Here is a 57,671-nt window from a genome sequence, read left to right on the forward strand (position 1 = left end):
GAGTGTTTGGTCGCACTCTCATTTTACTCACTTGGATCCAGGCTTTTTCATTTATTAATGTTTATGGGACAGCAGTGGCCGCTCGGCCCCTTTTTTAAAGCAACGCGTTGTTTCAATAAAATATTAGCAACAGCGTACTACTCAATTGATGGCGCTTTAAAACACTCGGTTTAAGCCATTTTGTGCTGCTACCCGATACGCTTCTGCCATGGTCGGGTAGTTAAACGTCGTATTCACGAAGTACTTGAGAGTATTGGCTTCGCCCGGCTGCTGCATAATGGCTTGGCCGATATGCAAGATCTCCGAGGCCTGATCGCCAAAGCAGTGGATACCTAGAATCTCCAGCGTATCCTGATGAAACAGGATTTTCAGCATCCCTACCACATCGCCAGTGATTTGCGCCCGCGCGGTGTCTTTAAAGAACGCTTTGCCGACTTCATAAGGGACTTTTGCTTCGGTAAGTTCACGCTCGTTAGGGCCAAACGAACTGATCTCGGGAATGGTGTAGATGCCGGTGGGTACGTCGCTAACGAAGCGATACTCTTTATCAAGCAGCTCGTTACAGGAGTTGAGCCCCTGGTCGTAAGCCGCGCTGGCAAGGCTTGGCCATCCAATCACATCGCCGGCGGCATAAATATGCGGAATCGACGTCCGGTAGTGCTCATCAACACTGAGCTGACCACGCCCATTAGCTTCCAGGCCAATATTCTCAAGCCCCAGGCTATCCGTATTACCGGTCCGCCCGTTAGCCCACAAAAAGGCATCGGCGCGGATTTTCTTCCCTGATTTGAGATGCACTACAACGCCGGATTCATCGCCTTCAACACTTGCGTAATCTTCGTTATGACGAATCAATACACCGTGTTTACGCAGATGATAAGACAGCGCATCGCTGATCTCAGCATCCAGGAAGGAGAGCAGGCTTTCGCGATTATTGATCAAATCGACTTTAAGGCCCAGCCCTGAAAAGATCGATGCATATTCGCAGCCGATAACGCCAGCACCAAAGATCACCAGCGTACGCGGCGTGTGCTCAAGACTTAAAATGGTATCGGAGCAGTAGATACGCGGATGGCGAAAATTGATATCCGTCGGCCGATAGGGACGCGAGCCGGTAGCAATAATGATTTTCTTGGCGACAAGCTCCTCCATGCCCTCGTGCTGGTCACGTATAACCAGCGTATGCTCATCTTTAAAGCGCGCAACGCCATGGAACAGATCGATGCGGTTGCGGGCATAAAACGTGGTACGCATCTCAACCTGCTTATCAATAGTACCGCGGGAGCGCTCCATTACTTTTGGAAAAGAGAACCAGCGAGGCTCACCGATATCGCGAAACATGCGGTTAGTATTGAACGCCATGATTTGCTTGACCTGATGGCGTAACGCTTTTGAGGGGATGGTGCCCCAGTGCGTGCAGTTACCACCCACCTGAGCCTGCTTTTCGATAATCGCGACACGCTTCCCGTGCTTTGCAGCGTTGATAGCAGCGCTTTCCCCTGCGGGACCTGTACCAATAACCACGACATCGTAATTGTGAACCGCCATACTCTCTGCGTCTCCTCTTTCCCCAATAATTAGGCGCAGCGGATCACTCTGCTGCGCCTGCTAAGCTCTTCAAGAGTGGCTTTATCGCCGCGTTACGTCATAGCCAAGGTCTGCACCACGGCTTTCATCGCTACGCCTGCGCACGCCGTTCTGCTTGCGGTTCTCTTCTTCGCATACTTCATCTTTTCCGCCGCAAATATCGCAGCCATCTTTCATGCCAATTTGGTTTAAACCACCGCAAGAACCTGCGATGGGCTTGCGGCCCATTAAAACGCCAACCGCCATCGCGCCCATGATTAGCGCCATAAAACCAAATACCAGTAGCCAGATTGCCATGTAAACCTCCCAGCATTGCTTTTGATGCACTACCTGCCGACAACAGCTTAGGCAATTAGTGCCCGTCATTCATTGCTACCTTTATTGTACCTCAGCCGCCAGACACTTATTAGCACAGGTGGCTATTCGCACAGATAACGCGGGTTTTGCCCCACTTATACGCTTATTCATAAACAAAGGGGCCAACCTCACGGCCAGCCCCAAATGCGCCCAAAGGGCACGCACTACAAATCAGTACTTATCCGCCAAAATCATCTAACATGATGTTTTCAGGCTCAACGCCCAGGTCAAGCAGTAGCTTGATTACCGATGCGTTCATCATGGGCGGCCCACACATGTAGTACTCACAATCTTCAGGTGCGGGGTGATCTTTTAGATAGTTCTCAAACAGCACGTTATGGATAAAGCCGGTAGGACCTTCCCACTTATCTTCTTCTTGCGGGTCAGAAAGCGCCAAGTGCCACTCAAAGTTCGGGAACTCTTCGGCCAACTGGTCGTACTCTTCGTTGTAGAAGGTTTCACGCCAGGAGCGAGCACCGTACCAGAAAGACATCTTACGATCTGACTTAAGACGCTTGAGCTGGTCAAAGATATGGCTACGCATTGGCGCCATACCGGCACCACCGCCGATAAAGATCATTTCGGCATCGCCATCTTTGGCGAAAAACTCACCAAACGGACCCATTACCGTCACCTTGTCACCCGGCTTCAGACTGAAGACATAGGTAGACATCAGGCCCGGCGGATGGCTGCTGCCCGGAGGCGGTGTCGCGATACGAATGTTGAACTTGAGAAGTCCCTTTTCTTCAGGGTAGTTCGCCATGGAGTATGCGCGAATAATTTCCTCGTTGTTCTTATGGGAAACATCGAACAGGCCGAATTTTTCCCAGTCGCCGCGGTACTCTTCCTCAATATCGAAATCAGAAAACTTGATATCGTATGGCGGCGCCACTAGCTGAACATAACCACCGGCGCGGAAAGCTACTTCTTCACCTTCCGGCAGTTTCAGGTTCAACTCCTTAATGAAGGTAGCGACATTGGGATTGGCCGTTACTTCGGTTTCCCATTTTTTAACGCCGAACACTTCTTCAGGTACTTCTACTTTCATGTCCTGCTTAACGGGCACCTGACAAGAGAGACGCCAGCCCTCTTTCTTTTCACGCATGGTGAAGTGGGACTCTTCGGTAGGCAGAATCGAGCCACCGCCCTCTTCAACGCGACACTTACACTGGGCGCAAGAACCACCGCCACCGCACGCGGAAGAAAGGAAAATACCGTTGGCTGCTAACGTGTTCAAAAGCTTGCCGCCGGCCTGAGTCGTCAAGGTGTGCTCGGGGTCGTGATTGACTTCAATCGTCACATCCCCGCTACTCACTAGCTTGCTACGCGCTGCCAGAATGATCGCCGTTAAGCTAATAACGATGATCGTGAACATGACAACACCGAGCAAGATGACAGATGTATCAACCATGTCGGTTTCCTATTGCTGAGGTTTCCTGTAACCCGGCAGCGCTTTACGCCGCCGGGAAAACCGGCTCTGTTTAGAGCTGAATGCCCGAGAAGGACATAAAGCCCAGTGACATCAGACCTACGGTGATGAACGTGATACCCAGCCCCTGTAGGCCACCAGGCACATCGCTGTATTTCAGCTTCTCACGAATGCCCGCAAGCGCCGCAATGGCCAATGCCCAACCGGTGCCCGCGCCAAAGCCGTATACCACCGCTTCACCGAAATTATAGCTACGCTCTACCATGAACAGTACGCCACCTAAAATGGCACAGTTAACGGTAATTAGCGGTAGGAATACACCTAGCGCGTTGTAGAGCGAAGGCACGTACTTATCAAGGAACATTTCCATGATTTGTACCAGTGCCGCAATAACCCCGATATAGGAGAGCAGACCCAGGAACGAAAGATCGATATTTTCAGCACCGCTGATACCGGTCCACGTCAACGCGCCTTCTTGCAGCAAGTAAGTGTAGACAAGGTTGTTAACCGGTACGGTGACGGTCAGCACCACGATAACGGCAATGCCTAGACCGATGGCTGAAGAGACCTTCTTGGATACGGCAAGAAAAGTACACATGCCCAGGAAGAAGGCCAGCGCCATGTTCTCGACGAAAACCGAAGCAACGAAAAGGCTTAGATAGTGTTCCATTTTACACAGCCTCCTGTGGCTTTGAGTTTTCCTTCATCTTGAACTCATTCTCTTCTACCTGCTCGGGATTGACTGAGCGCAGTACCCAAATCAACAGGCCGATGATAAAGAAGGCAGACGGCGGCAATAACAGCAGACCGTTAGGCACATACCAGCCACCGTTTTGAACCGTCGGCAAAATGGTAAAACCAAACACGCTACCCGCGCCCAGCAGTTCACGGAAGAAGCCAACTACTAAAAGCACAAAACCATAGCCCAAACCGTTACCGATACCGTCTAAAAACGACATACCGGGCGTATTGGACATGGCAAAGCCTTCAGCACGGCCCATAACGATACAGTTGGTAATGATCAGACCGACAAACACCGACAGCTGCTTGGACATTTCATAAGCGTAGGCTTTGAGGATCTGGTCAACCACGATGACCAGCGAAGCAATAATGGTCATTTGCACGATAATACGAATCGCAGAAGGAATATGATTCCGGATTAGCGATACGAAGAAGCTAGAGAGCGCCGTTACAAAGATAACGGCCAACGCCATTACCAACGACACGCTCATGCTGGTGGTTACCGCTAGCGCCGAACAAATCCCCAATATCTGAAGTGCAATCGGGTTGTTCTGGAAGATTGGCGCTATTAATACGCTTTTTGCATTTACGTCCGCCATGATTAAGCCCCCTCACCGTCTTCGAAGTCAGTCTCGGTGTTTTCGGCGTCTTCCGGCTCCGTACCGCTGCGGAATTTCGCAAGGTACGGTGCAAAACCTTCTTCGCTCAGCCAGAACTGCAGCATGTTAGTGACACCATTACTGGTGAGCGTAGCACCGGATAACGCGTCTACTTCGTTTTCGTTGCTAGCGCCGCCTTTGGTCAGGTGGATGGCTGGTGAGAGATCGCCCTCTTCAGCGTAAATCTCTTTGCCTTCCCACTGAGCCTGCCAGCGTGGATTGTTAACTTCCGCACCTAGACCCGGCGTTTCGCTGTGGTCGTAGTAAGTGATACTGATGATGGTGTTACCGTCGCCTTCAATCGACAGAAAGCCCATCATGCGGCCCCATAGGCCCTGACCACGAATGGGCAGAACGATCTGGTCCGGATTTTCTTCATCACCTACCAGGTATACGGTCGCGTAATTTTCAACCTGAGAAAGCCCCGCGATGTCACGGTCGCCAGACAGCGTGCGGCCTGTCGCCGGGTCACGCGCGGCTTCAAACCCGTCAAATGTTTCGGGATCAAACTCGTCGGTATATTCACCGGTTTCGAGTTCAACGACACGTGGCGTGATCTGGGCCTGGAACTCTTCCTCGACATCCATACCCGGCTCGTATAAACGTGCCACATTAAGGATGTTGGTTTTACGGTCTAATTCCTGGTTGAGCTGCTGCGTGGGACGTAGCGCTACGGCGGCCGTCGAAACGATAACCGAGCACACGATACACAGTGCAAACGCAACAATCAGGATCTTCTTGATTGAGTTATTACCTTGTGCCATTAGGCAGTCTCCTCGGCCGGTACGCCAGTACGCTTAATACGGCGCTTGATATTGGCCTGGACGAAGAAATGGTCAATCAATGGGGCAAACAGGTTAGCAAACAGGATAGCCAACATGATGCCTTCCGGGAAAGCCGGATTAACCACCCGGATCAGCACGGTCAACACACCGATCAACGCGCCAAAGATCAGGCGGCCCTGGTTGGTCATTGACGCAGATACCGGGTCGGTTGCCATGAAGACCATACCAAACGCAAAGCCACCGACCACAAAGTGCCAGTACCAGGGCATGTCAAACATGGGGTTGGTGTCTGAACCGATCAGATTGAACAGCGCGCTGGTCGCCACCATCCCAAGGAACACACCCAGCATGATGCGCCACGAGGCGATGCGCGTCCAAAGTAGCACAACGGCCCCGATAAGGATCGCAAGCGTTGACACTTCACCTACCGACCCGGGAATGAAGCCAAGGAAGGCATCCCACCAGCTGAAGGTGTTGGTTAGTGTGTCCATGCCATCCTGGAAAGCCATGGAGAGCGCTGTTGCTCCGGTGTAACCGTCAGCGGCCACCCAGATAGCGTCGCCGGAGATCTGCGCCGGGTAAGCGAAGTAGAGAAAGGCACGACCGGTTAGCGCCGGGTTAAGGAAGTTCTTGCCAGTACCGCCAAAAATTTCCTTACCGATCACGACACCGAAGGTAATGCCGAGCGCCACCTGCCAAAGCGGGATGGTTGCCGGAAGAATCAGTGCGTAGAGCACCGAGGTCACGAAGAAACCTTCGTTAACTTCATGGCCACGCTTGATGGCAAACAGCACTTCCCAGAAGCCACCGATGGCAAACGTCACCAGATAGATAGGCAGGAAGTACGTTGCGCCCAATACAAAGTTGGCCCATAGGCTGCTTGAATCATGCCCTGAAGCCAACGTCATCAGGATAGCTTCGCGCCAGCCACCCATGGAGGCATAGCCTGCATCGATTGCCACGTTCGCCTGCCAGCCTGCGTTCCACATACCAAAGAACATGGCCGGAAAGGTGCAAAGCCAAACGGTAATCATGATGCGCTTAAGATCAATACCGTCGCGCACGTGAGCCGTAGTTTTAGCAACGCTGGGCGGGGAATAGAAAATTGTATCTACCGCTTCATAAAGCGGATAGAACTTTTCATACTTGCCGCCTTTATGGAAATGCGGCTCGATATTATCGAGCGTTTGTCGGATACCCATTATCAGGCCTCTTTCTCGATCATGGTGAGATTGTCACGCAGAATAGGGCCATACTCGTATTTGCCGGGGCAAACGTATGTGCACAGCGCCAAATCCTCTTCGTCTAGCTCAAGACACCCAAGTTGCATGGCAACTTCAATGTCGCCCACGATCAGCGAACGAAGCAGCTGGGTCGGCATAATATCCAATGGCATGACGGCTTCGTACGAACCCACTGGCACCATGGCACGTTCAGAGCCATTAGTGGAGGTCGTCGGCGCGTAGTTACGCAGGCCTTTGATGCGGGAAAGATAAATACCCAGAATCGAGTGGCGATCGGCACCCAGCGACAGCCAACCTAGCAAGGCACGCTTGTTGCCTTCCTCAAGCAGACTGATCTGATTGCTGAAGCGCCCCAGGTAAGTAAGATTTCCTTCAGCCGTAAAGCCAGAGAAAACAGAACCGGAAATCACCCGAGTGTCATCAGGTTTGATGACTTCACCGGCCAGGAGTTCATCGGTACTTGCTCCAATCCGGGTGCGAACAAGACGCGGCTTTTCAGCACGCGGGCCACCAATGGCGACTATTCGGTGAGTACTAAGCTTCCCTTCGGCAAATAGTTTGCCGAAAGCGATAACATCCTGATAGCCGATATGCCAGACGTGTCTGTGCAGTGCGACCGGGGAAAGGTAATGAATATGCGTGCCCACCAGACCCGCCGGGTGAGGACCAGCAAAACTTTCTGCGGTCACACCGTCAATCTCTTTCCCTGGAATAGTGTCATCAGCCCCGGTACACAAGAAAACGTTGCCCTCGGTCAGGCGGGTTAGCACCTTGAGGCCGTCTTCAAATGCCTGGGATTCTTCATTAATGATAATTGCTGGATCAGCGCTTAGCGGATGAGTGTCCACCGCGGTTACGAAGATATCGGCAGGTTTACTGTCAATTGCTGGCGTACGCGAGAATGGACGCGTGCGTAACGCTGTCCAGAGTCCCGATTCGACCAATTGATCGACTACCAGCTGACGGTCGAGCTGTGCTAAAGAGGCGCAGTCATGAGAGGCGAATGTCATCGCTTCTTCATTTTCGTCCACTTTAATCACGACAGACAGCAGGCGACGCTTTTCGCCACGGTTTATTGCTACCACTTCACCGCTTGCCGGTGCCGTAAAGCGCACACCTTCAACCTTCTTATCGGTAAAGAGTAGTTGGCCTAGTTTGACCTTATCCCCTTCCTGAACTTCCATGGTTGGCTTCATGCCTACATAGTCAGTGCCTAGGATTGCCACGTAACGCACAGGCTGCGCATCTTCAATACGCTGCTCGGGCGCTCCCGTGATGGGGAGATCCAGGCCTTTTTTGACTTCGATCATAGTCTCGCCCAGTTGATGGATCGGATATACGAAGGTAAGGGGTTCGAATGCTTATTTTCTGCTCAGTGAATTGTTATTTTCTGTCAGATTGTTACCAGTCAGGCCCAAGCACTGCTTGAACCACCCCGAAAAATCTTACGCATTATAAAGATAAGCGCGGCCAATGACCACATCCCTGATGCCCCCCAAAAGTGTTATACACCTACCAATGGCTATTGATTTTACAATTAAAAACGCCACCCGAAGGTGGCGTTAAAAAAAATACAGCTCGATGAAAAATCACTTTAACAAGCAATTCACCGATATAGAGGCGTTACGCGTGGCGTGGCAGCTTTAAAAATTCGACATTGGACATGTGCTGCAGGATACGAATTACCTGACAGCTGTAGCCAAATTCATTGTCATACCAAACGTACACAACGGCGTGGTTGTCATTAGCAATCGTTGCCTTGGCATCCACAATACCGGCGTGGCGGTTACCGACAAAATCCGACGATACCACTTCTGCAGAGTCTACGAAGTCGATCTGCTTTTGATAATCCGAGTCGATGGACATTTTGCGCAGATAATCATTTAACGCCTCAGCGTCAGTCGACTTATTCAGCGTCAGGTTCAAAATGGCCATGGATACGTTCGGCGTAGGCACACGAATAGCATTACCGGTCAATTTGCCTTCAAGCTCAGGCAACGCTTTTGAAACGGCTTTCGCGGCGCCGGTTTCCGTCAATACCATGTTGAGTGCTGCGCTACGACCGCGACGATCACCCTTGTGGTAGTTATCGATCAGGTTCTGGTCATTGGTATAGGCGTGAACCGTCTCAACATGCCCCACCTCTACCCCATACTCATCGTTTAATACCTTGAGTACCGGAACAATGGCGTTAGTAGTACAGGAAGCGGCCGACACAATGCGATCATTTTCACCGATGGCTTGATGGTTAATACCATAAACGATGTTTTTGATATCACCTTTACCCGGCGCAGTTAATAGCGCTTTGGCAGCGCCCTTGCACTCAAGGTGCTGACCCAGGCCTGCTTCATCGCGCCAGATACCGGTGTTATCAACAATAACGGCATTATTGATGCCGTAAGTGGTGTAATCGATTTCACTAGGTGAATCGGCATATATAACCTGAACAACGTTTCCATTCACGGTGAGCGTACGTGCCTCAACGTTAACAGAGATAGTCCCTTCAAACGGTCCATGCACAGAGTCGCGACGCAGTAAACTGGCACGCTTTTCAAGGTCTTTAGCAACATCGCCACGCCCGCGCACCACAATCGCACGCAGCCGCAACAGGTTACCGCCGCCAGCTTTTTCAACCAAGACTCGCGCTAACAGACGCCCAATACGGCCAAAACCATAAAGCACAACGTCCTGAGGCTCGCCCTTGCTGGCACCCGGTTGGTAGCCATCAATAATGTCTTGCAGCTCATTACGCAGGAAGGCATCCAGGTCACCGCCGCCCTGTTTTTTAAACATCACCGCCAGCTTACCCACATCCACATGGGCCGGACCGAGGTTAAGCGCGCTCATCGCCTCAACAATCGGGAACGTATCTTCAACAGAAAGCTCGGTACCTTCAATCTTACGCACAAAGCGGTGGTCTTTCAGAATTCGGATAACCGACTGATTGATCAACGAACGCCCAAACATGGTAGCCACAACGTTGTGCTGCCGATAAAGACGCCCCACCAGCGGGATCATCTGTTCTGCCAAGGCTTGGTTGTTTTGCCATTGCTCAAAAACATTCTCGGGAGCTTGCTGACTCACGTGCGGCCTCATAAGGTTTGTGAAAACGGATTTGTAAAAACAAATTTGTGAAACAGAGTTTTAAAACCAGTACTTAAAACCAGTACTTAACACCAGTACTTAAAAACCAGAGCGCTGAAAACATAAACGCTAAAAATCGGGTATCGACCACAGGGTCGTAAACCAAATGACCAGGGTATTATCCCGGCCTTCGGACCAGCCCGCAATCAAAGGATGGTCGCACACCATGTAGGGGTATTACATAAACAGGCGTTTGACTACAAATACAAAATAGGCAGTGGCAACACCGTCCCGGCTAGCCCTCTGACTGAAAACGGGTCATCGTGTATGATCCAATCTCCGTTTCAGCGCAAAACGATACCCTGACTATGCCATCATTTTCTCTGCTCGAACCGCCCCAACCGCAAGGAACACGCGACACGCTTTATTGGACAGCGCCTCCCGGCAGTGCGTCTGCATTGGCGTTAGCCCAGGTTGCCGCCAGTGCACCGTTGTTGGTGATCACGCCCAGCACGGCCAGCGCCCAACGCCTGGAACAAGATTTGGCGTTTTACAGCGACGTTCCCGTTCTGCCATTTCCTGATTGGGAAACGCTGCCGTACGACAGTTTTTCACCCCATCAGGATATCGTTTCGGCACGCCTGCGCACGCTACGCCAACTCCAGGACGGCGTACGGGGCATCGTGCTAGTACCCATTAACACGTTAATGCAGCGCCTCTCCCCGGTATCGTATATCGCTGGCCGCGTGATGACGCTAACGGCAGGCGCTAAACTTGATCGAGAACATTTTAGAGAATCATTAACCCGCGCAGGATATCGCGCAGTTGAGACGGTCTATGAGCCCGGCGAGTACGCCATGCGGGGTGCGTTGATTGATCTTTTTGCGATGGGCATGGACGAGCCGATTCGCATCGACCTGTTTGATGATGAAATTGATACCCTGCGGCATTTTGATCCCGGCAGCCAGCGCTCAACCGATAAAGTAGGCACGATTGAGCTGCTTCCCGCTCACGAGTATTCACTCAGCCGCAGTGCGATTGCCTGCTTTCGTGAGCAGTTTGAAACCTTATTTGATGTCGACCCGCGCCAGTGCCCACTTTATAACGACGCTTTGAAAGCCATACCGTCACCGGGCCTAGAACACTATTTACCGCTCTTTTTTGACGAAACGGCATCGCTTTTCGACCACGTTACCGCTGACACTCGCGTTGCGCTGTTACCCGGCGTCTTTCAAGCCGCAGAGCAGCATTGGCAGTCCATAGAAGCACGCTATATTAACCTGGGGGTTGATCCTACCCGCCCTCTACTGCCCCCACACCGAGCGTTTTTTCCGGTCAGCAAGGTGTTCTCGGCAATCAAGGCGCGCCCACGCATTGAGCTGACCGAAGATGAAACGCAGCGCCACGCATTAATCCCAGAAGCAAAGGCGTTGCCGCCTCTGGCGATTAATGCCCGGGCAAAACACCCCTTGAGCGAACTAAACAGCTTTTTAAACAGCGAGCCCAATACCCGAGTTCTGTTTGTCGCTGAATCACGTGGACGCCGGGAAGCGCTGGAAGAAATTCTGGCACCGCTGTCCCTGTCGCCTCCGCATGTTGAAAGCTTTCAGGCATTCCTGGCGAGCCAACACACTTACGCCATTACCGAAAGCCTGGTGGATAGCGGACTATGGTTAACCCAGCCGGCTATCGCAGTGATTAGCGAAACAGAGCTGTTTGGCGAGGTAGTCCGTCAAAGCCGACGCCGTGAAAAGGCCACCGATGACAATGAGCTGGCGGTTCGGCATCTATCCGAGCTGCGCGAAGGCGCGCCCGTAGTTCACCAGGCACACGGTGTAGGCCGCTACCTGGGGCTTGAAACCCTGGCCGCAGGCGGTCAGGCCAATGAGTTTCTGGCGCTCTCCTACGCCGATGGTGCGAAGCTTTATGTTCCCGTGGATAGCCTGCACCTTATCTCCCGCTATAGCGGCGCCGATGATGAGCTGGCGCCGCTGCATAAGCTGGGCTCTGACCAATGGGAAAAAGCGCGCCGCAAAGCGGCCGAGAAAATTCGCGATACGGCCGCCGAGTTGCTGGATGTTTACGCACGGCGGGAAGCTCAACAGGGCGTGGTTTATGAAAGTCCAGGCGACGACTACGTGCGCTTCTCGGCAAGCTTTCCGTTTGAAGAAACACCCGACCAGCACGCCGCCATTGAAGCTGTCATTGACGATATGACCTCCCCCCAGCCGATGGATCGCGTGGTCTGTGGCGACGTCGGTTTTGGTAAAACCGAAGTCGCCATGCGCGCGGCCTTTTTGGCCGTGCAGTCAGGCCGCCAAGTGGTAGTACTGGTTCCTACCACCCTGCTCGCGCGTCAGCACTTTGAAAACTTCCGTGACCGCTTTGCCGATACGGCGGTCAATATACGTCTGATCTCACGCTTTACGGCGGGCAAAGAGATGACACAAACGCTTGAGAGCATTAAAAGCGGTCAAACCGATATCGTGATCGGTACCCATAAGCTGCTCTCCAAAAGCGTCGAACTGCCTCAAATGGGGCTACTGATTATCGATGAAGAGCACCGCTTTGGCGTCGCCCAGAAAGAAAAACTCAAAGCGCTTCGCGCAGAAATCGATATTTTAACCCTCACCGCCACGCCTATTCCCCGCACGCTCAACATGGCGATGAGCGGTATCCGCGATCTATCCATTATCGCGACACCACCGGCTCGCCGCCTGTCGGTCAAAACCTTCGTCCAGCAGCGTGACAACAGTGTGATTAAAGAGGCCTTACTGCGCGAAATACTGCGCGGCGGCCAGGTCTACTTTCTACACAATGAAGTCAAAACCATTGAGAACACCGCGGAGCAGATACGTGAACTCGTACCCGAAGCTCGCGTTGCGGTGGCTCATGGCCAGTTGCCTGAGCGTAGCTTAGAACGCGTGATGTCGGACTTCTATCACCGACGCTTTAACGTTCTCGTCTGCTCAACCATCATTGAAACCGGTATTGACGTCCCAAGCGCCAACACCATTTTGATTGAGCGTGCCGACAAGTTTGGCTTGGCGCAGCTGCACCAACTGCGCGGGCGCGTTGGCCGCAGCCACCATCAAGCATATGCCTACCTTTTAACCCCTCCCCCCAAAGCCATGACCCGCGATGCGGTTAAACGCCTTGAGGCCATCAGCGCGTCCGATGATCTGGGCGCTGGCTTTACCCTGGCAAGCCACGATATGGAAATTCGTGGCGCAGGCGAACTCTTAGGCGATGAGCAAAGCGGCCAGATGGAAACCATCGGCTATACGCTTTATATGGAAATGCTGGACCGGGCCGTGAAAGCCATTCGGGCGGGGAAAACACCTAACATCGACGCCCCCTTCAACACCGGCGTAGAAATTAGCCTAAACTTACCTGCATTAATCCCCGATGATTACATTCATGATGTTCAACAGCGGCTTGTCATGTATAAACGCATTGCCAATACGCAAAGCGAAAATGAGCTTAAGGAGCTACAGGTCGAGCTGATTGATCGTTTTGGCCTGCTCCCCCAACCTCTTAAAAACCTGGTTCGCCAAACCAAACTGCGTCAACGCGCTGAGCAGTTGGGGATTAGCCGCATTGAGGCAGGCGAAAGCCGTGGACGAGTACTGTTTGATGGCACAACCCAGATTGATCCTCTGACCCTCGTTAAGCTCATTCAAACCTCACCCCAGCACTACCGCCTGGATGGCTCAGATACCTTACGGTTTGAATTTACCATGGCAACCAGCGAACAACGCTTTGAGCAAGTCGAAACACTTTTAACTACCCTTAATCAAAAAGTAGCGGCGGCGTGAACCTTGGGGCAAACTGGTAACAAGCAGGCTATGTTTGCCCGTTTACGCGTACTAGCAGTGCACTAACTTATTAGGAATGACCATGAACATTCGTCACAAATTCAACCTTTGGGGCCCTACCAGTTTGGCTGTATTGCTGGCAGCTAGCCTCACAGGCCCGGTTTTTGCGCAAACAGCGCCTGAGCAAGCAGATAACGTAGCGACAGCCAGCGAAGTACTGGACGATGCAGCTCAAGCTGAACAAGGGCACGACGAACTGCCACGCGGGCAATTTCGGCTTCCGGAACAAGGCGACATCATCGGTGAGCGCTACACGGTTACCGTTGAAGACCCCGAAGAGACTCTGATCGACATTGCCCGTCGCCATAATATTGGCTACGAAGAAATACGCATGGCTAACCCCGAAGTAAGCATGTGGGTGCCAGGCGAAGGCACCGAGGTAGTGATTCCCGCTCAATACATTCTTCCACCAGCACCGCGCGAAGGAGTGGTCGTCAACCTTTCTGAGCTGCGCCTCTACTACTACCCGGCCGATAACCCAGGCATCGTTGAAACCTACCCGGTCAGCGTTGGTCGCAATGAGTTTGCAACGCCTGTCGGCCTTACCCGCACGACGGTAAAAGTAAAGGACCCCGCCTGGGCGCCGCCCGCCTCCATGCGCCGCGAAGCAGCAGAACGAGGCGACCCAGCTCCAGCGGTAGTGCCGCCCGGCCCGGATAATCCGCTTGGCGAACACGCCATTCTATTGGCCATGCCAAGCTATCTGATTCATGGCACCAATCGGCCTGACGGTGTGGGCATGCGCGTTAGCCGCGGCTGTATCCGGATGTATCCGGAAGACATCAAATCGCTGTATGAGCGCCTGCCGAGCGGCACGCAGGTCAACTTGATGGATGCGCCCTTCAAAGCAGGCTGGGCAGCCGATGGAACGCTATTTGTGCAGTCGTACCCGCAGCTTGAAGAGAATGTCGGTGACTTCGAGCCCCTGCTAGCCGCCATCGAGCGCGTTGATGCGCTGACCGAAGATCAGGTTGAGGTGGACTACGAGCAGGTAAAACGTGCCGTAGAATCACCGGATGGCAACTTTGTTGCGTTGCATGGCCCTCAGGCACCCAAGCCTGTCGTAGAAGAAGAGCCTGCAGCAGAACTTAATGGCTTGTTTGAAGAAGTAGAGCTTAGCCAGGCAGAGCCTGCTGAAGAAGATGCTTAACAGATACCATCCATAAAAAAACCCCGCCGAGGCGGGGTTTTTTTACATCTTCAGCAACCGCTGAGTCTAACGACTACCCAGTGGTCCAAGCAGAATTACTTCTGCATGGAACGCTGGAACATGCGGTTCATTTCTTCACGGTTCTGCTCAGACATCTGCAGGGCAGCTTGCGCATCGCGCTGAGCTTGGTTAGCAGTGTTCAGAGCTTGTGAAGCCATGCTGCGTGCTTCTGCGGCATCAGCCTGTGCAGATTCAGCAGTCATGCGAACTTCTTCCAGAGCGCTGGTAGAAGCACAGCCAGCCAGGATTGCCAGAGAAGCAGCAGCGGCGGTCATTTTCAGAGTAGTCTTCAGAGTCATAATGTTCTCCTTGAGTCTTCCTTGGGTACAACGTTAGGGGTATAACAAAAATCAGGCTAATTGCTTAGTTAGAAATTGTCTACCCACGATACAGGTTCTTTACAATGACTTGTGCATGAGCACGCCAGTCAAACGCTGTTTTATAATAGACCACAACGCTTGTCTATAGCCACTTGTACAAAACCTCGAACTTCCATCAACAACATAAGACTAGCGGATCACAACGCGAGTGCCAACATCAACCAGCTCAGCAAGTCGCTCAATTTGTTCATTTGTCACCGCCACGCACCCTTGAGTCCAGTGGTAGCGGCCATGAATATCGGGATCACCGCTGCCGATGCCATGAATTCCAATAGCCCCACCCAGCGCCGTGTTTTGCGGTGGATGTCCATATCGACGGTAATAATCGAAATAGGCTTCGTAATCGCGCTGCGAGTAGATACCCTTTTCAAGCGCCATGCGTGCATGGGCTGGGGTAGGATAATCGATACCGAGGAAGATATGCCACCGACTTTCGTAATTAAATCGATTAATGCGAAATTCGCCCAGCGGAGTCACGTTATCACCCATTACCCGCTGCGTCTTTGCACCAGCGCGCCCCAATGAAATAGGCGCAAAATATTCAAGCTGCGTTTCACCGCGAAAAACGCTAAGCGACGATGCCTGATCGTCAATCATCAACCACAGCTCGGTACTATAACGCGGTATGTGCGCGCGCGAGAGCAGCGTTTCAACTAAGTCAGGCGGCTCTACATTTAACGTAGCATTTGTCGTAGCAGCGCTTGCCACCACTGGCCAACCAAGCGCAAGGGCTAAAAAACGGCGGCGATTTAAAGGCATAGTTCTAAATCTAAAGACATCGGTTAGCTCTCAAAACGGGTCAGTTTACGGCTGACCAACAAAGCATATCTAAGGGCTGTTATACCCTATTTACGCCATGTCTGTCAGCGGCCTTGGACAAGATTTTTTTCGTTTAGACACACCAAACCCTGTCAACCAAACGCTATTCAACGCAGGGCTAAATATCTTCAAACTCTCGCATGCTGGTCACCAGCTTTCGCGCCTCGGCATTATGGCCTTGAGCTAGGGAATCAAAAAACTCAGCCTCAGGCTCAATACGCGCCCTGGAAGCGCGATGCTCATATAGTGACTGCAATTTTTCATGGGCCTCAACGGCCGTACGGGTCACTTCATCGACAGACCCAGCTACCGTTTTTTCAGTTAGCCTTTCAAGCTCCGGCGGTTCGGGAAACTCACTTGATTCATCAAACCAGGTTTCCAGAACTTCTTTATGACTAGAACCATCATGGAAGAGATCATTCAGGCCTTTCTGCATTCTTAACTCACGACTGGCAAGGTAGGTCAGCGCCATGCTTAAACGCTCATTATTCGTTTTATCCGCCGCGTCGCTGTATTGAAGGGCCATACGCTTATGAAAGCCTTCAGCCCACTCAACTAAATCTTTGACTTGGTTATAACGCATCCTTGCCTCCTTCTGGCGTTCTATCATCAAAGCAACATCGTGTTGTTTTATGATACTAGCTGATCAGGGTAGTTCCGTTATCTCACAAGCTACCACTCCTGGCTGGTCTCTCGGAGCGCTGCAATCTCAAGCTTTGCTGCTTGCAAGTGCATGAGAAGCTCTTCGTGAAGACTTGCCTGACGACCTACCGCAATCATCGCCGGGTTAGCTACTGCGCGTCTGGCAGCGCCATCACTGCTATGTAACTGCTCAAGCTTCTGGGTAAGCCAATACAGCCAGCCTTCAGGCTCGCGCATCAAATCGCGCAACCGCTGTAGCTCTGCAAGCGGCGGCCCATTGCTTGCCAGCAGCTCCTGCCAGACGTGATGTTCCAGCCGGGCGTGCTCGGTTACTTCTTTTAGCAGCGAGGTCAACGCCAACTCAAAGAGAGCCAAGGCACTCTCTTCGAGCGCCATCTGGCGAGCGGGCGCATGCTCGTCTTCACCAATGGGCATGCTTACCAGCAATTCAGCTTGGTAGAGCAGTTGATTAGTGCGCGAGCGAGCACTCATTTACGCTTGTCCTCTACGTGCCATTTGCCTGCCTCGAAGGTTGCTTTCCAGCCAGTGGCCTTGCCTTCTTCGTCAGTCATTACGTACTGCTCTTTATTTTTACGCGAGTAGCGAATTTGAGCCGGACGACCATCAGGGTCTTCGCTGGGTGCCTTGAGAATAAAGTGATACTTCTCGGGCAGCTCATCAGCATGGGCTTTTAGCTCTTTAACCAACGGCGGACGCGTTTCACGGTTTTTAGGGAATTTACTCGCCGCTAAAAACAGGCCGCTTGCTCCATCACGCAGTACGTAGTGGTCATCGACTTTCTGGCAGGCCAGTTCCGGCATCGGAATCGGATCCATCTTGGGTGGTGCCACTTCACCGCTTTTCAGAAGCTTACGAGTATTTTTACACTCGCTATTGGTGCAGCCAAAATATTTACCAAACCGGCCTGACTTGAGCTGCATTTCCGAGCCACACTTATCGCATTCAATAACCGGGCCATCGTAGCCTTTGATCTTGAACTTGCCCTGCTCTATTTCATAACCATCACAGTCAGGGCTATTACCGCAAATATGCAGCTTGCGGGTTTCATCAATCAGGTAGTTATCCATCGCCGTGCCGCACTTATGGCACCGCCGCTTGGCACGCAGGGCGTTGGTTTCTGCCTCTTCACCGGCATCCGCCGCTACGGCCTCTTCACCCGGAATGAGGTCAATCGTCGTCTTGCAGCGCTCTTTGGGCGGCAGGTTATAGCCACTACAGCCTAAAAACACCCCGGTGGAAGCAGTGCGAATCTGCATCTTCCGACCACAAGAGGGGCAATCAATATCGGTTGGCACCGGCTGGTTAGGACGCATCCCGTCATCGCTCTCAGCCTTGGCAAGCTCTTCACTAAACTCGCCATAGAAAGCATCGAGCAGTGCCTGCCAATTGCGCTCACCTTCCGCAACCTCATCCAGGCTATCTTCCATACGGGCGGTAAACGAGAAGTCCATCAGATCAGGAAACGACTCTTTCAGGCGCTCGGTAACGATATCACCCAGCTTTTCGGCGTAAAAACGCCGATTTTCCAACTTCACATAGCCACGATCCTGGATCGTCGAAATAATCGAGGCGTAGGTAGAAGGACGACCGATCCCCTGCTTTTCAAGCTCTTTAACCAAGCTCGCCTCAGTATAACGTGCCGGCGGCTTGGTAAAGTGTTGCTGAGGATCCAGCGTTTCCATCGCCATTGGCGTGCCTTTGGGCAAATCAGGCAGCGTCTGGTCTTCATTTTTACCGCTTGGTTTCATAACCCGCGTGTAGCCGTCAAACTTCAGAACACGCCCTTTAGCGCGCAGGTCATAACCATCCACTTCAACGCTCAGCGTGCTCGACAGATACTCGGCCGGGGTCATCTGACAGGCCACGAACTGACGCCAGATCAGCTCGTATAAGCGCTCGGCATCGCGCTCCATACCAACCAAATCGGTCGCCTTGCGCTCAACGCTTGATGGGCGGATCGCTTCGTGAGCTTCCTGGGCGCTCTCTTTGCTGCTATAGCGATTGGGCGCTTCGGGTAGATAGCGCTCGCCGTACTCACTACCAATAAACTCACGTGCACTTTCAACTGCATCTTTCGAGAGATTAGTGGAGTCGGTACGCATATAGGTAATGTAGCCGGCTTCGTACAAACGCTGAGCCATGGTCATGGTTTTCTTGACCGAGAAACCCAGGCGGCCACTGGCTGCCTGCTGCAGCGTAGAGGTAATAAACGGTGCCGTTGGCTTAGAACTAGTGGGCTTATCTTCCCGTGAGGTAATCGCAAGCTTCGCGTTACGCAGCGCCGCAATTCGCTCCATGGTGTCTTTTTCAGAGGTCGGCTTAAACACCTTGCCATCTTGCTTGGCGAGTGCAAAGCGTACCACTTCGCCGTCTGGCGAGACTAAATCCGCATGCACATCCCAAAACTCTTCTGGGATAAACGCACGAATATCACGCTCGCGCTCAACAATAAGACGCACCGCGACAGACTGCACGCGACCAGCGGAAAGGCCACGGGCCACTTTGGCCCACAGCAATGGCGACAGCATAAAGCCCACCACACGGTCTAAAAACCGCCGCGCCTGCTGAGCTTCTACTCGCGGAATATTCAGAACGCCGGGTGCCTTAAACGCATCCTGAATGGCGTTTTTAGTAATTTCGTTAAATACGACCCGCTTATAGCGACTATCGTCACCGCCGATGGTTTCCCGCAAATGCCAAGCGATGGCTTCCCCTTCGCGGTCCAAATCCGTCGCCAGATAAACCGCGTCAGCCTTTTCAGCGAGTTTTTTGAGCTCAGCCACTACCTTCTCTTTGCCAGGCAAGACTTCGTAGCGGGCTTCCCAGCCATTATTGGGATCAATACCCATACGCCGAATTAACTGATCATGGCTTTTGCGCTTTTTATACTCTGCCTTCTCTTCCGCTGACATTTTGCGTGTTGCCGCGGCTTGGCGAGCGCGCTCCTTAGGGTCGGAAGCTGCCTTGCCCGAGCCGCTGGTCGGCAGATCACGAATGTGACCCACGCTCGACTTTACGATGAAATCGTTGCCGAGATACTTATTAATCGTCTTCGCTTTAGCCGGCGACTCGACGATGACCAGTGACTTGCCCATAGTGCTCCACTTTTCTATTGCGTGGGCTGACAGCCCACGCTCTGAATACGGTACCGCATGATGTTGCAATTAACGGCCCTCTTGAAGTGGCCGAAACAAACATACGGATGAAAAAATGCGCCTACCCTACCCCAGGCCTTCACTTAGCGCCAGTAACAACCGTGTGGTAAAGAGAACAAAGCCTATTTTTCTAAAGCAAAGTTTTCTAAAATCAAGTTTTCTAAAATCAGGTTTTCTAAACCCAAGTAGCTAGACACTAGACCGACGTTCCAAGATCGGCAACCTACCATTTTCTATAAACAAAACGCCCCTGCTAAAAAGCAGGGGCGCAGAGCCAGCCAAAAAAACCTAATTAACGCTTTCGAGGCGTCTTACGTCGAGTGACGTTTGCGCTTGGTTTTTTGATCTCAACAGGCTGGTCATCCGCTGGCTTGGCCGTAGGCGTTGAAGCCTGCTTTTGATCATTTGAACCTGCCTCCGCCGGGGCAGCCTTTGAGGCTTTCTCGGTCGTACCGTCAGCCGAGCTCGGCTTGGCATCTTCTTTAACCACCGCCGGTCCTTCGGATGCTTTTTGGGTTACCGCGGCCTTTCTAGTCGCAGGCTTCTTGTCGGCCGGTTTTTTCTCGTCTGGCTTTTTCTCACCAGCGTTTTTACTGACGGTGTTTTTACTGGCAGCGCCCTTACTGGCAGTGTTTGTACTAACAGTTTGAGCAGTTGGAGCAGACTCAGCCTTTACCGCCGCTTTAGGCGCAGCTAAAGCGGCAGGTGTTTTGCTTGGGGCGGACTTGGCCGGCCGCGCTTTCTCAAACAGCGCTTTGATTTGCGCAAAACGCTCAGCGGCATGCTCAGAAAGCTCGCCGCTTGCGGCAAACACGTGCTCAAGATTTTTAATATACCCATCAATGGCGCTACTACTTTCACCTGCCAAAAGCTCAGGCAGCGTATTCAGCGCTTTCTCACGATCCAGTTTTAAAATAAAGAACTGTTCACGTACTAATTGCTTGAATTCTGAAAGCTTGATATCAGACTCAAGCTTCGCCCGTGAAGCCCGCAGCCGCTTGAAGTTACGCTCATCCGTTGCGGGAGCACCGCCCAGCACATAAATGAGGGAGCGCATGGTCGCTTCATGGGCGCCGCCTTGGGCAATACGCTCGCGTAACTCATCCTGACGCCTTGCCAAGAAGCGCCGATGCTCAGGCTCGGCACCCGGCCGCCGACGGTGCACATGGGCATCGCCATAAAGCCCTACAGCCGCCTGAAGCAGTGGCTGGCCGTAGATATCCATAAACAGCCGCTCTGAACTGCTATCGCGAAGATCACGAAAGGCGTTAAGCGACGCCACAATCTGATCGGAGCTCATGATTTCAAACGCTTTAAAAAGATTGTCCTGGCTTATTTCCTGGCGGTTTTTACGCACTGCTTCTGCCATCACCGGCAGCGGTACCGATAAAGGATTGCGATCCGACAACAGCTTGTAGCCCAGACGAATCGGGTGCATACGGCGCATTAAACGTGCACTTTCGGGCGTTATAAGCGCTTGCACCCAAGGTTGGACATAGAGTCGATACAGACCTAAATTTATCTCAGAGATCCGCGCAACCGTGGCAAATCGCCGATCGTCATCGGCCTTATGATGCACTTCACGATCAAGTTCTTCAAAATTGCGTGGCTGAAATTCCAGCAGATAGTCACGCTCATAAAGAGCGGCATCACTGCTTTCTGACGCCAGGGTAACCTTGGTTTCATATAACCCAGGCGGCATTACGTCGATATAGTCCATGTTCGCCGTAAATTCAGAATGCTCTTTGCGCGACACGCTGCCAGATACAAATATCCCCAAATGCCCGGTAGTATCATGCATGCAGTAAACAATGGTTTGATCGTTGGCGATAATATCATCGGTATCTTCGTATAGATCACGAATCCAGCCCAATGCCTGAGGGGGCGGAGTGATATCGTCACCGCGGGAACAGAACACCACGACAGGGGAGCGTAGATTGCGCAGATCGATCCGCCGCCCGTCACGAGTTACCAACTGGGCCGTCGATAAGCGGTTGCCAACGAACAAATTATCGACAATATATTGGATTTCCTCACCGCCCAGCACTACATGCCCACCCCACCAGCGCTCAAAATCAAGATACCGCTCGCTCTCGGTATCCACATTGGCGTAGAGGTGATACTGCTTTTTCCAATAGGTGTTGGCAGGATTTAAGCGCTCAAAGTTCTGTACTAGCCAAGCGCCATCAAATAAGCCGTTACCCATATCGCTGGTAAATGCCGTGATCCAGCTCCCCCCCGTCAAACCGCCGGTATAGCGCATGGGTGCATTGCCGTGCTCGCCCGCCCAGTAGGAGAGCGGCGCCCCCGCGATCAGGATAGGTCCAAAAACATCCGGCTCAAGCGCTGCCGCCATCATCAACTGCCAACCGGCCTGGCAGTTGCCCACGACCATGGGCCTTTCCGTGGTTTCTGGGTGCAGGCTAATCACATGACGCAAAAAAGCCACTTCTGACTCGACGACATCTTCAACCGTTTGACCGGGCTCAGGAAAGGGTAAAAAACCGATAAAGTAGCAGGGATGCCCGGCTTTTAACGCCACGCCAAGCTCGCTGTCAGGTTTAAAACCGCCAATACCCGGGCCATGCCCGGCACGCGGATCGACAACGACAAAGGGACGCTTATGGGGATCAATGACCGTGCCTTCAGGAGGCAGCACACGCAGCAATTCGTAGTTGGTCGGCTGGGGAAGCGTACGGCCATCCAGCAACACTTCGGTTTTAAAACCCAGCACGCTCGGCTTGGTTTGCTCCATATGTTCCAGATACTGATTGCCGCGCTCACGCATAACGTCCCAGTAAAGCACGCTGCGCTCCACGCTATCCCGCCAATAATCGACAGCGGCGCGCCCAATCCCAAACGGGTCCATTAATGAGGTCAGTGCCTCACTGCCTGGCATTGAAGTAGAGGAATTAGCGGTTCCTCTCCATGCGTTCATTATCGGATTAGCGTTAAGCAAAGGATTGGCGAGAAAATTCATAGGGTCTCCCTAGGGTGAAGGCACTGGCAATCAACCCAAAAGCCTTGATGATGCTGCAATGCAATATAGTCTAGGCCACTCGGCGCCGAACGTCGATGGGTATTCGCGCAACGCCTAAAACTAGTCGGATATCAGGTAGAATTGACTAAACAGTGGTAGCATTTTCACTTAGCATATAACGCTAGCCGGGCTATTCGACGCCCAAGAGCGGTCTTTTCAGAGGTTGTTATGTCATCCCCTACGCTGCTTAACCGCCTAACATTTCGACAGCTGCAAGTATTTCAGGCGGTACATCGCCAGCGCTCCTATTCCCGCGCGGCCGAGCAGTTAGGGCTCACCCAGCCCGCCGTCAGCGCGCAAATACGCCAGCTGGAACAAGCTCTGCGCCAACCCCTTTTCAAATATGCCGGTAAAACCCTGCACGTATTGCCTGCGGCAGACACGCTGGCGTTGTCCACGCGGGAAATCTTTGGGCAGCTCTCACGACTCCAAATGAATTTGTCGAATATCAACGGCAAGATTACCGGGCAGCTTAACTTGGCTGCGGTCTCTTCAGCCCAATATATTGTGCCGTACCTGCTGGCACGTTTTCGCGCAAGCTACCCCGATATTCATGTACGTTTAAAGGTCTGCAACCGCAGTCAGGCGCTTGAACGTTTGGCCGAGCAGCAGGATGACCTGGTGATTATGGCGATGGTACCCGAGGATGAACGTTTGGCCGTAATGCCTATTCTCGATAATGAGCTGGTGGCGGTGGTATGGCCTGAGCACCCGCTGCTGGATATGCTCTCGCCCACGTTGACTGACTTCGCCCGCCACTATGTTTTGATGCGCGAGCCGGGCTCGGGAGTACGTAACGCCTTTGAACAGCTGGCCGCCTATCAGAAAGTCGCCCTGCCCCACTGCATTGAGCTGGGTACCAACGAAGCCATCAAGCAAGGCGTAATGGCCCATTTAGGCGTGGCGGTACTACCGCGTTTAGCCGTACAGCTGGAGCTTGAGCAAGGACTTCTGTCTGCCCTGTCGCTACCTGATTTCCCCATTCGTCGAGCCTGGTGCATGGTTTATCAGCGTGAACGTTTTCCCACGCCCGTGGCCGAACTCTTTTTACGCTTCGTGCGTGAGCATTTAGCCGAGTATCAGCGTCACTTCAAAGGGCCCGCAAGCCCCTTGCCAAGTCATGGCGTGGCCTGCTTACCCATGCTTTCAAGCTAACCCGGCGGTGTCTTGTTATTCCCCAGTTATGTTACATTACCTCCTACTACCTATGTATTAATTAGCAACATGTATTAATTAGCAACGCATTAGGCAACGTATTAATCGGCATGATTGGGGGGCAAGCGCTTACTGTTTATGATAAGCCCTGCCTGCCGCACAGTAGAGAGGCTCTATTCCTATGAGCAATAACCCCACACAGCGTGTTCCCAGCGGCCAGAAATTCCGTAATGAACACGGCACGACGGCGATCAAAGATGGCATGAAGGTGCGCAGTGCGCAGGCTGAAGCCCCATCGCTTGAACGCAAGCCCAAATGGCTGCGCGCTCAAATCCCCGGTGGCGAGCGCTTTGAAGCCGTTAAGCGTAACGTCGCGGAGCACCGCCTAAGTACCGTTTGTGCTGAGTCTCACTGCCCTAACATGGGCGAGTGCTGGAGCAATGGAACAGCCACCATCATGTTGATGGGGTCTGTGTGTACCCGTGCATGCCGTTTCTGCGCAGTCGATACGGGCAATCCCAAAGGCTGGCTGGATCTTGAAGAGCCCGAAAATACCGCCAAGTCGGTTGAGCTGATGGGGCTTCGCTATATCGTTTTGACATCGGTTGATCGTGATGATCTCGACGATGGTGGTGCCACCCACTATGCCAGCTGTATCCGTGCTATCAAAGCGCGTACGCCAGAAGTCGTCGTTGAAGCCCTGACACCTGATTTCGATGGTGACCAAGCAGCCATTGAGCGCGTTGTAGACTCAGGTCTTGAGGTGTTTGCGCAGAATGTTGAAACCGTTGAACGGCTGACGAGCCGAGTACGCGACCCGCGTGCCGGCTATCGCAAAACGCTGGACGTGCTGGCCTATGCTAAAAAGCATCGTCCGGATGTGATTACCAAAACCAGCATCATGCTAGGGCTTGGTGAAACGGATGAAGAGATACTCAAGACGTTCGACGATCTTCGCGAAATTGGCGTTGATATCGTCACCTTAGGCCAGTATTTACGCCCTACAAAAAACCACCTGCCGGTTGAGCGCTGGGTAAGCCCTGAAGAGTTCGATCGGTATCGTGTCTTGGGCTTGGAAAAAGGCTTTATGGAAGTGCCTTCAGGCCCACTGGTGCGTTCAAGCTACCGTGCCGACCGAGTGTTCGAGAAGAATAATCTAGGACTCGCCTCTCCGGCCGCCATTCCGGGCCAGGAGTCTAACCCCAATATTATCCCTGCACTGAATGTAGGCTGATACGGCGAAGCATAGCGTAAGCTTAAACAAAGAGGCCGCCGCGAATATTGCTTATCGCGGCGGCCTCTTTTTAGGCACGCCATCTAACGCCTGAATGAGCTTTGCATCTATACAAGCAGTGCTTCGCTAATCGATAACCACTAACGCTCGCCTTAGCTGAATGGCTAGTGCATGCGCTAGCTGTTCGCCTACGTCATGCTCCTTGGGCAGCGTTGCCAAATCTGCCAGACGAGTGACGGCCATACCCGCGTAGCCACAAGGGTTGATACGTTGAAAGGCGGAAAGATCCCCATCCACATTGAGCGCTACGCCGTGATAGCTTGAGCCACGCCGAATGCGTAACCCCAGAGAGGCTATTTTGGCTTCACCGATCGGGCTTTTTACATAAACCCCTGGGGCGTCAGGCCTTGCATGGGCGCTAATGCCATAATCGGCAAGTAACGCAATCACCGCATTCTCCAGCGCTGACACCAATTCCCGCACGCCTATTTTCGCACGGCGAACGTCAAGCAGAGGATACAGTACGACCTGCCCGGGGCCATGATAGGTTACTTGCCCACCACGATCCGTTTGCACAACAGGAATCTCACCCGGCATCAGCAAATGCTCAGGCTTACCTGCCTGCCCCTGGGTAAACACCGGGTCGTGCTCTACCAGCCAGAACTGATCGGGCGTATCACTATCACGCGTATCGGTCAGCGTGCGCATAGCCTCCCACACAGGCAGGTAAGGCCTACGTCCTAAGCGGTGTAGCTCAATGGGCGAGTCATCGCTCATTTACACCACCATATGCACACGGCCTGTAGCTTTCAGCTCATCAAACAGCTGGCTTATCTGCTGTTCGCTGGTCGCATTAATCGTGATGCGCACTGACTGAAAACGACCGTTTCGGCTATCGACCACTTCTAGTGTAGATTCATCAAAATCCGGCGCATGGCGCACCACGATCTGACAAACACAGGCGGTAAAATCATCAGCGGCATCGCCGACAATTTTCAACGGATAATCGCAGGGAAACGTAATCTTGGGTGGCTCGGTCACTGCCGGCTGACGCAGATCGCGAAACCCATCGTTGGCACCTTTTTTCATAATTTGCCTTCTACTAAGCGAAACAAGAGGCCTGGGCAGTACCCAGGCCGGGCAGATTAGTCGGTAAATTTAGAAATCAACCCACTGAAAAAGCGCTGAACCTGGTCGAATAAGCGCTTAAATAAGCCACCCTCTTCGACATTTTCAAGCGCCACTAGAGGGCGCTCGCCCACCATTTCTTCACCCAGATAAACTTCTAATGTGCCTACGTCATCGCCAACCGCAATCGGCGCCTGCAAATCGGTATGCAGGTTAAGACGTGCGCGCAGCTCTTCGTTACGGTTGCGCGGTAGCGTCATATAGACTTCTTCATTTACCCCTACGCGCAGTTCATTAATATCACCGCCCCATACGCGGGGTGTTTCAAGTACTGCGCCACGCTCGTAAAGCTTCATGGTTTCATAAAAACGGAAGCCGTAGCTCAGCAGTTTCTGAGTTTCCTGGGCTCGCGCCTCATCTGAATTGGTGCCCATTACCACGGAAATGAGTCGCATACTGTCGCGCTCAGCAGAGGATACCAGGCAGTAGCCTGCAGCGTCTGTCCACCCGGTTTTCAGACCGTCAACCGACGGATCACGCCAGAGTAAACGGTTACGATTAGGCTGATCGATTCCACCGTAAGAGAAGTGACGCTGCGAGTAGATCGCATAATGTTCGGGGTAATCATTAATGATGTGGCGTGAAAGCCGGGCCAAGTCATGAGCGGTTGAGTAGTGATTATCGCTGGGCAGCCCCGTTGCGTTCTCAAAATGGGTATTCTCCATCCCAAGACGAGCCGCATGCTGGTTCATCAAGTCAGCAAAAGGGGCTTCACCGCCTGCCAGATGCTCGGCCATGGCGACGCTGGCATCGTTACCTGAGACAATTATGATACCGTGCAACAGCTCCTCAACGGGGATCTGGTTGCCCACCTCAATAAACATCTTTGAGCCGCCAGTCCGCCAAGCGTTTTCACTGACATTGACCAAATCATCTAATTTAATAGTGTCACGATCCAACTCACGCTCGACAAGATAGGCGGTCATGAGTTTGGTAAGACTTGCCGGTGCCAAACGCTCATCCGAGTTGTGCTCGGCAAGGATACGGCCGCTATTGGCATCCATTAAAATCCAGGAGCTGGCAGCAAGCTGCGGTGCGGCTGGAATAATCGTCTGCGGCTGGGGAATTACCTGTGCCGCTGCCGGCAGCGTAACGGCTGTCATGGCCGCAAAGAGGCAGAGCTTGGCAGAGCGGCGTATCGACTCAAATACATTCATCACTAACATCTCACTTACAAGAAAAAATGGCGCTAGGCACCAAAGAGTATAAAAAAGTGAATTATCTCACGATAAAAACTTGAGGGAAGCCCGCCTGGCGAAGCTCTTCACGCGCCTGTGTTTCTTGAGCGGGCCTTACGGGCCCCACTTGTACACGGTGCACGCTTGCATCACTCATTACACGGACTTCATGGGGCAATTCGTTTTTCAATCGCTGCTGAAGTTGTTGCGCTCCTTCAGCACTACCCAAGGCGGCAATCTGCAGGTAAATAGCCCCCGTAGCGTCGCTCTCAGACCCAGCACTTGAAGGTGCTGCAGCGGAGGCCGACTGAGGCGCTACAGGAACGCTTTGGGCAGCAACGGGCGCTGCCGATGCTACAGCCGTTGGCTGGGCAGCTGGTGCCCTTGCGGCTGGTGCCCTTGCAGCTGACACTGCATTAGCGGGCGCTCTGCCCCGCTCGGCTAGCCAGCGCCCCGGGTCAACCGCTTCAACCCTCACCCGCCCGGTGCCGTTATCCAATATACCTAATCGCGCAGCGGCAGCGTAGGAAAGATCAATTTCCCTGTCGCTATGAAAAGGGCCTCGATCATTAACCCGCACAATCACTGACTGACCGCTATCCAGGCTGGTAACACGCGCAAACGTAGGCAGCGGCAGCGAACGGTGTGCCGCCGACATTTTGTACATATCGTAGATCTCACCGTTGGAGGTCGCGTAGCCATGAAATTTTTCTCCATACCAAGAGGCGGTGCCCTGCTTGGCATATCCCCTGGAATCAGGCATTACATGATACGTTTCTCCCCATACTTCGTAGGTCGAACGATTGCCCGCCCGCGAAGGAGCTTCGATACGCGGTTCAGCATCCGGCACGGTTGAAACATCGGGTGGCTCAACCGGATAAGCGTCGCCATTCATGGCGTAGCGCCCACCGCCACTACTATTGCTACTGCTGGCTGCTGGCGCTGCGGGCTGCGCCTGTGCGGGCGTATTATCCACACGCTGAGCTTCACGACTGGCACAGCCACTTACTAAAGCAACAAGGGCAATCGCACCGCCCATTCGCCAGGTCACTGCTTGCAACATTTTCATCCCTGTTCCTCAGCCTGATTTTGAATGGCCTCGGCAAGCTCCGTGACTGCCATGGCATACAGGTGGCTGTGGTTATAGCGAGTAATCACATAAAAATTGTTCTCACCCAGCCGGTAACGCATGCGCCCGTCGTCCATTTCAAATACCAGCGGTATCACCGGCAGCGAGCCATCAAGTCCCTGCTGAGATTCAATGCCCTCGGCGGCGGCATCAGCGGCGGTTATATTCGGTGCTGACGTTTGGTTAAACGTCAAAGTTTCCGGCGCTTCGTCCGGCCCGCTCGCTTCGTGATAGATTGCGCCATCACGCTGCCAACCATGTACGGCAAAATAATTAGCTACGCTGCCGATGGCATCAACCGGGTTTTCCCACAAATCACGCAGGCCGTCATCGTCAAAATCGACCGCATATGCCTGATAGCTGGTGGGGATAAACTGCGGGTAACCCATCGCGCCTGCGTACGAGCCATAAAGCTCGGCAGGGTCGACCTGCTGCTCATAGGCGATTTGTAAAAATGCCGCCAGCTCACCGCGAAAAAACTGCCCACGACTGGGATGATAAAACGCCAGGGTAGCCAGCGAATCAAGTACCCGGTGGCGACCTTTATGGCGACCATAATACGTTTCTACGCCGATAATAGCGGTAATAACATTACCCGGCACCCCGTACACGTCTTCCGCACGCGCCAGCGTCTCAGCGTGCGCTTGCATAAACGCAGCGCCTTCTTCAATGCGCTGCTGGGTAAGGAATATATCGCGATACTCATACCAGCGTAAGCGACGCTCCGCCGCACCCTCCATGGCATCCAGCACTTCTTGGGAATACACTGCGTGTGAAAAAGCATCGCGGAGCCAAGCTTCTGGTATGCCCTGGGCGATTAACTCATCTACCAATATCTGGGTGCGTTCATTTTTTTGCAGGTCTACCGCTTCCGCCGGGTGTTCCTCAGCGAATGCAGCAGGCATCGAACACGCAATTAGCGCGGCGACAAGGTAACTGCCAGCTTTATTCCGGGCCCTTTTCATCAACTCACCACTCCTTTGAAAACGCACCGCCCTGACTGAAATATTAACGTGGCAATAGCCGACGATGGGCATGAATAGACATGAGAATACCGAACCCTGCCAACAAGGTCACGCTAGAGGTTCCACCATAACTAACCAGGGGTAGCGGAACGCCCACTACGGGCAAAATACCGCTGACCATACCGACATTTACAAACACATAAATGAAAAATGTCAGGATAATACTGCCCGCAAACAAGCGACCAAAAGTATCCTGCGACGAAGCCGCCAACCACAGACCCCGCCCTACAATCATTAGGTAAAGAGCCAGTAAAATCAGCATGCCAACCAGGCCAAACTCTTCACCCAATACGGCAATAATAAAATCGGTATGCCGTTCGGGCAGAAACTCAAGCTGCGACTGCGTACCCTCAAGCCACCCCTTTCCCCATAAACCACCGCTACCAATAGCGGTAGTCGACTGAATAATATTCCACCCGGAGCCAAGCGGGTCGCTCTCTGGGTCCAGGAAGGTTAACACCCTCTGGCGCTGATAATTGTGCATATTCATCCACAATAGCGGCACACACGCAGCCAGCAATGCGGCGACAAACCCGATCAGGCGCCATGAAAGACCCGCAAGCAACACCACAATGACTGCTGCACTGGCCACCAGCAATGATGTACCCAAGTCCGGCTGAATGGCAGTCAACACGACCGGTAAGCCAATAATCACAGCGCACACTACGATGTCTTTCAATCTCGGTGGGAGCTGACAACGATTTAAATAGGCAGCCACCATTAAAGGCACTGCCAGCTTCATCATTTCTGAAGGTTGAAAGCGAATAACGCCGGGAATCTCAAGCCAACGCTTGGCGCCCATTCCAATATCACCAGCAATCTCCACTGCCAATAACATGACAACCCCTGCACCATAAGCAAAGGGCGCCCAGCGTAAAAACGTAGTAGGTGATAGCTGCGCCAAAAACGCCATGCCTGCCAGCGCCACTCCAAACCGCATCGCCTGAGCGATTACCGCCTCAATACGCTGGCCCGACGCGCTATAAAGAACCAGCAGACCGCCCGCCATCAAAATCAGCAAAAGTCCTAACAGCCAAGGGTCAATATGGATACGTTCCCAAATACTTTTACGCCGGGCTATCCCGCTATCGGGTGGGCGCACTGGATGGCGCCGTAATGGACGGGTCAGCGTCTGCCAAGGCATAGATCAGTTTCCCTCCACTTGAGCGGTATCTTCTTCCAAAACTTCGCGTACCTCATCAGCGTCAGGGGCTTCATCTTTTAACAGCCAAGCATCGGTCATTGCGCGCGCTAAATGCGCGGCATGCGTACTGCCGCCGCCCGCATTTTCCACGATGACCGAAACGGCAATTTGGGGATTCTCAATCGGGGCAAACGCCATAAACAGGGCATGGTCTCTCAGTCGCTCCTCGAGTTCATCGGCGTTATAGCGCTGGTCCTGGCCCAACGAAAATACCTGTGCCGTTCCCGACTTGCCGCCCATACGATACTCAAGACCGACACCGGATCGCCGCGCAGTACCCTCGCTACCACTAAGAACTTTTTCCATACCACTAAACACCCGATCCCACCAGGCATCATTTTCCAGCTGAATATCATCCAATGTATCGGGTAAGTCTTGAGGCAGCGGCTCACCGCCAATTTGCAGTGCTAGACGGGGTTTTACCCAGTGGCCTCGGTTAGCAAGGGTGGCCGTTGCACTCGCTAACTGTAACGGCGTTACTTGCCAGTACCCCTGGCCAATGCCGACTGACAAGGTTTCACCTGGGTACCAAGGTTGATTAAAGCGCTCTCGCTTCCACTCGCGAGATGGCATCAAGGCGTTGCTTTCGCCCTGGACATCGTGGGCAACTCGCTGCCCGAACCCAAATCCACTCATCCGCTTATCCAGGTTGTCGATGCCCAAATCATGCGCCAGGGTGTAATAATAGGTGTTGTTGGAAACCGCCAACGAGCGCTCCAAATCCACACGCCCATGCCCCCAGCGCAGCCAGTTACGGTAGCGGCGTGAGTCATTGGGTAACTGGTAATAGCCGGGGTCGTTAATCGTGCTGTCAGGCGTAATCACGCCTTCAGCAAGCCCTGCAAGCGCTAAAAAAGGTTTAATGGTCGAGCCCGGAGGGTAATGCCCACGTATCGAGCGATTAAACAGCGGTAGATCAAGGTCTTCCTGCAAGCCACGGTAGGACGCGACGTCAATCCCGGTTACGAATTGGTTGCTATCAAATCCTGGCGTCGACACCATTGCCAGAATTTCACCTGTTGCCGGCGCAATCGCTACAATAGAGCCGCGTCGACCATCCATCAGCTCATAGGCAAGCGTCTGAAGCGACTTATCGATCGTCAGGGTAATGTTCTCTCCGGGCACAGGATCGGTACGCCCTAATTCTCTTAATACGCGTCCGCGAGCGTTAGTTTCAACCTTGCGTAGGCCCGCTTCGCCGTGCAGCTCTTCTTCGTAGAAGCGCTCGACCCCGGTTTTTCCAATAAAGTGAGTGCCGGCATACCGGCCAGCATCCAAAGATTGAAGCTCTTCGACATTGATCCGCCCCACATAACCCAGGGTGTGCGCCATCACTTCGGAGTCAGGATAGTAACGCAGCAGCTGCGCTTCGACTTCAACCCCCGGCAAGCGATGACGATTAACGGCGAGGCGCGCAATTTGCTCCTCGCTAAGATCACTCATCAATAGTGCAGGTTGAAAGGGACGCTGACGCTGGCGTGAACGCACGTTGAAGGCCTCGACATCCTCCTCGGGAAGCTCTAGAAGCTCTACCAGCAGTGCCAGGGTATCATCAAGATTATCAACGCGTTCGCGCACCAGCGTCAGGTTATAGGTAGGTCGATTTTCAGCCAGCAGCACGCCATTGCGGTCGTAAATCAAACCGCGATTGGGCGGCAGTGGCTCAACGCGCACACGATTCTTTTCCGACCGAGTGGTATAGATTTCATGTTGAACGATCTGCAGGTAGGCCAAACGCCCCACTAATAGGCTGGTAAGCGTTGCCACCACCAGAACAGCAAGCAGCGTTCTGACACGAAAAATACGCAACTCTTGCTCAGAATTTTTTAGCGTGTCACGGCGCTGGGGCATGGCAACAGATGACTCTCAAATCAGACGATTGACGCAATAACAGTCAACAAACACCACCACCCGTTTGAGCCTTAGCGGTGATAGGGGTGACCAACCAATAAGGTCCAAGCGCGATAAAGCTGCTCGGCAAGCATAATACGAACTAACGGATGCGGCAGGGTTAACGGCGAAAGCGACCACGCTTTATCAGCCATGGCGGACAGAGACGGTTCAAGACCGTCCGGCCCGCCGACCAATAGCACGATATCGCGGCCTTCCATCCGCCAGGCATCAGCCTCCTGGGCTAACTGCTCAGTTGTCCAGGGCTTACCTTTTACTTCAAGCGCCACCACGTATTCATCGCCCCGCAGTTTATCTCGAATGCGTTGCGCCTCTTGGGCTCGCGCTTTAGCAATATCGGCATTTTTGCCACGCTGGCCAAGCGGGATCTCTTCTATTTCAAGGCTGAAATCCCGAGGGAGCCGTTTACGGTAAGTTTCAATGCCCTCTTCCACCCACGCAGGCATCTTGGTACCTACCGCTAACAGCCGTACCTTCATGACATGCTGGCTCGCTCTTCAAACTGCTCAAACGACTCGTCTGCTTTGAAACCGTCGCTTGGAAGATCCGCCCATAACCGCTCAAGGTCATAGAGAGTGCGCGCTTCTGGCAGCATTACATGAACCACAATATCGCCCAGATCCACCAGTACCCAATCTGCATTGTCGCCCCCTTCAACGCCACGGGGTGCCAGACCTGCTGCTTTGGCTTTTTCTACGACGTTTTGCGCAAGTGCCGCCACGTGTCGCGTAGACGTGCCGCTGGCAATCAGCATAAGGTCGGTGACCTCGGTCAAGCTGGAAACATCCAGCTGGGTGATATCACGTGCTTTAAGTTCTTCTAACGCATCAAGCGCTAGGCTTTTCAGTGTATCGATGTGCATGACTCCTGAAGACAACCCCATTTGGTAATCGGCCCATAAAGCGGGCCATTGTAACGGCTTCTTTCGTGACTACCAGCGCTATTCGTCGTGCTGGGAAAAGTGTTGATAAAAGCCGTTCTCTCGAATGGCCTCTTCAACCGCATTTGGAAGCAAATAATGAATGCTTTTGCCCTCCCTAAGCCGCTGGCGAATATAGGTCGCTGAAATAGCCATCATCGACGGTAACGATAGCGTTAAAAGCCCCCCGTTTGGGTACTGCATCAGCGAATCCACGCTTTCGACTTCGCACTCACCAACCAGTTCCCTTAATTCACTGGTCCAGGGCATTTGATAACCAGGGCGCGCCATAACAACCACATGCGCCAGGGAAAACAAATCGCCAGCACGGTACCACTGATGAAGACGCAAAAACGCATCAAACCCAATCACCATGACCAAACGTGCCTGCTCACCGTACTCGGCCCGCAGTTGAGCGAGCGTATCGATACTGTAGGATGGCCCTTCACGGCGTAGCTCACGATCATCCGCATACAGCCCCGGCGTATCACCAATCCCGGCGTTAAGCAGCGCCAAGCGTTGCTCGGCTGATACCTGAGGCGCGCCACGCAATGGTGGCTTGGGCGCCGGTATCATATGCAGCCGATCAAGCCCCAACGCTTCACGTACTTCCAAAGCACTACGCAGATGGCCATGATGGACGGGATCGAACGTCCCGCCCAGCATGCCGATTTTTATCGGTGGAGAACTCATATTGCCCCAGCCTTCACTGCCGAACCTGCCCATCCCCGAACACGACATACTTACGCGTGGTAAGGCCTTCCAGGCCAACGGGGCCCCGGGCGTGCAGTTTATCGGTTGAAATACCAATTTCAGCGCCCAAACCGTATTCAAAGCCATCGGCAAAGCGCGTCGAGGCATTCACGATCACTGAGCTTGAATCTACTTCGGCCATAAAACGGCGCGCCAGCGAGTAGTCCTGAGTCACGATGGCATCGGTGTGGTGCGAGCCATACTGCTCAATATGCGCAATCGCTTCGTCCACCCCGTCGACGACTTTAATGGCCAGGATCGGTGCCAAGTACTCGGCATGCCAGTCTTCTTCCGATGCGGCCAGCGCTTGAGGCAGCAAGGCACGGGTACGCTCGCAGCCACGCAGTTCAACGTTATGTTCAGCATACGCGCGGGCCAGCTCGGGCAAAATCAGATCCGCCACCGGTGCATCCACCAGCAGGGTTTCCATAGTGTTGCAGGTGCCGTAACGGTGCGTCTTGGCATTGACGGCAATGGCCAGCGCCTTGACCGGGTCTGCTGTGGTATCGATATAGACGTGGCAGACACCATCCAGATGCTTGATAACCGGCACCTTTGCTTCGCGGGAGATCCGCTCGATCAGCGATTTACCGCCGCGTGGAATAATTACATCCACATAGTCAGGCATGCTGATCAATGCGCCTACCGCGGCGCGATCAATCGTTGCCACTACCTGCACGCAGCTTGCCGAGAGACCTACTTCCTGCAAGCCTTGCGTAATGCATTCAGCAATGACTGCATTCGAGGCGCTCGCTTCAGAGCCGCCACGTAAAATACACGCATTGCCAGATTTTAAACACAGGCTGGCGGCTTCCAGGGTGACATTGGGACGCGATTCATAAATGATCCCAATGACGCCTAGCGGCACGCGCATCTTGCCCACCTGAATGCCGCTGGGCCGATAGCTCATATCATCAATTTCACCTACCGGGTCTGGCAGCGTAGCTACTTGGCGCAACCCTTCAATCATGGCGTCGATCCGAGCATCATTTAATGCCAAACGGTCGAGCAGGGCGCTATCCAGACCGTTATCTTCCCCGCGCTGCATATCCTGGGTATTAGCGGTCAAGATAGCCGCTCGCGCGTTAGCGACCCGGCTTGCTATCGCCTCAAGAGCACGGTTTTTGATACCGGTATCGGCACGACGCAGTTCGCTTGCTGCTAAACGGGCCGCTTTCCCGAGCGTTTGCATGTAGGCGCCAACGTCACCAGAAGTGAGTTGCTGCTGGGCCTCATCTTGAAACAGTGTTAAAACGCTCATGCTGTCCCCCTATTTTCGTCGCGCAAGCAGTATGAGAAATGCCTAGGCAATAACATGGTAATTGTGTTCAGTGGTTGGCAGTATATTACGCTAATTAAACGTTACAATAAGTGCGTTAGGCTTCGTATCTTAGTCAGCCGCCTTTATCCACGACTGGCTGCTAAATAGCGTTATTAAAGGTGAATAGTAAGCCACCATGCAAAGCAAATACAAAATTCGTCTGCTTAAGGCCAGTTTATTCGCTGCTGCGGCTGTATTAGCGATTTGGACGCTAACCGCCCCGCCAATGGCTGCCTTACTGCTTTGGCTATCGGTAGGCTGGCTTTCCATCACCGCGCTGCTGCTGGACTTCAGTCATCGTTATTCGCATGGCCTACCCTGGCAAGTATTACCCGGCGCACTACTGCTGGGCTTAATTGCCGCTGCGCCAGAACGCCATAGTATGTTGATCTGGGCGTGGGCCGCTATGTTCATGCTACCTCAGACGCGGTGGATACTGGCGTTTAATGTCATAGCAGCGCTATTTAGCTGGGTCTTAATTGCGCCGCAACTAAGCCTGCCGGAAGGGGGATTAATGCTGCTTCTTTTTATTCTCTTGAGTCTGCTTGCATTATCCAGAGCACGTCAACTGGTCGATATGAATGGCGCTATCCGCCAGCGCCTGCGCTTAATTCCGAAAGTTAACCTATGGGCTGGAGAACAGTTGTTACGTGATTTGCCCCGCGAACAAACACGCTCGGAGCGTGAAGTTATCCATGCGGAGCTGGTGGTTTTTCAAGTGAAACGACACCAGCTCTGGTCCATGGCCAAAAAACTGTGTGCGCTAACCTATACCTTTGAAAATGCTTACCGCCTTAATGGCACCACGCTTGCGACCTTGATGCTTTCGCGTTCACCACAGGAAGCGGCCCTGCGCCGCAAGCAGTTACATGCCGCACTGCCAGATAGTGTCTTAAGCCACTCGCTGCCGTTAATTGATATCGAGCACGCTAACCTAACGCTTGAAGAGCTTAGCCACCCCTCTTGTCAGCGGAGCCCGACATGACCGAATACCCGTTTTCAAGACGTCTAATGTCACTCGCTTACGGTGCTAGCCTGGTCTTGATGGTTGGTTATGCGACATGGCTTTACGGGCTGGGTAACTACCGGCATTTGCTGATACCTACCTTTGTGACACTGCTGTTATTAGCCGCTCTATTGATTCATCTAGGACAAGGCATAAAAGGTTATATACCCCAGCTACTGCTGTTAAGTGCTACCTACCTGACGGTATTCAATGCACTTTATCATCCTCCCTATGTGTCTTCTATCTGGTTAGGCTTACCTACGGTTAGCGCTTTTTTACTCCTACCCTTATGGGCTGCTTTGCTGATAACCGGTCTACTTGGTCCACTGATATGGTTATTTATTTTCTATCCAGCTGTACAAGCCCCTTTCGTACTTGGCTATGTCACGCTTATTTTGCTGCTAGCGCTCCCCCGCTGGGAGCATGGCCGCCGCGGTGCGCTCCTACGAGCAACCGACCCAAACGACTGTCAGTGTAATGCTTATAATATTGATACCTTAAAAGAGCGCTTACAAAATGAGTTTCAGCGTGCTGCCATGCTCAACAAGCGCTTGGCCGTCCTGGTGATTCACCTGCCGCAATTAGACATGGCGGAAGAGCAGTTTGGTCACCGAGCGAAAAATGCGCTACTTGATACCCTGTGTAATGAAGTACATGGCCGCTGCCGTGACCATGACCTGCTAGGTCGCGCGGGAGAAACAGCCTTCTGGTTAGTATTACCCGATACCAGCGAAAGTGGGGCATTATTAGTGCGTGAGCGCCTGCAACATGCGCTATCCCAATGTGTACTGGTTGAAACCGGTCAACTTGAATCACGCATCGCCGCTTGCTTGCCTCACAAAGAGAGCTTTGAGCGCTATGTACAACGCCTGAATGCCCGTGCGAAGGCACTGGCCAACGGGTGACGGCTTAATGCCTTTTAGGAGTTTTTTGTGTCTTTAGCCGATAACCTTTATCAGCTCTCGCTATCGCCGTTAATGCTAATCCTGCTGGTATTTTTGATTTCATTGGCTGAGTCCTTGGCTTTGGTTGGCCTGTTGGTACCCGGTGTTGTGCTGATTACGGCAGTGGCGTCACTTGCGGGACATCAGCTGGTAGGGCTTCCCTGGCTGATGATGGCCGCGTTTATAGGGGCGGTAATAGGCGACGGCGTTAGCTTTAGCCTTGGCTATCATCAACGTGCGCAAATCACCCAACGCTGGCCGCTTTCCGCGCATCCCGAATGGCTGGGGCGAGGCGTGCGTTTTTTTGAACGTTACGGCCTTTATTCGGTATTCATTGGCCGATTTGTAGGCCCGGTAAGGCCGATTATTCCTCTGGTCGCGGGCATGATGCGCATGCCGCCGCGTACTTTTTTATGGGCTAATATTGGCTCAGCCGCTCTATGGGCACCGGCTTATCTGTTGCCGGGCTATTTACTGGGGCGCACTTGGCAAGAGCACCTCAACGTGCCGCCGGGGATCAAGTTAGCCCTGCTCATTATGGCAGCCAGCATTGTGGTCTTGGCCGTTGTGTTCTCCTGGGGCCGTGCCCAGGTGGGGCGTCATGGGCGCCTATATCTCGCTATGGCCCGCCTGGCGCGAAAAGTCCCGTTGATGCGTCGCCCATGGCTTTCCATGAGTCAGTCTGGCGAAGTTCCTCTCGCCTCACTCTTGCTGTTTATCGTTGCACTCACCAGCCTCTCTGGCTGGACGCTGATGGTGATACACCACGACGGTCCTTTAATGCTCGACCTCTATGTACAGCGGCTGTTCACCTGGCTGGAAAACGATACGTTAATTGAAATTGGGGCGGTATTTGCCAAGATAGGTGACAAGCTGGGCATCGCCACGCTTCTTGCGCCGTGGGGCTTATGGATGCTGTTTAATAAGCGGATTGATGCCCTACTGCATTGGGGGTTAGCCGTCGGTGGCATCGCGTTTCTGAATACTTTTGGCAAGGCATATTTTGGCCGTGCCCGCCCAGACACGCCGGACTATCTAACCGGATCGCTCTCCTACCCCAGCGCCCATACCTCAACATCGGTGGTGGTTCTGGGGCTGTTGGCGGCATTTGTAGCCTCAGAACTCTCGCGCCAAAAACGCGCCTGGGTTTACTGGGCGGCAATTGCCTTAGCCGTTCCCATGGCCCTATCCCGCTTAGTTATCGGCGTGCACTGGTTTAGTGACCTGATCGGCGGCGCGCTGCTGGGCTTGGTGGTGTGCGCGCTGGTACGCTTAAGCTGGCAACGCTATCCGCGCCAACCGTTAACTCCCTGCCCATGGCAGTTATTAGGCGTAGCCTCACTTATCCTGATCAGCGTGCGGGTTGGCTTCTTTCCACCGGTATAGCTCAGAGCTTTAGCTCAACGCGTTAGCCTAGCGCCAGCCACGCGCCCACGCCTATCATCAACGAGCCGGCAATTCGGTTAAGAAGCCGAACATTGCCGCTCTTACCCAACGTTTTACGCAGCGTTTTACCGCCGGTGGCATAAACCAGCATGCTGGCAAATTCAATTAGCAGGATCACCGTGATAAGCAGGCTAAGCTGACTGGCAAGAGGGCGGCTGCTGTCCAGAAAAGGCGGCAGCAGCACCATAAAGAAAGCCCAGCCCTTGGGGTTAGCCACCGCGGTAACAAATCCCTGCATGGCTAACTGCAGACGACCAGCGGGCGGGCCGGCATTTAACTCATTGGGTATGGCCATCCGCCCACGAGAGCGCCACATCATCACGCCCAAATAGGCTAGATAAGCGCCCCCAATCCATTTAAAGGCGATAAAAAGCTCGGGCTGACGCAACATTAATGCAGCGACGCCGGCCCCCGCAGCGGCTGCCACCAACCCCACGCCCAAAAGCTCACCAATCATCATCCAAAGCGTACGCTTTACGCCCTGGGTCATGCCTAACACCATCGCAAGGGTCATGCACATGCCAGGCGTCAGCGATACGAATAGAAACGTTGGCACAAATATCGACAGCGTTGCCCAGGTCATTGGTCATCCTTAGCAGTATCGCCTGCGTCAGCATCAAGCTCGCCCCAACGGGGCATCAAAGTATGTTGAATTCCCAGCTGATTAAGAATTCTCGCGACGATAAAATCGATAAGATCTTCAATTGATTGCGGACGATGATAGAACCCGGGCGCGGCAGGTAGAATCACCACGCCCAATCGACTTAACCCCAACATATGCTCCAGGTGAATAGGCGAAAACGGACTTTCCCGAGGCACCATCACCAGCGTTCGCCGCTCCTTAATCGCCACGTCCGCCGCGCGCTCTATCAGATTGTTGCTGGCTCCGGTTGCCACCGCGGAAAGCGTGCCGGTTGAACAGGGGCAAATGACCATGGCGGATGCCGCACCGGAGCCTGATGCCACGGGGGCCATCCAGTCTTCCCGACCAAAACAGCGGATCTGCCCCGGCTGCGCGCCGCTGCGCTCGCTCAATGCCTTGGCCAGCCTATCTGGCTGCGCGGGTAGCGTGATATCGGTTTCTGTCGCAACGACCATATGCGCCGCCTTGGAGATCATGACCCACACTTCATGGCCAGCCTCTACCAGCACGTCAATCAGCCGCAAGCCGTACTGCGCGCCGGATGCACCTGTTAACGCGACGGTAACCGGTTTTTTAAAGCACAAATCTTTACTCACGCCATGGATTCCTTTGCCGCTAGTGCGCTCAACAAACGTTCGTGTACGCCTTCAAAACCACCGTTAGACATGACAACGATACGATCCAGCGGCTCCGCCTGGCTAACCACCGCGCTTACCAATGCATCGATCTCACGGTACAGATGGGCCTTGGCGCCCTGCTCTGCGACCAGTTCGTCCATCGACCAGTCAATCCCCTCCGGCTGATACCAGTAGACCTGGTCGGCATCGGCAATACTTTCTTTAAGCCGATCACGCAGCGCTCCCAGACGCATGGTGTTGGAGCGTGGCTCGATGACCGCCAGCAAGCGCCCCTTGGTCGTGGTGGCTCGCAAGCCTTCCAAGGTGGCGGCGATTGCGGTGGGATGATGGGCAAAGTCATCAATCACCTGAACGCCTTTCACCTCGCCACGCACCTCCTGGCGCCTCCGCGGGGTCTCAAAGCGTGACAGAGCCGCACAGGCGCGGGCCAAGTCAACGCCGCACTGTTGGGCGGCGGCCAGCGCACCCAACGCATTACGCGCGTTGTGGGCACCGCTTAACGGCCATTCAACAACACTGTCTTCCTCACCTTCCGGCGTACGGTAAATGACCTGGAAACGGCTGGCATCGGGACGTTCCAGGCAGAGCTGCCAAGCGCTTTCGGCCTGCTCGCCAAAGTACTCAACCGGTGTCCAGGCGCCCATTGCCAGAACGCGCTCAAGAGCTGGCTGCTCGTCGGCGACCAGCAGGCGGCCCTGGCTTGGTACAGTGCGCACGAGATGATGGAACTGGCGCTCAATGGCCGCTAAGTCTGAAAAAATATCCGCATGGTCGAACTCAAGGTTATTGAGAACGGCAATATCTGGGCGATAGTGAACGAACTTGGAGCGCTTATCGAAGAAAGCCGTATCATACTCATCGGCTTCAACCACAAAGGGGCCTTGAGGGTCGCCCAGGCGCGCCGAAACACCAAAGTTACGCGGTACGCCGCCGATTAAAAAACCCGGCGCTTGGCCAGCGCTCTCAAGTAGCCAGGCCAATAAACTGGCGGTGGTGGTTTTACCGTGGGTCCCGGCAATGGCAATTACGCGCCGCCCTGGCAAAACATGCTCGGCAAGCCACTGGGCACCAGAGGTATAGGGCAAGCCACAGTTAAGCAGCGCCTCTACTTCCGGGTTTCCGCGCGATAACGCATTGCCTACGATAACCAAGTCGACAGACGCCTCAAGGTGCTCTGCACGATAGCCCTCCATTAGCGTAATGCCTGCCTCAGCCAGCTGCGTACTCATGGGCGGATAGACATTTGCATCCGATCCGCTGACCTGGTGGCCCTGCTCACGTGCCAACAGCGCAAGACTACCCATAAAGGTGCCGCAGATACCGATAATGTGAAGATGCATGGCGTGCGCCCCTAACAACATAGTAAACAGCAAACAAATAGCTGAAAAGACTAGCATGCCCGGCTGGAATGCTCATCCATAAGCGTTGGATTTAAACTCCAAAACTGGCCGTCTTCATGCTAAGCGCAGGTCAAAGGTGGTCAGCCAAGTGACAAATGCGCTCGATTGTTGCAGGATGCGCCCATTCTTATTGACTGCCATACCTAAGATTGACTGCCATACCTATCGACAAACGCAGGCCATATGCTTAGGGCCTGCAAGGGAGCTTACAATGCGCGTTTTAATTCGTTATTTTTTTCGAGGTGTTCGTTTGGTGCTGGCACCGATAATGATTATCTCGGAAAAACTCACCACGCCGAGCGCCATTGAACGCCCTCCCGAAGAGCAGGCACGCGTCGATCAAGCCTGTCAGCGTTTAGCCCTTTATCAGTTTCGCACCTGCCCATTTTGCATCAAGGTACGCAAAGAAATAGCCCGTCTGGGCCTCACCATTGAGCTGCGGGAAACCCAGCTTGATCCGACTCACAAGCAGGCGCTGGTTGAAGGAGGCGGTAAAACCAAGGTGCCTTGCCTGAAAATTCACCATGAAGATGGCCGTGAAGAGTGGCTGTATGAGTCGGATGATATTAATAAGTGGCTACATCAACAGTTCGGCGCTTAGAACGCGACCCGGCTTAGAACTCGACACGATAGGCTTCAACATCGAACTGCACATCGATGTCGATCCCCTCATCCTGGCTTGGCGCTGCATCTAAATCACTCTGTAATGCCATGATGCCCTGAATATGTCCGGTAACGTGAACCTGACTGCCTTGCTGTTCAAAATGCTCCAACGTGACGGTGACACTGCCCCCTTCTGAAGTATAAAGAGGCGGCATGGCGGTGTTGCCGATCAAGTGCACGACCTGGGAGTCGATAAGCTGATTATCTTCGATACTTAAACTGATCGAGAGCGCTTCATGGGCATTCCAGTTATCAGGCTCGATAAACCCGGAAATTGTCACCTGCTGTTGATCGCCTACTTCTATAAAAGAAGCATTTGAATCCCGGCCCTCACTTAAAATAAACCACTCACGCGGCTCGCCCTCAAGCGTTCCTTCAATGCTCGTGGCCTGCGTGGTTAACGGAAGTAATCCGGCTAGCAGTAATATGCTCCAGCTACATGTTTTCATCACAACCTTCTTACAACCTTTTAACGCCTTGTTGGTGTGCGTACGGAAAATAACCAAACGCTCGTTTATTTTTTAGATAAGACTTTTGTCTAACATTTGTTGCGTCATGCGCCGCTATAAGCGTAATCATTCAGTAGATGAATAGAGCCTGTCATTATTTCGATTGTGCGACGTAAGAGTCACTCTCTATGTTAATAGCTTAGCTTACAAGCTGACCGTGTATGTTTTACTCGCTTTTGTAATGCATTTAAGCGTTAAAGCGAACAATAAAACCATCAAAAAATGGGAACAATTATGACGCTCAAGAAAACGTTACTGGCTTCTATTATCGGTGCCACGGTAGCAGGTGGTGCAATGCTACCCCTGACAGCCAGTGCTGAAACCTTACGCATAGGCTACTCGGCTGATCCCGAAACCCTCGATATTCACGAACAGCTATCAGGCGGCATGTTGCGTTTTTCTCACCTTGCTTTCGACCCTCTCGTGCGCTGGACCAAAGATTTCGATTTTGAGCCACGCTTGGCCACCGAGTGGGAGCAAAAAGACGATACACACATGCGCATGACGCTACGTGAAGGCGTTACCTTTCACTCAGGTAATGAGTTCACAGCGAAAGACGTAGTGTGGACCATTGAGCGTCTAAAAGAGAGCCCAGACTATAAGGCGATTTTTGAGCCTATCGAAAGCGCTGAAGCCATTGATGACTACACGGTGGAAATTACCACTGCCGAGCCTTATCCGCTGATGCTTAACCTGGCAACGTATATTTTCCCGATGGATAGCCAGTTCTACACCGGTGAAGCTGAGGGTGGCGGTGATAAAGCGGAAATCGTTAAAGCCGGCAATTCCTTTGCATCACGTAACGTCTCCGGTACCGGTCCGTTTGTGTTGACTGACCGCCGCCAGGGCGTGCGCGTTGATTTTGAGCGCTTTGAAGATTACTGGGACACGGAAAGTGAAGGCAATGTGTCCAGCATCGTGTTAACCCCCATCGCTGAAAACGCTTCACGCGTAGCCGCCCTGCTGTCTGGCGGCGTCGACTTTATCGACGCAGTACCGCCCAATGATCTGGAGCGCGTGCGCGAAGCAAGTGATGTCAATCTTTTCGAAGTACCGGGTACCCGTATTATCGGTTTCCAGCTTAACGAAGAACAAGTTGAAGCATTTCAGGACGTTCGCGTTCGTCAAGCCGTCGACCTTGCCATCAATCAGGAAGGCATCGCTGACCGTTTAATGCGCGGCTTTGCCACACCGGCCGGCCAGTTCTCACCGGAAGGCTACTCAGGCCATAACCCGGACCTGGTACCGCGTTACGATCTTGAGCGCGCCCAGGAGCTGATGGCGGAAGCGGGCTATGAAGATGGCTTTAGCGTTGACATGATCGCGCCGAACAACCGCTACGTTAATGACGCACAGATTGCCCAGGCTGTCGCCAACATGCTGTCGCGCATCAACATCCAGGTGAATCTGCGCACCATGCCGCTGGCCCAATACTGGCCTGAGTATGATACCCGCCAGTCGGATATCGCAATGCTGGGTTGGCACTCAGATACCGAAGATACGGCTAACTTCTTCCAGTATCTGTCTTTCTGTATCGATGACGAAACGGGTGCGGGTCAATACAACTACGGCAACTACTGCAATGAAGAAATTGATGCACTAGTTACCGAAGCCGACAGCACCACCGATCTTGAAAAACGTAACGAAATGCTGCGTGAAGCCGAAGCCATGCTGTATGAAGATGCTGGCTTCATTATGCTGCATTGGCAGAACCTGGCTTACGCTGCCGCTGAGGGCGTAGACGTTGAGCCTGTTGTTAACGCCGTCGACTTCCCCTACCTGGGCGATCTCGTCATCAATCGCTAAGTTTGATTAACGCTTTGTAAGTTACCTGCACGGATGCTTCGCTCTCCAGCTACCTGGAGAGCGAAGCGCGTGCTGTGTCAAAACCCGTTGCAAAACGTTAACTAAAACTTGTTTCTACTTCCTTTGTTAAACACTATTACATAGGTGGCGTACGCCATGATTGCCTTTTTAATCAAGCGGCTGATGCACGCGGTATTGGTGATGTTCGTCATCAGCGTGCTGGCCTTCGCCATTCAGGACAACCTGGGTGACCCGATACAACAAATGGTTGGACAGTCGGTCCCCGAAAGTGAACGCGAAGCCTTACGCGAGCGCTTAGGCCTTAATGATTCGTTCATGGTGCAGTATGTGCGCTTTGCCAAGAATGCGGTGCAGGGAGACTTTGGCTACTCCTACTTCTACCGCGAACCGGCGCTCAGCGTTATTGCCCGCCATTTGCCAGCAACGCTTGAACTGGTGTTTGCGGCAACGTTAATTATCGTGATTTTTTCGGTGCCTATCGGGGTATACAGTGCAATTAAACCGCGCTCGATTATTTCGCGATTTTTCATGGGCGTTTCGATCATTGGTATCTCGATACCGGTATTTTTAACCGCTATCGTGCTTATTCAAATATTTGCCATCGGCATCACCGTGTCGATATTCCCCGAAAGTACCGGCTGGGGCGCATGGCTTAATGGTTTGCTCTCTACCCAAGGCAACATGCCGTCGTTTGGGCGTGGCTACGACTTAGTGCATGTGGTCGGCCATTGGGATACGAACCTTGCTTCCTGGAGCGGTTTGCAGCATTTAGTGCTACCCGCCATTTCACTTGCCTCCATTATGCTGCCACTGTTTATTCGCTTAATTCGCGCTGAGATGATGGAAGTACTGCAGTCTGAATACGTGAAATATGCCCGCGCTAAGGGTATCTCCATGCGCCGCGTGTATTTTGTTCATGCGCTTAAAAACACCATGCTGCCGGTCATAACCGTGGGCGGCGTGCAAATTGGCACCATGGTGGCGTACACCATCCTGACTGAAACCGTTTTCCAGTGGCCAGGCATGGGCCTTATGTTCCTGGATGCGATCAACCGTGCTGATATCCCGCTCATCGTGTCCTATCTGATGATTGTCGGCGTCATTTTCGTGGTGACAAACACCATCGTGGATTTGATCTACGGCTACGTGAACCCCACCGTAAAACTGACTGGTAAGCCCGCATGACGATGACAACCAAGCCAACCAAGGCACCTAGCCGCTTCCAGCGCTTTAGCGACTCCTTTCTGTGGTACAGCTTTAAGCGCGACCGTACCGCGCAGCTATGCCTTGCCGTGTTTATCTGTCTGGTAGTAGCCGCTTTTGCCGCGCCGCTGATTGCACCGACCGATCCCTATGATTTGCGCCAGATCGATATTCTTGCCTCTGAGCTGCCGCCTTTCTGGATTGATGGTACCGACGAGCGCTATATCCTGGGTACCGATGCTCAAGGACGCGATCTTTGGTCGATCGTTTTATACGGTACGCGCGTGTCGCTTTTAATCGGCTTTGGCGCCGTTATTCTGCAAGCGCTTCTAGGCGTGACCTTTGGCCTGATGGCAGGCTATCTGGGGGGTCGCGTTGATGCATTCTTTATGCGCCTGGCAGATATCCAGCTGTCTTTTTCCACTCTAATGGTCGCTATCGTGGTGGGCGCCGTGGTGAAAGCCACCATGGGCAGCTCCTTTTATAGCCAGTACGCGGTTCTCATGCTGGTGTTGATTATCGGCCTGGCCGAATGGCCACAGTACGCTCGAACGGTACGTGCCTCAGTGCTGGCAGAGAAAAACAAAGAGTATGTGGACGCCGCCCGTGTCATGGGGCTGCGCAGCAAGCGGATTATGTTCCGCCATGTGTTGCCCAACACGCTTTCCCCGATTTTTGTTATATCCACCGTACAGATTGCCAACGCAATTATTTCTGAAGCAGCGCTGTCGTTTTTGGGGCTGGGCATGCCCGAAACTCACCCATCACTTGGCTCGTTAATCAAAGCGGGGTTTGACTACATTCAGTCGGGTTCCTGGTGGATCACATTAATTCCCGGTGCGGTACTGGTCGTGCTAGTGCTGTCTATCAATCTATTGGGCGACTGGCTGCGCGATGTCATGAACCCACGACTCTATAAGGGCTGAGGACATCATGGCATTACTTGAAGTTTCCCAGTTAGATGTACGCTTTGCCCTGCGTCAGGGCGAGGTCAAGGCAATACGCGATGTAAGCTTTACGCTTGAACGCGGCGAACGCTTGGGCATTGTAGGCGAGTCTGGTGCGGGTAAATCAGTGGCCGCCTTTTCGCTGCTTAACCTGATTGCCAAGCCAGGTTTTATCGCGGGTGGCAGTATCACCTTTGAAGGGCAAACACTTAACACCATGTCGGAGCGCGGGCTGCGTAAAATACGTGGCAACCGTATTTCGATGATCTTCCAAGATCCGATGATGACCCTTAATCCGGTGTTGTCGATTGGCGAGCAGATGGTCGAGTGTCTGAAAGCCCACCGCCGCATTTCTTCAAAAGAAGCCCGTACCATCGCGTTGGATAAGCTGCGCCAAGTGCAAATCCCCTCACCGGAAAAGCGCCTGGACCAGTACCCGCACGAGCTTTCCGGCGGGATGCGCCAGCGTATTATTATCGCCATTGCCCTGCTGCTTGACCCAGATATCATCATTGCCGATGAACCAACCACTGCGCTGGATGTGACCATCCAGGCGGAAATCATGGCGCTGCTCTTGGATCTTTGCGAGCAGCACAATGTCGGGCTTATTTTGATTACCCATGACCTGGGTGTGGTAAGCCAGGTTACCCAGCGCATGCTGGTCATGTACGCCGGGCGTGTGATCGAGCAAGGCCCCACGCGCGAGATCATTAACGACCCGCAGCACCCTTACACCCAAGGGCTGATCAACGCCCTACCCCAAATGGCCACGCCAGGCGAGAAGCTGAATCAGATTCGCGGCAGCATGCCGTCGCTCTCCAATTTGCCCAGCGGCTGCGCCTTTCATCCGCGCTGCGACTTTATCAAGCGCGCCGATGGCCAAACCCGCCCTGCCTGTATTGAACAGGTACCTGGTTTTGTGCAGGCGGGTAACTGCCAGGTCGCCTGTCATATGGTGGCTGAACTAATGGAAGATCGTCGTTTAAAGGAGGAAAGCCAATGAGCACGCAGACAAGCGCCATGGCAGCCAACCACATCCCCACTGAAAACGTCGATACAGCCCAGCCACTGTTGCAAATTCGCGATCTTAAAAAGCGCTTTTCGCTATCAGGTGATTTTCTTGACCAGCTGCGCTTTAAAGGCGGCAAGCTTATTCGTCACCAGGAGCACGTTCACGCCATTAACGGGGTCAACCTCGAGATCAACCGTGGCGAAGCACTCTGCGTGGTGGGTGAGTCCGGCTGCGGTAAATCCACCGTTGCCCGTACGGTGATGGGGCTGCTTTCACCTTCAGAAGGCGAAATTCATTATGACGGCCAGCGAATCGATCATTTAAGCTCGCGTCAGTTGCTGCCCTATCGCAAGCGCATGCAGATGATTTTTCAAAACCCCTACGCCTCGCTTAACCCGCGCATGACCATTCAGCAAACGCTGGAAGAACCCCTGCGCCTGCACCATCCAAACTGGAATCGGCAACAGATTGCCGACAAAGTTAAAGACGTTATGGGCTCGGTGGGTATCGACCCCGACTGGGGAAAGCGGTTTGGTCATGAGTTTTCCGGCGGCCAGCGCCAGCGTATTGCCATTGCCCGTGCGCTGGCGGTGGATCCTGAGTTTATCGTCGCCGACGAGCCCATTTCGGCCTTGGATGTGTCAATTCAGGCGCAGGTGTTGAATCTCTTGATGGAAGCCCAAAACGCGCGCAATTTAACCTACCTGTTCATTACCCACGACTTGGCCGTTGTTGAGCATTTTGGTACACGCGTCGCGGTCATGTACCTAGGTACCGTGTGCGAAATAGCCACTACTGCAACGCTGTTTGCCAAACCTCGTCATCCCTATACCCAGGCACTGCTCTCTTCGATTCCACGCCTTGAAGATGACCGACCACAGCATATTCGCCTTAAGGGCGAAGTGCCGACCCCGGTCAATCTACCTAGCGGCTGTGTGTTTCATGGCCGCTGCCCGTACGCTAACGCGCGCTGCATCCAGGAAATTCCCCAGTTGCAAATGCAGGATGACGGTACGCGGGTTGCGTGTCACGCTGTTGAGGAAGGCCGCCTATGATTAGGTATTCATTGGCCAAGCAAGTCATCTCACTGCGGGGTATCGCATGGAAATTCGCTGGCTAGAAGACTTTATTGCCCTGGCCAGAACACGGCATTTTTCGCGCGCAGCCGACGATCAACATGTCACCCAGCCCACCTTCTCTCGGCGCATTAAACTGCTGGAAGAAGAAATGGGCGTTACGCTGATCAATCGTCAGACGTTACCACTTTCGTTAACACCCGCGGGCGAGGAGTTTCTTACGCTCTGCGAGCAGGTAACGGAACGGGTACGCTTGACGCGTGATCGCCTGCGGGAAATTAATGCCGGCCAGCAGCGACGCATTATGGTGGCGGCCCCGCAGAGCCTGCTTGGCCATTTCCTGCCGGAATGGCTCGCCTCGACCGGCTGGCAGGATCGGGTACAGCCCTACTTGCGAGCCACCGGCTGGGTAGCCAACGATTATTTTCAAGCCTTGGCACGCGCGGAGTGCGACCTAGCCATTTGTTACTGGCCTGTGGGGCGCTGCGATCTGGAAATCGATACTAGCGCCAGCACTTACAAGGTCATCGGTCATGAACGACTGATACCGGTTACCGGCCTAAGTTCGCAAGGCGAGCCCAGTGCGGCATTGCCGGGAACACGCGCTCATCCCTCGCCCTGGCTCGCCTATCCAAAGCGAGGCCTGCTCGGCTCTGCGATAAAGGCTCATTTGGCCAGATTGCCACACAGCACCTACCTGAATGCGCAAAGCGAAAACCTATACGCAGCCGGTATTAAAGAGCTTGTACTGCTTGGGTACGGCATGAGCTGGCTTCCCGAGCGCAGCGTCGCGAAAGAGCTTACCCAGGGCACCCTGGTAAGAGCAGGCGATAGCCGCTGGGATGTACCCATGGAGCTGCGCTTGTATCGACATCAACTTCAGCGCCACGCCGAATTGGATAAATTCTGGAGCGAACTCGCCCCTTCACGTAGTTAACAGGATACGCTTGCATGTCAACGACGCTTTTCAACCTGCAGCTTGAACATATCGCTCATTTGCAACGCGCATATGAACAGGTGCTAACTAAATCCGGCTTTGACAGCTTGGCGATTTATAGCGGTCACGCTGACTACCATTTTGCTGACGATCATGCCGCCTCTTTTCAGACCTATGGCCACTTTATGCACTGGGTGGGGCTTGCGGATATTCAGCACAGCTGGTTGGTCATTGCGCCGAATACGCGCCCTCAGCTCTATCTTTATGCGCCGGATGATTTTTGGCATCTACCTACAAAGCTCCCGGAAGAGCCCTGGGTATCCGCCATAGATGTGCATTTATGCAGCACTAAAACCGCTCCGACGTTTACGGGCAAAGCCGTCGTAATTGGCGATATTGAAAGCGTTAGTACCGATATCAGCCAGGCGCTGAAGGCGGACGTGGCTCCTAATGCGCTTGTTCAGGCACTTGATGAGCTGCGTATGTTCAAAACGCCTTATGAAGTAGCCTGCCTGCGAGAAGCCAACCGGCTGGCCATTGCAGGCCATCAGGCGGCGCAAACCGCATTTATTGGTGCCTCGGGTGAGCTTGATATTCAACTGGCATACCTTGCCGCTAGCCGACAGCGCGAATCAAACGTTCCCTATCAAAATATTATTGGCTTGAATAACCATGCCGGTGTCCTGCACTACCAACACTATGACTTAACGCCTCCCAAACAGCGTTTTAGCCTGCTGGTGGATGCCGGGCGGCGCTTTCGAGGTTACTGCGCGGATATAACGCGTACCTATGCCGGGCCCGATGCGCCCGCCGTTTTTGGCGAACTGGTGAACGCCCTGCATCGCCTGAAAGATGAGATGGTTGAGAGCATCGTGCCCAACGTTGATTACGTTGGGCTGCATAAACAGATGCACCACTCTCTGGGAAATATCCTGGTCGCTCACGATCTTTTTAAAGGCAGCGCCCAGCAAGCCGTTGAAGAAGGCGTTACGCGTGCTTTCTGTCCACATGGGCTAGGTCATTCGCTGGGTCTTCAGGTCCATGACGTCGCGGGCTTACGACATCCAGATGGCACCCCTGCTCCTGCGCCCACTGAGCATCCTGCGCTGCGTTTAACACGCACGCTCAAGCCTGGCATGGTCGTGACTATCGAACCGGGGCTCTATTTTATACCCATGCTCTTGAAACCGTTGCGTGATAAAGCGTTGCCCATTAACTGGACGCTGGTTGATCAGCTGCTGCCTTGTGGTGGGATCCGTATTGAAGATAACGTGCTGGTCACCGAATCCAGCTTCGAGAACCTGACGCCTTGAGCCTCCCAGACTCGAAGGGGTCGTCCCTCTGACGCTGACGATTTTAACCAATCAGATCCTGAAAAGCCGGCGGGTATTGTCGCGAATGGCCTCGGCAATCTCCTCCGGCGACTCTTCGCGAATCTCACAAAGGCTATTCCAGATGTGGCGAATACGCTCAGGGCGATTGGGCTCGCCCTGAAACCCTTGCACCGGCATATCCGGCGAGTCGGTCTCGAGCAAAAGCGATGAAAGCGGGAGGCGCGAAAGCGTTCGGCGGGTCTTGGTGGCCCGCTCGTACGTTAGCGTGCCGCCCACGCCGATATAATACCCTGCCTCGATGAAAGCCCGTGCCTGCTGCTCGCTGCCGGCATAACCGTGCACTACCCCGGTCCTTGGTAGCTCGACTCGCCTTAGGTGCATCGCGAGCTTGTCGTGGGCGCGCCTGGAGTGAAGGATCACAGGCAGCTCGAACTTTCGCGCCAGACGCAGCTGCGATTGAAGCAGCGCCTCCTGCCTTTCGAACTGCGGGTCCTCGATGTAAAGATCCAGCCCGATCTCCCCGATCGCCACTAGCTTGCTAGGTCTTTGGCGAAGCCATACCTCGAGCCGGTCGAGATGCGCCTCTTCGAACTCGCCGATTGCCATCGGATGAATGCCGAGCGCGGCGTAAACCGGGTCGAAGCGCTCGGCCAGCGCCATCACCCCGCCGAAGCGCTCGGCTGTTACGCCCACCGCAATGATTTTTTCGACCCCGGCCTCGCTCGCCCACGCAAGACTCTGCGCTTCATTATCCGCGAAGGGGGGGAAATCGAAGTGGCAATGGGTATCAACGAAGAATGTGGTCATGTGGCTACTCCTTTACCGTTAGAGATAGCTTAAAAGCGGGTAAATCGAACATACACAAAAACGCCCGGCGTTTGCCGAGCGTTTTGAGATGACTAACGTCGATCAATCAGAGGACGTTAGAAGCGGTAAGTAACACCACCGCCGATCGTTACCGGGTTCATGTCTACTTTACCTACCGTGTCACCACCAACGCGTACATCAGTGTCGACATCGGCATAGCTTACATAACCGTTCAACAGAATATTTTCAGTTACCGCTAGGTCAACGCCTGCCTGGCCGATAGCGCCATAGCTTGCTTTAACATCAACGTTTTCCGGCTCGCCAGAAAAACGCGTGTAGTTCAGACCCGCACCAACGTAAGGCTGTACGCGTGAATCCATTCCACCCAGCGGGTAGTAGTTCACTAGCAGATTAACGGGCAAGCGGTCGATGCTGCCGATATCGCCTGCATTAGCAGTGTTCAGCTGGTGCTCAAATTTCTCAGAGCTATTGAGCTCAACACCCACTTTATCGGTAAACAGGTAACCAGCGCCGAAGGTGAAGCCGCTCTCGTTTTGAACATTCAGTTCATCGCCAAGGATATTACCGTTGCCTGAACCGGTATCCGTTTTAGCGTAACCACCGCGGACAAATGCATCGCCTGCGTTATATGCCAACGCCGCCTGGCTTGCCAGGGCAAAACCAGCAGTAATCACAGCGGCTGAAATCAATTTTAAGTTGCGCATTTGGTTCATCCTCTTTGCGTTTTAGCTGGGAACAGCGCCGGACAACCGGCTTGCCTATACAATATATACTATTCGAACAGTGTTTCCAAATTATGTGTGGAATTTTTTTATACTTTTGTACAAGTTTAATTTTCATTAGACATAAAAAAAGACCTCCCGAAGGAGGCCTAGGTGGAGCACGCCAGCTCACTCTGTGTACCGCGCGGCATGTTCACCGCGCCGGTGTTGCAAAGAAGGGAAAGCAACCGACTATTGCTGATTACTCTGTTCATTTGCTGCTTGCCTAATACATAGCGAACCGTGTGCCACTTTTACAAAAAATCATAAAAATCATTAGCATATAAAAAATTATAACAATTACAGATGGCTAACAAATTCTTTATAAGCTATGGCTGCACCAGCGCAGCCCATTTTTAAGTAGTGTTGCCTTATAAACGTACAACCTTCTTCATGTGTACTTTAATGCGCGCTTTTAAGCACTATGGTGAACAGGCTGCAGACCAAAGACTGGCGTCTCCATCCCTTCCATTCGAGCTTTTAGCTGCAGCGCCAAATAGTGGGAGTAATGGCGCGATTGGTGCAGATTCCCGCCGTGAAACCAGAGCGAATCTTGTTGGGTTGGCTTCCACATATTGCGAAGCTCCCCTTCCCACGGGCCAGGATCTTTAGTGGTATCAGAACCCAGTCCCCAGCATTTGCCCACTTTATCGGCCACCTCCTGAGATATAAGCCGCGCTGCCCAGCCATTCATAGAACCATAGCCCGTAGCGTAAACGATTAAATCGGCGGGTAATTCACTGCCATCACTCAGCGTGATGGAGCGCTTGTTAACCCACTCAATCCCCACGCCGCTGCGCAGCTTAATATCGCCGTTGGCGATCAAGTCACAGGCTCCTACATCAATGTAATACCCTGAACCTCTGCGCAAATATTTTAAAAATAAACCAGAGTCGTCGTCGCCAAAATCAAGCATAAAGCCAGCATCTTCTAGCTTTTTATAAAAGGCGGCATCGCGCTTGCGTACCGCGTTAAATGCCGGACGCTGAAAATCCGGTAGTACTTTATAAGGGATAGAGGCAAAAAGAAGGTCGGCTTTGTCATGAGTAATACCGCTGGCAACGGCTTCCTCTGAGTAAAGCGGCCCCAGCACCTCTTGCATGAGCGAGTCTGATTTCACAATATGAGTAGATGAGCGCTGCAGCATAGTCACGTCAGCATCATGCTCCCAGAGAGCAGCGGCTATATCGTGAGCGGAATTATTAGAACCGACAATAACGCATTTTTTACCTGTGTAGGCATCCGGTCCAGAGTGTTGACTTGAATGCTGCTGCTCACCTTCAAAATCATTCGCGCCTGGAAAATTCGGTACGTTGGGCATACCTGACATACCTGTGGCCATGACCAATTGCTTAGGCTTCAGAGTAACCTCAACACCGTCTCGCCTAACCTTAACCACCCACTCTCGGGCCGCCTCGTCATAATGAGCGCTCTGACACTCGGTAGAGCTCCAGTAATTGAGCTCCATGACCTTGGTGTACATTTCCAGCCAGTCACCCACTTTATCCTTCGGGGCAAATACCGGCCAATTTTCTGGAAAAGGGATATAAGGCAGATGGTCGTACCATACTGGATCATGTAGGCAGAGCGATTTATAACGCTTACGCCAGGAGTCACCGGCACGTTCATTTCGCTCAATGATAATTGTTGGCACCCCCATTTGCTTAAGCCGCGCGCCTAAGCCTATGCCACCCTGTCCACCACCGATAATCACGCAGTAGGGCTGCTGAGAATAACCTAACTCTAATTCTTCCCGCTCGCGAGCTTCCTGCCAAGTTTCACGCTGCTTGTTGGCCCCGTGTTCAGCTCCTTTGGGGCGGTTATGTCTGCGCGGTTCAGGAAAGTCGTTTAACTCCTGCATTGTCGTTAGTAGCGTCCAGCACTTACCCTCTTTTAAGCGTAAATATCCCTTACCAGTCGCCACCGCTGTTTCAAAGGTAAACCACGCCTCGCAAATATCGCCATTCATGGCCGCTTCACCGTCTAGCTTCCAATTGGATGGTCGCGTGTTATCCAGGGTGGCCTTTAGCATGGCTTGAATAGCGTCTTTGCCTTCACAGGTTTTTAAATTCCAGGTGAAGGAGACAAAGTCTCGCCAGTAGCACTCATCACCAAATAGCGCGAGCACTCGCTGAATATCCTTAGCCTGTAAGGCGTTATCAAATTCACTTAACCAAGCTTGCGCGATAGCTGTGGCGGTTTGCTGTGTCATAACAAGGACTCCGATTCACGATTGTTATTGTGTTAACGCTTACGTCTTGCCAGAACTGTTTTCAAAGACCGTTTTAAGAACCGTTTCACAATAGTCTTCACAACTGCTTTTTATAATGCTTCACAGCATACCTAAGCACCCATCGTGCCAACCCAACCAAAAATTAAATAAGCAACTGAAAAATAACAAAAAAATAGAGATATTGACGTTACTTAGAGGCGTATTTTCTGTAACACTGTTTACAACCCAGCATTACAGGTGTAACGCCCGACTAACGGAGTAATAAAGCTGCGTTGACACCGGCGTCACAATGCTTAGGCTGAAAGAACAAGAACAACTGCGCCAGGTGAGCAACACTATGCCGATGAATGCACCACTGCCCGCACGGCTTCAGCCCGTCCAGCGCCAACACATTGAACATATTTTTCAGCTCGGCGACGGGTTGGATAAGCCCCATTTACCGGCCAAACAGACCATTCGCAACTCTTGGCTGCGCTGCCTAAATGAATACCAGCTAGACCCTACTCAACCGCGCCCAGCACGAGTTGTGCCGCAGCAAACGCTCATTGAACACCGAGAGTCGGTCGACGAGCTTTTGCACGTAGCCAGAGCCGGGGTCGACCAACTGTATAGTCAAATTGCCACGTTAGGCTACGTGCTACTGCTTACTGACCATCGCGGTATTACGGTGGAATTTCGAGGCAATACCGACCAAGACCAGCAGTTACGCAAAGCTGGGCTTTATTTAGGTGCCGACTGGGATGAGCGCTTTGCAGGGACATGCGCAGTAGGCACCTGTCTTCACGACCGCCAAGCGATTATTTGTCACCGAGAGGAGCATTTCGATGCCTCCCACATTGCGCTTACCTGTACGGCAGCTCCCATTACTGACCCTCAAGGCAATGTGATGGCCGTGCTGGATATCTCAGCCTTACACTCTCCTACCCAGCATGAAAGCCAAAACTTTAGCCTTTCATTGGTAACTCTGTACGCACGCATGATTGAGGACGCCTACTTTTTACAGCGCTACCGCGACTGTCTCATGGTGCGCTTGGATACCTCTCGGGAATTTGTGCATGTTAACGGGCGCGGTTTAATCGCCATTGAGGAGAACGGCCAGATAATTGCCGCTAATGCAGTAGGCCGTGAGCTACTTGCCAACCATCATCAACGCTGGCCCCCCTGGTCGGCTATATCCACTACCCATCTTAGCGAATTATTTGAATGTGATATTGCCGATGTGCTCAATATTAATAGCGCTGTCGATGACCAGCTGCGCGCGTTTCGCGCTCGGGCCGACAGTGTCATTTACTTTATTAGCCTATTAGAACCGCGCCGTCCGCGCACTGCAGAGCGCTTACAAGCGCCCACCAATTCGCTATCTGAACCTTTAGCTCATTTAGGCGGCGATGATCCCGCCATGCGTAAAGTACAAAAACTGGCCGAGCGGCTACGCAACGAAATTAGTGTTAACGTGTTGATTAGTGGAGAAACAGGTACAGGTAAAGAAATAGTCGCCCGCGCACTTCACAATAGCGGACACCGCTCAGAAGGGCCTTTTATAGCAGTAAACTGCGCCGCTATTCCTGAATCGCTAATCGAGAGTGAACTGTTTGGCTATGAACCGGGCGCCTTTACCGGCGGCCGTGTTAAAGGTATGCGTGGCCTGATACCCCAGGCCAACGGCGGCACTCTTTTTCTGGATGAGATTGGCGATATGCCGCTGTCCCTGCAAACACGACTCCTGCGTGTTTTATCCGAGCGCGAAGTAATGCCTCTAGGAGCCAGCACCCCAATCCACGTGGATATGCGGGTTATTACAGCAAGTCATCGCAACATCGAAGCGCTGATTGAGCGCGGTGAGTTTAGAGAAGACCTTTATTATCGCTTAAATGGTGCACAGCTGAGTTTACCGACCCTACGCGAACGCGCCGATAAACTTTATGTGATTCGTCGTGTATTTAACGATTTAGTCTGCGCGCGAGCGGCAAATGAAACGCCACGCCTAAGGGCGGATGCTATTAGTGCGCTCTTAGCTTATGCCTGGCCTGGTAATATTCGGCAGCTCAAAAACGCGCTCGCCTTTGCGCTAGCCACAGCAGAAAATAACGAGATCACCGTTGAGGACTTACCCGAGCAGTGTCTTAGCCAACGTATTACCCGCCAGCCTATTCACCATGCTGAGGCTAAAAGCTCAGAGCCCAGCCAGCAGTTAGTCTCGCTGCTGCGTGATCACC

49 protein-coding genes (1 of these 49 running past the window's edge) are annotated in these 57,671 nt (G+C 53.1%); 16 read left to right on the forward strand and 33 right to left on the reverse strand.

Annotated features, from left to right (window positions below):
• Positions 1 to 156: 156 nt before the first annotated feature.
• From sthA to INT33_RS13265, 9 genes are all read right to left on the reverse strand, one after another.
• A complete protein-coding gene (gene sthA, locus INT33_RS13225) occupies positions 157 to 1,548 on the reverse strand; it encodes a Si-specific NAD(P)(+) transhydrogenase (RefSeq protein ID WP_193092102.1) in 1,392 nt (463 codons plus the stop codon).
• A gap of 81 nt (positions 1,549 to 1,629) precedes the next feature.
• The gene (gene nqrM / locus INT33_RS13230; protein WP_192537867.1) at positions 1,630 to 1,884 is read right to left on the reverse strand and encodes a (Na+)-NQR maturation NqrM; all 255 of its coding nucleotides are present in this window, start codon (positions 1,882 to 1,884) and stop codon (positions 1,630 to 1,632) included.
• A 238-nt stretch (positions 1,885 to 2,122) separates the two neighbouring features.
• Positions 2,123 to 3,355, reverse strand: a complete 1,233-nt coding sequence (nqrF, locus tag INT33_RS13235) for an NADH:ubiquinone reductase (Na(+)-transporting) subunit F (protein WP_193092103.1) — start codon at positions 3,353 to 3,355, stop codon at positions 2,123 to 2,125.
• A gap of 70 nt (positions 3,356 to 3,425) precedes the next feature.
• On the reverse strand, positions 3,426 to 4,043 hold the full coding sequence (gene nqrE / locus INT33_RS13240; protein ID WP_018917287.1) for an NADH:ubiquinone reductase (Na(+)-transporting) subunit E: 618 nt from the start codon (positions 4,041 to 4,043) through the stop codon (positions 3,426 to 3,428).
• A 1-nt stretch (position 4,044) separates the two neighbouring features.
• Positions 4,045 to 4,713, reverse strand: a complete 669-nt coding sequence (locus tag INT33_RS13245) for an NADH:ubiquinone reductase (Na(+)-transporting) subunit D (RefSeq protein WP_192537865.1) — start codon at positions 4,711 to 4,713, stop codon at positions 4,045 to 4,047.
• Between the two features lie 2 nt (positions 4,714 to 4,715).
• Positions 4,716 to 5,537, reverse strand: coding sequence for a Na(+)-translocating NADH-quinone reductase subunit C (locus tag INT33_RS13250; protein ID WP_192537864.1), 822 nt, complete (start codon positions 5,535 to 5,537; stop codon positions 4,716 to 4,718).
• The gene (locus tag INT33_RS13255) at positions 5,537 to 6,760 is read right to left on the reverse strand and encodes an NADH:ubiquinone reductase (Na(+)-transporting) subunit B (RefSeq protein WP_193092104.1); all 1,224 of its coding nucleotides are present in this window, start codon (positions 6,758 to 6,760) and stop codon (positions 5,537 to 5,539) included. Before INT33_RS13255 ends, INT33_RS13250 begins: the two co-directional genes overlap by 1 nt.
• A gap of 2 nt (positions 6,761 to 6,762) precedes the next feature.
• On the reverse strand, positions 6,763 to 8,112 hold the full coding sequence (locus INT33_RS13260; protein ID WP_193092105.1) for a Na(+)-translocating NADH-quinone reductase subunit A: 1,350 nt from the start codon (positions 8,110 to 8,112) through the stop codon (positions 6,763 to 6,765).
• Positions 8,113 to 8,425: 313 nt separating this feature from the next.
• Positions 8,426 to 9,886: a glyceraldehyde-3-phosphate dehydrogenase gene (locus tag INT33_RS13265; RefSeq protein ID WP_192537861.1), complete on the reverse strand. Its 1,461-nt coding sequence runs from the start codon at positions 9,884 to 9,886 to the stop codon at positions 8,426 to 8,428.
• Positions 9,887 to 10,254: 368 nt separating this feature from the next.
• On the opposite strand from INT33_RS13265, the gene mfd reads away from it, so the two are divergent.
• A complete protein-coding gene (mfd, locus tag INT33_RS13270) occupies positions 10,255 to 13,704 on the forward strand; it encodes a transcription-repair coupling factor (RefSeq protein WP_193092106.1) in 3,450 nt (1,149 codons plus the stop codon).
• An 82-nt stretch (positions 13,705 to 13,786) separates the two neighbouring features.
• The gene (locus INT33_RS13275) at positions 13,787 to 14,914 is read left to right on the forward strand and encodes a L,D-transpeptidase family protein (protein WP_193092107.1); all 1,128 of its coding nucleotides are present in this window, start codon (positions 13,787 to 13,789) and stop codon (positions 14,912 to 14,914) included.
• Positions 14,915 to 15,009: 95 nt separating this feature from the next.
• On the opposite strand, the gene INT33_RS13280 is transcribed toward INT33_RS13275, so the two are convergent.
• The 6 genes from INT33_RS13280 to INT33_RS13305 form a co-directional block, all read right to left on the reverse strand.
• Positions 15,010 to 15,273: an Lpp/OprI family alanine-zipper lipoprotein gene (locus INT33_RS13280; RefSeq protein WP_018917296.1), complete on the reverse strand. Its 264-nt coding sequence runs from the start codon at positions 15,271 to 15,273 to the stop codon at positions 15,010 to 15,012.
• Positions 15,274 to 15,483: 210 nt separating this feature from the next.
• Positions 15,484 to 16,113: a L,D-transpeptidase gene (locus INT33_RS13285; RefSeq protein WP_192537858.1), complete on the reverse strand. Its 630-nt coding sequence runs from the start codon at positions 16,111 to 16,113 to the stop codon at positions 15,484 to 15,486.
• 178 nt (positions 16,114 to 16,291) lie between these two features.
• Positions 16,292 to 16,756 carry a 2-hydroxyacyl-CoA dehydratase gene (locus INT33_RS13290; protein ID WP_193092108.1) on the reverse strand — a complete coding sequence of 155 codons (465 nt, stop codon included), beginning with the start codon at positions 16,754 to 16,756 and terminating at the stop codon, positions 16,292 to 16,294.
• An 89-nt stretch (positions 16,757 to 16,845) separates the two neighbouring features.
• Positions 16,846 to 17,307, reverse strand: coding sequence for a DUF6586 family protein (locus INT33_RS13295; protein WP_193092109.1), 462 nt, complete (start codon positions 17,305 to 17,307; stop codon positions 16,846 to 16,848).
• Positions 17,304 to 19,931 carry a type I DNA topoisomerase gene (gene topA / locus INT33_RS13300; protein WP_193092110.1) on the reverse strand — a complete coding sequence of 876 codons (2,628 nt, stop codon included), beginning with the start codon at positions 19,929 to 19,931 and terminating at the stop codon, positions 17,304 to 17,306. Before topA ends, INT33_RS13295 begins: the two co-directional genes overlap by 4 nt.
• A gap of 352 nt (positions 19,932 to 20,283) precedes the next feature.
• Positions 20,284 to 22,971, reverse strand: coding sequence for a DUF3141 domain-containing protein (locus tag INT33_RS13305; RefSeq protein ID WP_193092111.1), 2,688 nt, complete (start codon positions 22,969 to 22,971; stop codon positions 20,284 to 20,286).
• A gap of 228 nt (positions 22,972 to 23,199) precedes the next feature.
• Between INT33_RS13305 and INT33_RS13310 the strand changes: the two genes are divergently transcribed.
• Both INT33_RS13310 and lipA read left to right on the forward strand, forming a co-directional pair.
• Positions 23,200 to 24,186 (forward strand): LysR family transcriptional regulator, encoded by a 987-nt coding sequence (locus tag INT33_RS13310; protein ID WP_192537853.1) that lies wholly within the window; start codon positions 23,200 to 23,202, stop codon positions 24,184 to 24,186.
• A gap of 181 nt (positions 24,187 to 24,367) precedes the next feature.
• Positions 24,368 to 25,420, forward strand: a complete 1,053-nt coding sequence (gene lipA, locus INT33_RS13315) for a lipoyl synthase (RefSeq protein WP_018917303.1) — start codon at positions 24,368 to 24,370, stop codon at positions 25,418 to 25,420.
• Between the two features lie 126 nt (positions 25,421 to 25,546).
• On the opposite strand, the gene lipB is transcribed toward lipA, so the two are convergent.
• The 11 genes from lipB to INT33_RS13370 form a co-directional block, all read right to left on the reverse strand.
• Complete coding sequence (gene lipB, locus INT33_RS13320) at positions 25,547 to 26,197, reverse strand: lipoyl(octanoyl) transferase LipB (RefSeq protein WP_193092112.1); 651 nt, start codon at positions 26,195 to 26,197, stop codon at positions 25,547 to 25,549.
• Positions 26,198 to 26,509: an HP0495 family protein gene (locus INT33_RS13325; protein ID WP_018917305.1), complete on the reverse strand. Its 312-nt coding sequence runs from the start codon at positions 26,507 to 26,509 to the stop codon at positions 26,198 to 26,200.
• 56 nt (positions 26,510 to 26,565) lie between these two features.
• Positions 26,566 to 27,765: a D-alanyl-D-alanine carboxypeptidase family protein gene (locus tag INT33_RS13330; RefSeq protein ID WP_193092133.1), complete on the reverse strand. Its 1,200-nt coding sequence runs from the start codon at positions 27,763 to 27,765 to the stop codon at positions 26,566 to 26,568.
• A 61-nt stretch (positions 27,766 to 27,826) separates the two neighbouring features.
• On the reverse strand, positions 27,827 to 28,855 hold the full coding sequence (locus tag INT33_RS13335) for a septal ring lytic transglycosylase RlpA family protein (protein ID WP_193092113.1): 1,029 nt from the start codon (positions 28,853 to 28,855) through the stop codon (positions 27,827 to 27,829).
• Positions 28,852 to 29,880 carry a lytic murein transglycosylase B gene (gene mltB, locus INT33_RS13340; protein WP_193092114.1) on the reverse strand — a complete coding sequence of 343 codons (1,029 nt, stop codon included), beginning with the start codon at positions 29,878 to 29,880 and terminating at the stop codon, positions 28,852 to 28,854. Before mltB ends, INT33_RS13335 begins: the two co-directional genes overlap by 4 nt.
• Positions 29,881 to 29,923: 43 nt before the next feature.
• On the reverse strand, positions 29,924 to 31,084 hold the full coding sequence (gene rodA / locus INT33_RS13345) for a rod shape-determining protein RodA (protein WP_192537848.1): 1,161 nt from the start codon (positions 31,082 to 31,084) through the stop codon (positions 29,924 to 29,926).
• A gap of 3 nt (positions 31,085 to 31,087) precedes the next feature.
• Complete coding sequence (gene mrdA / locus INT33_RS13350) at positions 31,088 to 32,995, reverse strand: penicillin-binding protein 2 (RefSeq protein WP_192537847.1); 1,908 nt, start codon at positions 32,993 to 32,995, stop codon at positions 31,088 to 31,090.
• A gap of 71 nt (positions 32,996 to 33,066) precedes the next feature.
• The gene (gene rlmH / locus INT33_RS13355) at positions 33,067 to 33,534 is read right to left on the reverse strand and encodes a 23S rRNA (pseudouridine(1915)-N(3))-methyltransferase RlmH (RefSeq protein WP_018917311.1); all 468 of its coding nucleotides are present in this window, start codon (positions 33,532 to 33,534) and stop codon (positions 33,067 to 33,069) included.
• Positions 33,531 to 33,917: a ribosome silencing factor gene (gene rsfS / locus INT33_RS13360; protein WP_192537846.1), complete on the reverse strand. Its 387-nt coding sequence runs from the start codon at positions 33,915 to 33,917 to the stop codon at positions 33,531 to 33,533. The genes rlmH and rsfS overlap by 4 nt, the downstream gene beginning before the upstream one ends.
• A 78-nt stretch (positions 33,918 to 33,995) precedes the next feature.
• Complete coding sequence (gene nadD, locus INT33_RS13365) at positions 33,996 to 34,667, reverse strand: nicotinate-nucleotide adenylyltransferase (RefSeq protein WP_192537845.1); 672 nt, start codon at positions 34,665 to 34,667, stop codon at positions 33,996 to 33,998.
• A gap of 13 nt (positions 34,668 to 34,680) precedes the next feature.
• A complete protein-coding gene (locus INT33_RS13370) occupies positions 34,681 to 35,988 on the reverse strand; it encodes a glutamate-5-semialdehyde dehydrogenase (RefSeq protein WP_193092115.1) in 1,308 nt (435 codons plus the stop codon).
• A 196-nt stretch (positions 35,989 to 36,184) separates the two neighbouring features.
• On the opposite strand from INT33_RS13370, the gene INT33_RS13375 reads away from it, so the two are divergent.
• Genes INT33_RS13375 through INT33_RS13385 form a run of 3 tightly spaced genes read left to right on the forward strand, consistent with a single transcriptional unit; the run spans position 36,185 to position 39,384 of the window.
• Positions 36,185 to 37,033 (forward strand): hypothetical protein, encoded by an 849-nt coding sequence (locus INT33_RS13375; protein WP_193092116.1) that lies wholly within the window; start codon positions 36,185 to 36,187, stop codon positions 37,031 to 37,033.
• Positions 37,030 to 37,959 (forward strand): GGDEF domain-containing protein, encoded by a 930-nt coding sequence (locus INT33_RS13380; protein ID WP_192537842.1) that lies wholly within the window; start codon positions 37,030 to 37,032, stop codon positions 37,957 to 37,959. The genes INT33_RS13375 and INT33_RS13380 overlap by 4 nt, the downstream gene beginning before the upstream one ends.
• Before the next feature lie 27 nt (positions 37,960 to 37,986).
• On the forward strand, positions 37,987 to 39,384 hold the full coding sequence (locus INT33_RS13385; RefSeq protein WP_193092117.1) for a bifunctional DedA family/phosphatase PAP2 family protein: 1,398 nt from the start codon (positions 37,987 to 37,989) through the stop codon (positions 39,382 to 39,384).
• A gap of 22 nt (positions 39,385 to 39,406) precedes the next feature.
• Here INT33_RS13385 and INT33_RS13390 read toward each other — a convergent pair whose 3' ends face one another.
• From INT33_RS13390 to mpl, 3 genes are read right to left on the reverse strand one after another with little or no spacing between them, the layout of a single operon-like run.
• A complete protein-coding gene (locus INT33_RS13390; protein ID WP_193092118.1) occupies positions 39,407 to 40,027 on the reverse strand; it encodes a LysE family translocator in 621 nt (206 codons plus the stop codon).
• Positions 40,024 to 40,683, reverse strand: a complete 660-nt coding sequence (locus tag INT33_RS13395) for a flavin prenyltransferase UbiX (protein WP_319643930.1) — start codon at positions 40,681 to 40,683, stop codon at positions 40,024 to 40,026. Before INT33_RS13395 ends, INT33_RS13390 begins: the two co-directional genes overlap by 4 nt.
• On the reverse strand, positions 40,680 to 42,065 hold the full coding sequence (mpl, locus tag INT33_RS13400) for a UDP-N-acetylmuramate:L-alanyl-gamma-D-glutamyl-meso-diaminopimelate ligase (protein WP_193092119.1): 1,386 nt from the start codon (positions 42,063 to 42,065) through the stop codon (positions 40,680 to 40,682). Before mpl ends, INT33_RS13395 begins: the two co-directional genes overlap by 4 nt.
• A gap of 271 nt (positions 42,066 to 42,336) precedes the next feature.
• Between mpl and INT33_RS13405 the strand changes: the two genes are divergently transcribed.
• Positions 42,337 to 42,726, forward strand: a complete 390-nt coding sequence (locus INT33_RS13405; protein ID WP_193092120.1) for a glutaredoxin family protein — start codon at positions 42,337 to 42,339, stop codon at positions 42,724 to 42,726.
• A gap of 13 nt (positions 42,727 to 42,739) precedes the next feature.
• Here INT33_RS13405 and INT33_RS13410 read toward each other — a convergent pair whose 3' ends face one another.
• Positions 42,740 to 43,237, reverse strand: coding sequence for a hypothetical protein (locus INT33_RS13410; protein ID WP_192537836.1), 498 nt, complete (start codon positions 43,235 to 43,237; stop codon positions 42,740 to 42,742).
• A 294-nt stretch (positions 43,238 to 43,531) separates the two neighbouring features.
• On the opposite strand from INT33_RS13410, the gene INT33_RS13415 reads away from it, so the two are divergent.
• The 7 genes from INT33_RS13415 to pepQ all read left to right on the forward strand — a co-directional run bounded on the left by INT33_RS13415 (position 43,532) and on the right by pepQ (position 51,612).
• Positions 43,532 to 45,103: an ABC transporter substrate-binding protein gene (locus tag INT33_RS13415; protein WP_193092121.1), complete on the forward strand. Its 1,572-nt coding sequence runs from the start codon at positions 43,532 to 43,534 to the stop codon at positions 45,101 to 45,103.
• A gap of 156 nt (positions 45,104 to 45,259) precedes the next feature.
• Complete coding sequence (locus INT33_RS13420) at positions 45,260 to 46,309, forward strand: ABC transporter permease (RefSeq protein ID WP_193092122.1); 1,050 nt, start codon at positions 45,260 to 45,262, stop codon at positions 46,307 to 46,309.
• Positions 46,306 to 47,253 (forward strand): ABC transporter permease, encoded by a 948-nt coding sequence (locus INT33_RS13425; RefSeq protein WP_192537833.1) that lies wholly within the window; start codon positions 46,306 to 46,308, stop codon positions 47,251 to 47,253. Before INT33_RS13420 ends, INT33_RS13425 begins: the two co-directional genes overlap by 4 nt.
• A 7-nt stretch (positions 47,254 to 47,260) precedes the next feature.
• The gene (locus tag INT33_RS13430) at positions 47,261 to 48,277 is read left to right on the forward strand and encodes an ABC transporter ATP-binding protein (protein WP_192537832.1); all 1,017 of its coding nucleotides are present in this window, start codon (positions 47,261 to 47,263) and stop codon (positions 48,275 to 48,277) included.
• A gap of 17 nt (positions 48,278 to 48,294) precedes the next feature.
• The gene (locus INT33_RS13435) at positions 48,295 to 49,341 is read left to right on the forward strand and encodes an ABC transporter ATP-binding protein (protein ID WP_193092135.1); all 1,047 of its coding nucleotides are present in this window, start codon (positions 48,295 to 48,297) and stop codon (positions 49,339 to 49,341) included.
• A 46-nt stretch (positions 49,342 to 49,387) separates the two neighbouring features.
• Positions 49,388 to 50,299, forward strand: coding sequence for a LysR family transcriptional regulator (locus tag INT33_RS13440; RefSeq protein WP_193092123.1), 912 nt, complete (start codon positions 49,388 to 49,390; stop codon positions 50,297 to 50,299).
• A 14-nt stretch (positions 50,300 to 50,313) separates the two neighbouring features.
• Complete coding sequence (pepQ, locus tag INT33_RS13445; RefSeq protein ID WP_193092124.1) at positions 50,314 to 51,612, forward strand: Xaa-Pro dipeptidase; 1,299 nt, start codon at positions 50,314 to 50,316, stop codon at positions 51,610 to 51,612.
• A gap of 51 nt (positions 51,613 to 51,663) precedes the next feature.
• On the opposite strand, the gene INT33_RS13450 is transcribed toward pepQ, so the two are convergent.
• From INT33_RS13450 to INT33_RS13460, 3 genes are all read right to left on the reverse strand, one after another.
• A complete protein-coding gene (locus INT33_RS13450) occupies positions 51,664 to 52,440 on the reverse strand; it encodes a TatD family hydrolase (RefSeq protein ID WP_193092125.1) in 777 nt (258 codons plus the stop codon).
• Positions 52,441 to 52,556: 116 nt separating this feature from the next.
• Positions 52,557 to 53,165, reverse strand: a complete 609-nt coding sequence (locus tag INT33_RS13455; RefSeq protein ID WP_192537829.1) for an OmpW/AlkL family protein — start codon at positions 53,163 to 53,165, stop codon at positions 52,557 to 52,559.
• Between the two features lie 472 nt (positions 53,166 to 53,637).
• Positions 53,638 to 55,434, reverse strand: coding sequence for an NAD(P)/FAD-dependent oxidoreductase (locus INT33_RS13460; protein WP_193092126.1), 1,797 nt, complete (start codon positions 55,432 to 55,434; stop codon positions 53,638 to 53,640).
• A 358-nt stretch (positions 55,435 to 55,792) separates the two neighbouring features.
• Between INT33_RS13460 and INT33_RS13465 the strand changes: the two genes are divergently transcribed.
• On the forward strand, positions 55,793 to 57,671 hold the 5' portion of the coding sequence (locus INT33_RS13465) for a sigma-54-dependent Fis family transcriptional regulator (protein ID WP_193092136.1). Its footprint extends 104 nt past the window's final position; only the first 1,879 of its 1,983 coding nucleotides appear in the window; the start codon lies at positions 55,793 to 55,795; its stop codon lies off the right edge, out of view.

This window comes from Halomonas colorata (assembly GCF_014897985.1).
Classification (GTDB): Bacteria; Pseudomonadota; Gammaproteobacteria; order Pseudomonadales; family Halomonadaceae; genus Vreelandella; species Vreelandella colorata.

Coding starts and splice junctions, on each gene's coding strand:
- sthA (WP_193092102.1), bottom strand. CDS start 1,548: ATGGCGGTTCACAATTACGATGTCGTGGTTATTGGTACAGGTCCCGCA.
- nqrM (WP_192537867.1), bottom strand. CDS start 1,884: ATGGCAATCTGGCTACTGGTATTTGGTTTTATGGCGCTAATCATGGGC.
- nqrF (WP_193092103.1), bottom strand. CDS start 3,355: ATGGTTGATACATCTGTCATCTTGCTCGGTGTTGTCATGTTCACGATC.
- nqrE (WP_018917287.1), bottom strand. CDS start 4,043: ATGGAACACTATCTAAGCCTTTTCGTTGCTTCGGTTTTCGTCGAGAAC.
- INT33_RS13245 (WP_192537865.1), bottom strand. CDS start 4,713: ATGGCGGACGTAAATGCAAAAAGCGTATTAATAGCGCCAATCTTCCAG.
- INT33_RS13250 (WP_192537864.1), bottom strand. CDS start 5,537: ATGGCACAAGGTAATAACTCAATCAAGAAGATCCTGATTGTTGCGTTT.
- INT33_RS13255 (WP_193092104.1), bottom strand. CDS start 6,760: ATGGGTATCCGACAAACGCTCGATAATATCGAGCCGCATTTCCATAAA.
- INT33_RS13260 (WP_193092105.1), bottom strand. CDS start 8,112: ATGATCGAAGTCAAAAAAGGCCTGGATCTCCCCATCACGGGAGCGCCC.
- mfd (WP_193092106.1), top strand. CDS start 10,255: ATGCCATCATTTTCTCTGCTCGAACCGCCCCAACCGCAAGGAACACGC.
- INT33_RS13275 (WP_193092107.1), top strand. CDS start 13,787: ATGAACATTCGTCACAAATTCAACCTTTGGGGCCCTACCAGTTTGGCT.
- INT33_RS13280 (WP_018917296.1), bottom strand. CDS start 15,273: ATGACTCTGAAGACTACTCTGAAAATGACCGCCGCTGCTGCTTCTCTG.
- INT33_RS13285 (WP_192537858.1), bottom strand. CDS start 16,113: ATGCCTTTAAATCGCCGCCGTTTTTTAGCCCTTGCGCTTGGTTGGCCA.
- INT33_RS13290 (WP_193092108.1), bottom strand. CDS start 16,756: ATGCGTTATAACCAAGTCAAAGATTTAGTTGAGTGGGCTGAAGGCTTT.
- INT33_RS13295 (WP_193092109.1), bottom strand. CDS start 17,307: ATGAGTGCTCGCTCGCGCACTAATCAACTGCTCTACCAAGCTGAATTG.
- topA (WP_193092110.1), bottom strand. CDS start 19,931: ATGGGCAAGTCACTGGTCATCGTCGAGTCGCCGGCTAAAGCGAAGACG.
- INT33_RS13305 (WP_193092111.1), bottom strand. CDS start 22,971: ATGAATTTTCTCGCCAATCCTTTGCTTAACGCTAATCCGATAATGAAC.
- INT33_RS13310 (WP_192537853.1), top strand. CDS start 23,200: ATGTCATCCCCTACGCTGCTTAACCGCCTAACATTTCGACAGCTGCAA.
- lipA (WP_018917303.1), top strand. CDS start 24,368: ATGAGCAATAACCCCACACAGCGTGTTCCCAGCGGCCAGAAATTCCGT.
- lipB (WP_193092112.1), bottom strand. CDS start 26,197: ATGAGCGATGACTCGCCCATTGAGCTACACCGCTTAGGACGTAGGCCT.
- INT33_RS13325 (WP_018917305.1), bottom strand. CDS start 26,509: ATGAAAAAAGGTGCCAACGATGGGTTTCGCGATCTGCGTCAGCCGGCA.
- INT33_RS13330 (WP_193092133.1), bottom strand. CDS start 27,765: ATGAATGTATTTGAGTCGATACGCCGCTCTGCCAAGCTCTGCCTCTTT.
- INT33_RS13335 (WP_193092113.1), bottom strand. CDS start 28,855: ATGAAAATGTTGCAAGCAGTGACCTGGCGAATGGGCGGTGCGATTGCC.
- mltB (WP_193092114.1), bottom strand. CDS start 29,880: ATGAAAAGGGCCCGGAATAAAGCTGGCAGTTACCTTGTCGCCGCGCTA.
- rodA (WP_192537848.1), bottom strand. CDS start 31,084: ATGCCTTGGCAGACGCTGACCCGTCCATTACGGCGCCATCCAGTGCGC.
- mrdA (WP_192537847.1), bottom strand. CDS start 32,995: ATGCCCCAGCGCCGTGACACGCTAAAAAATTCTGAGCAAGAGTTGCGT.
- rlmH (WP_018917311.1), bottom strand. CDS start 33,534: ATGAAGGTACGGCTGTTAGCGGTAGGTACCAAGATGCCTGCGTGGGTG.
- rsfS (WP_192537846.1), bottom strand. CDS start 33,917: ATGCACATCGATACACTGAAAAGCCTAGCGCTTGATGCGTTAGAAGAA.
- nadD (WP_192537845.1), bottom strand. CDS start 34,667: ATGAGTTCTCCACCGATAAAAATCGGCATGCTGGGCGGGACGTTCGAT.
- INT33_RS13370 (WP_193092115.1), bottom strand. CDS start 35,988: ATGAGCGTTTTAACACTGTTTCAAGATGAGGCCCAGCAGCAACTCACT.
- INT33_RS13375 (WP_193092116.1), top strand. CDS start 36,185: ATGCAAAGCAAATACAAAATTCGTCTGCTTAAGGCCAGTTTATTCGCT.
- INT33_RS13380 (WP_192537842.1), top strand. CDS start 37,030: ATGACCGAATACCCGTTTTCAAGACGTCTAATGTCACTCGCTTACGGT.
- INT33_RS13390 (WP_193092118.1), bottom strand. CDS start 40,027: ATGACCTGGGCAACGCTGTCGATATTTGTGCCAACGTTTCTATTCGTA.
- mpl (WP_193092119.1), bottom strand. CDS start 42,065: ATGCATCTTCACATTATCGGTATCTGCGGCACCTTTATGGGTAGTCTT.
- INT33_RS13405 (WP_193092120.1), top strand. CDS start 42,337: ATGCGCGTTTTAATTCGTTATTTTTTTCGAGGTGTTCGTTTGGTGCTG.
- INT33_RS13410 (WP_192537836.1), bottom strand. CDS start 43,237: ATGAAAACATGTAGCTGGAGCATATTACTGCTAGCCGGATTACTTCCG.
- INT33_RS13415 (WP_193092121.1), top strand. CDS start 43,532: ATGACGCTCAAGAAAACGTTACTGGCTTCTATTATCGGTGCCACGGTA.
- INT33_RS13420 (WP_193092122.1), top strand. CDS start 45,260: ATGATTGCCTTTTTAATCAAGCGGCTGATGCACGCGGTATTGGTGATG.
- INT33_RS13425 (WP_192537833.1), top strand. CDS start 46,306: ATGACGATGACAACCAAGCCAACCAAGGCACCTAGCCGCTTCCAGCGC.
- INT33_RS13430 (WP_192537832.1), top strand. CDS start 47,261: ATGGCATTACTTGAAGTTTCCCAGTTAGATGTACGCTTTGCCCTGCGT.
- INT33_RS13435 (WP_193092135.1), top strand. CDS start 48,295: ATGGCAGCCAACCACATCCCCACTGAAAACGTCGATACAGCCCAGCCA.
- INT33_RS13440 (WP_193092123.1), top strand. CDS start 49,388: ATGGAAATTCGCTGGCTAGAAGACTTTATTGCCCTGGCCAGAACACGG.
- pepQ (WP_193092124.1), top strand. CDS start 50,314: ATGTCAACGACGCTTTTCAACCTGCAGCTTGAACATATCGCTCATTTG.
- INT33_RS13450 (WP_193092125.1), bottom strand. CDS start 52,440: ATGACCACATTCTTCGTTGATACCCATTGCCACTTCGATTTCCCCCCC.
- INT33_RS13455 (WP_192537829.1), bottom strand. CDS start 53,165: ATGCGCAACTTAAAATTGATTTCAGCCGCTGTGATTACTGCTGGTTTT.
- INT33_RS13460 (WP_193092126.1), bottom strand. CDS start 55,434: ATGACACAGCAAACCGCCACAGCTATCGCGCAAGCTTGGTTAAGTGAA.